This window comes from Enterococcus sp. BWR-S5 (genome assembly GCF_016745255.1).
Classification (GTDB): domain Bacteria; phylum Bacillota; class Bacilli; order Lactobacillales; family Enterococcaceae; genus Enterococcus_L.
This window is the reverse complement of record NZ_JADOEQ010000014.1, coordinates 1-57,671: the sequence shown is the minus strand read 5'-3', so window position 1 is coordinate 57,671 and position 57,671 is coordinate 1. Positions and strand designations below refer to the sequence as shown.

Annotated in this window: 63 protein-coding genes and 1 tRNA gene; 13 read left to right on the top strand and 51 right to left on the bottom strand. The window is 37.8% G+C overall.

Translation table 11 applies throughout. The annotated features are described in order from the left end of the window. Positions 1-56 precede the first annotated feature (56 nt). The 3 genes from IW510_RS15440 to IW510_RS15430 form a co-directional block, all read right to left on the bottom strand. A complete protein-coding gene (locus IW510_RS15440) occupies positions 57-401 on the bottom strand; it encodes a hypothetical protein (protein ID WP_202061185.1) in 345 nt (114 codons plus the stop codon). 42 nt (positions 402-443) lie between these two features. Continuing rightward, a complete protein-coding gene (locus tag IW510_RS15435) occupies positions 444-635 on the bottom strand; it encodes a hypothetical protein (RefSeq protein WP_202061184.1) in 192 nt (63 codons plus the stop codon). A gap of 287 nt (positions 636-922) precedes the next feature. After that, the gene (locus tag IW510_RS15430) at positions 923-1,147 is read right to left on the bottom strand and encodes a DUF739 domain-containing protein (protein ID WP_202061183.1); all 225 of its coding nucleotides are present in this window, start codon (positions 1,145-1,147) and stop codon (positions 923-925) included. A 159-nt stretch (positions 1,148-1,306) separates the two neighbouring features. Between IW510_RS15430 and IW510_RS15425 the strand changes: the two genes are divergently transcribed. The 3 genes from IW510_RS15425 (at position 1,307) to IW510_RS15415 (ending at position 3,379) form a co-directional block, all read left to right on the top strand. Next, positions 1,307-1,696: a helix-turn-helix domain-containing protein gene (locus IW510_RS15425; protein WP_202061181.1), complete on the top strand. Its 390-nt coding sequence runs from the start codon at positions 1,307-1,309 to the stop codon at positions 1,694-1,696. A gap of 620 nt (positions 1,697-2,316) precedes the next feature. Then, positions 2,317-2,679: a helix-turn-helix domain-containing protein gene (locus IW510_RS15420; RefSeq protein WP_202061179.1), complete on the top strand. Its 363-nt coding sequence runs from the start codon at positions 2,317-2,319 to the stop codon at positions 2,677-2,679. 13 nt (positions 2,680-2,692) lie between these two features. After that, positions 2,693-3,379, top strand: coding sequence for an ImmA/IrrE family metallo-endopeptidase (locus IW510_RS15415; RefSeq protein ID WP_202061178.1), 687 nt, complete (start codon positions 2,693-2,695; stop codon positions 3,377-3,379). A 1,528-nt stretch (positions 3,380-4,907) separates the two neighbouring features. Here IW510_RS15415 and IW510_RS15410 read toward each other — a convergent pair. Next, positions 4,908-5,870 carry an MBL fold metallo-hydrolase gene (locus IW510_RS15410; protein ID WP_202061175.1) on the bottom strand — a complete coding sequence of 321 codons (963 nt, stop codon included), beginning with the start codon at positions 5,868-5,870 and terminating at the stop codon, positions 4,908-4,910. A 216-nt stretch (positions 5,871-6,086) separates the two neighbouring features. Beyond that, positions 6,087-6,293 (bottom strand): hypothetical protein, encoded by a 207-nt coding sequence (locus IW510_RS15405; protein ID WP_202061172.1) that lies wholly within the window; start codon positions 6,291-6,293, stop codon positions 6,087-6,089. Positions 6,294-6,903: 610 nt separating this feature from the next. Between IW510_RS15405 and IW510_RS15400 the strand changes: the two genes are divergently transcribed. After that, a complete protein-coding gene (locus tag IW510_RS15400) occupies positions 6,904-7,263 on the top strand; it encodes a hypothetical protein (RefSeq protein ID WP_202061170.1) in 360 nt (119 codons plus the stop codon). A gap of 14 nt (positions 7,264-7,277) precedes the next feature. On the opposite strand, the gene IW510_RS15395 is transcribed toward IW510_RS15400, so the two are convergent. The 22 genes from IW510_RS15395 to IW510_RS15300 form a co-directional block, all read right to left on the bottom strand. Further along, complete coding sequence (locus tag IW510_RS15395) at positions 7,278-7,694, bottom strand: hypothetical protein (RefSeq protein ID WP_202061168.1); 417 nt, start codon at positions 7,692-7,694, stop codon at positions 7,278-7,280. A 71-nt stretch (positions 7,695-7,765) separates the two neighbouring features. Beyond that, entirely contained in the window at positions 7,766-8,155 is a 390-nt protein-coding gene (locus IW510_RS15390; protein ID WP_202061166.1) for a hypothetical protein, read from the bottom strand. A 64-nt stretch (positions 8,156-8,219) separates the two neighbouring features. Then, the gene (locus IW510_RS21650) at positions 8,220-9,254 is read right to left on the bottom strand and encodes a phage tail tip lysozyme (RefSeq protein ID WP_202061164.1); all 1,035 of its coding nucleotides are present in this window, start codon (positions 9,252-9,254) and stop codon (positions 8,220-8,222) included. Continuing rightward, positions 9,247-11,010, bottom strand: a complete 1,764-nt coding sequence (locus tag IW510_RS15380) for a CD3337/EF1877 family mobilome membrane protein (RefSeq protein ID WP_202061162.1) — start codon at positions 11,008-11,010, stop codon at positions 9,247-9,249. The genes IW510_RS21650 and IW510_RS15380 overlap by 8 nt, the downstream gene beginning before the upstream one ends. A gap of 13 nt (positions 11,011-11,023) precedes the next feature. Continuing rightward, on the bottom strand, positions 11,024-13,525 hold the full coding sequence (locus IW510_RS15375; protein ID WP_202061160.1) for an ATP-binding protein: 2,502 nt from the start codon (positions 13,523-13,525) through the stop codon (positions 11,024-11,026). Between the two features lie 41 nt (positions 13,526-13,566). Next, positions 13,567-13,962, bottom strand: coding sequence for a TcpE family conjugal transfer membrane protein (locus tag IW510_RS15370; protein WP_202061158.1), 396 nt, complete (start codon positions 13,960-13,962; stop codon positions 13,567-13,569). A gap of 3 nt (positions 13,963-13,965) precedes the next feature. After that, positions 13,966-14,211 carry a TcpD family membrane protein gene (locus IW510_RS15365; protein WP_202061156.1) on the bottom strand — a complete coding sequence of 82 codons (246 nt, stop codon included), beginning with the start codon at positions 14,209-14,211 and terminating at the stop codon, positions 13,966-13,968. 3 nt (positions 14,212-14,214) lie between these two features. Next, positions 14,215-15,813, bottom strand: a complete 1,599-nt coding sequence (locus IW510_RS15360) for a conjugal transfer protein (RefSeq protein ID WP_202061154.1) — start codon at positions 15,811-15,813, stop codon at positions 14,215-14,217. An 85-nt stretch (positions 15,814-15,898) separates the two neighbouring features. After that, positions 15,899-18,736, bottom strand: a complete 2,838-nt coding sequence (locus IW510_RS15355; RefSeq protein WP_202061153.1) for a SpaA isopeptide-forming pilin-related protein — start codon at positions 18,734-18,736, stop codon at positions 15,899-15,901. A gap of 33 nt (positions 18,737-18,769) precedes the next feature. Then, positions 18,770-19,930 (bottom strand): replication initiation factor domain-containing protein, encoded by a 1,161-nt coding sequence (locus IW510_RS15350; protein ID WP_269092865.1) that lies wholly within the window; start codon positions 19,928-19,930, stop codon positions 18,770-18,772. Between the two features lie 412 nt (positions 19,931-20,342). After that, positions 20,343-21,395 (bottom strand): toll/interleukin-1 receptor domain-containing protein, encoded by a 1,053-nt coding sequence (locus IW510_RS21590; RefSeq protein ID WP_330932662.1) that lies wholly within the window; start codon positions 21,393-21,395, stop codon positions 20,343-20,345. Positions 21,396-21,397: 2 nt separating this feature from the next. After that, the gene (locus tag IW510_RS15340; RefSeq protein ID WP_202061151.1) at positions 21,398-22,702 is read right to left on the bottom strand and encodes a hypothetical protein; all 1,305 of its coding nucleotides are present in this window, start codon (positions 22,700-22,702) and stop codon (positions 21,398-21,400) included. A 249-nt stretch (positions 22,703-22,951) separates the two neighbouring features. Further along, complete coding sequence (locus tag IW510_RS15335) at positions 22,952-23,347, bottom strand: DUF961 family protein (protein ID WP_202061149.1); 396 nt, start codon at positions 23,345-23,347, stop codon at positions 22,952-22,954. 3 nt (positions 23,348-23,350) lie between these two features. After that, entirely contained in the window at positions 23,351-23,677 is a 327-nt protein-coding gene (locus IW510_RS15330; protein ID WP_202061147.1) for a hypothetical protein, read from the bottom strand. An 18-nt stretch (positions 23,678-23,695) separates the two neighbouring features. Further along, a complete protein-coding gene (locus tag IW510_RS15325) occupies positions 23,696-23,914 on the bottom strand; it encodes a hypothetical protein (protein WP_202061145.1) in 219 nt (72 codons plus the stop codon). Positions 23,915-23,940: 26 nt separating this feature from the next. Beyond that, positions 23,941-24,111: a DUF6906 family protein gene (locus tag IW510_RS21645; protein WP_442896440.1), complete on the bottom strand. Its 171-nt coding sequence runs from the start codon at positions 24,109-24,111 to the stop codon at positions 23,941-23,943. A 464-nt stretch (positions 24,112-24,575) separates the two neighbouring features. Next, positions 24,576-24,848: a hypothetical protein gene (locus IW510_RS15320; RefSeq protein WP_202061143.1), complete on the bottom strand. Its 273-nt coding sequence runs from the start codon at positions 24,846-24,848 to the stop codon at positions 24,576-24,578. A gap of 14 nt (positions 24,849-24,862) precedes the next feature. Next, positions 24,863-25,129, bottom strand: coding sequence for a hypothetical protein (locus IW510_RS15315; protein WP_202061141.1), 267 nt, complete (start codon positions 25,127-25,129; stop codon positions 24,863-24,865). 19 nt (positions 25,130-25,148) lie between these two features. Next, positions 25,149-25,496: a hypothetical protein gene (locus tag IW510_RS15310; RefSeq protein ID WP_202061139.1), complete on the bottom strand. Its 348-nt coding sequence runs from the start codon at positions 25,494-25,496 to the stop codon at positions 25,149-25,151. 27 nt (positions 25,497-25,523) lie between these two features. Further along, positions 25,524-25,655 (bottom strand): hypothetical protein, encoded by a 132-nt coding sequence (locus IW510_RS21490; protein WP_269092858.1) that lies wholly within the window; start codon positions 25,653-25,655, stop codon positions 25,524-25,526. Between the two features lie 30 nt (positions 25,656-25,685). After that, entirely contained in the window at positions 25,686-26,291 is a 606-nt protein-coding gene (locus IW510_RS15305; protein WP_202061136.1) for a SprT-like domain-containing protein, read from the bottom strand. Between the two features lie 10 nt (positions 26,292-26,301). Beyond that, positions 26,302-26,511, bottom strand: coding sequence for a DNA-binding protein (locus tag IW510_RS15300; protein WP_202061134.1), 210 nt, complete (start codon positions 26,509-26,511; stop codon positions 26,302-26,304). Positions 26,512-26,677: 166 nt separating this feature from the next. Here IW510_RS15300 and IW510_RS15295 point away from each other — a divergent pair, with 166 nt between their 5' ends. Genes IW510_RS15295 through IW510_RS15285 form a run of 3 tightly spaced genes read left to right on the top strand, consistent with a single transcriptional unit; the run spans position 26,678 to position 28,767 of the window. Further along, positions 26,678-27,052, top strand: coding sequence for a helix-turn-helix domain-containing protein (locus IW510_RS15295; protein ID WP_202061132.1), 375 nt, complete (start codon positions 26,678-26,680; stop codon positions 27,050-27,052). 48 nt (positions 27,053-27,100) lie between these two features. Beyond that, positions 27,101-27,634, top strand: a complete 534-nt coding sequence (locus IW510_RS15290; RefSeq protein WP_202061130.1) for an ImmA/IrrE family metallo-endopeptidase — start codon at positions 27,101-27,103, stop codon at positions 27,632-27,634. After that, on the top strand, positions 27,625-28,767 hold the full coding sequence (locus tag IW510_RS15285) for a tyrosine-type recombinase/integrase (RefSeq protein ID WP_202061118.1): 1,143 nt from the start codon (positions 27,625-27,627) through the stop codon (positions 28,765-28,767). The genes IW510_RS15290 and IW510_RS15285 overlap by 10 nt, the downstream gene beginning before the upstream one ends. Positions 28,768-28,875: 108 nt before the next feature. On the opposite strand, the gene IW510_RS15280 is transcribed toward IW510_RS15285, so the two are convergent. From IW510_RS15280 to IW510_RS15240, 9 genes are all read right to left on the bottom strand, one after another. Continuing rightward, positions 28,876-28,948: transfer RNA gene (locus IW510_RS15280), tRNA-Thr, on the bottom strand. Between the two features lie 181 nt (positions 28,949-29,129). Then, positions 29,130-29,759, bottom strand: coding sequence for a uracil phosphoribosyltransferase (gene upp, locus IW510_RS15275; RefSeq protein ID WP_202061116.1), 630 nt, complete (start codon positions 29,757-29,759; stop codon positions 29,130-29,132). Between the two features lie 184 nt (positions 29,760-29,943). Further along, a complete protein-coding gene (locus tag IW510_RS15270; RefSeq protein WP_202061114.1) occupies positions 29,944-30,360 on the bottom strand; it encodes a PTS sugar transporter subunit IIA in 417 nt (138 codons plus the stop codon). A 19-nt stretch (positions 30,361-30,379) separates the two neighbouring features. Continuing rightward, entirely contained in the window at positions 30,380-31,360 is a 981-nt protein-coding gene (locus IW510_RS15265) for a serine hydrolase domain-containing protein (RefSeq protein WP_202061112.1), read from the bottom strand. Beyond that, on the bottom strand, positions 31,361-32,260 hold the full coding sequence (gene murQ, locus IW510_RS15260) for an N-acetylmuramic acid 6-phosphate etherase (RefSeq protein ID WP_202061110.1): 900 nt from the start codon (positions 32,258-32,260) through the stop codon (positions 31,361-31,363). After that, on the bottom strand, positions 32,235-33,116 hold the full coding sequence (locus IW510_RS15255) for a MurR/RpiR family transcriptional regulator (protein WP_202061108.1): 882 nt from the start codon (positions 33,114-33,116) through the stop codon (positions 32,235-32,237). The genes murQ and IW510_RS15255 overlap by 26 nt, the downstream gene beginning before the upstream one ends. Positions 33,117-33,135: 19 nt before the next feature. Next, positions 33,136-33,612 carry a PTS system mannose/fructose/N-acetylgalactosamine-transporter subunit IIB gene (locus tag IW510_RS15250; RefSeq protein WP_202061106.1) on the bottom strand — a complete coding sequence of 159 codons (477 nt, stop codon included), beginning with the start codon at positions 33,610-33,612 and terminating at the stop codon, positions 33,136-33,138. A gap of 116 nt (positions 33,613-33,728) precedes the next feature. Then, positions 33,729-34,547, bottom strand: a complete 819-nt coding sequence (locus tag IW510_RS15245; protein WP_202061104.1) for a PTS system mannose/fructose/sorbose family transporter subunit IID — start codon at positions 34,545-34,547, stop codon at positions 33,729-33,731. Further along, on the bottom strand, positions 34,540-35,334 hold the full coding sequence (locus IW510_RS15240) for a PTS mannose/fructose/sorbose/N-acetylgalactosamine transporter subunit IIC (protein ID WP_202061102.1): 795 nt from the start codon (positions 35,332-35,334) through the stop codon (positions 34,540-34,542). The genes IW510_RS15245 and IW510_RS15240 overlap by 8 nt, the downstream gene beginning before the upstream one ends. 169 nt (positions 35,335-35,503) lie before the next feature. Between IW510_RS15240 and IW510_RS15235 the strand changes: the two genes are divergently transcribed. Then, positions 35,504-36,286: a sulfite exporter TauE/SafE family protein gene (locus tag IW510_RS15235; RefSeq protein ID WP_202061100.1), complete on the top strand. Its 783-nt coding sequence runs from the start codon at positions 35,504-35,506 to the stop codon at positions 36,284-36,286. Between the two features lie 199 nt (positions 36,287-36,485). Here the strand turns inward: IW510_RS15235 and IW510_RS15230 are convergent, their stop codons facing one another. The 8 genes from IW510_RS15230 to IW510_RS15195 all read right to left on the bottom strand — a co-directional run bounded on the left by IW510_RS15230 (position 36,486) and on the right by IW510_RS15195 (position 44,551). Beyond that, the gene (locus tag IW510_RS15230) at positions 36,486-36,599 is read right to left on the bottom strand and encodes a putative holin-like toxin (protein ID WP_202061098.1); all 114 of its coding nucleotides are present in this window, start codon (positions 36,597-36,599) and stop codon (positions 36,486-36,488) included. A gap of 155 nt (positions 36,600-36,754) precedes the next feature. After that, positions 36,755-37,717 (bottom strand): helix-turn-helix domain-containing protein, encoded by a 963-nt coding sequence (locus tag IW510_RS15225; protein ID WP_202061096.1) that lies wholly within the window; start codon positions 37,715-37,717, stop codon positions 36,755-36,757. A 970-nt stretch (positions 37,718-38,687) separates the two neighbouring features. Continuing rightward, complete coding sequence (glyA, locus tag IW510_RS15220; RefSeq protein WP_202061095.1) at positions 38,688-39,926, bottom strand: serine hydroxymethyltransferase; 1,239 nt, start codon at positions 39,924-39,926, stop codon at positions 38,688-38,690. A gap of 72 nt (positions 39,927-39,998) precedes the next feature. After that, positions 39,999-41,024, bottom strand: coding sequence for an L-threonylcarbamoyladenylate synthase (locus tag IW510_RS15215; RefSeq protein WP_202061094.1), 1,026 nt, complete (start codon positions 41,022-41,024; stop codon positions 39,999-40,001). Positions 41,025-41,051: 27 nt separating this feature from the next. After that, positions 41,052-41,885, bottom strand: a complete 834-nt coding sequence (gene prmC / locus IW510_RS15210; protein ID WP_202061093.1) for a peptide chain release factor N(5)-glutamine methyltransferase — start codon at positions 41,883-41,885, stop codon at positions 41,052-41,054. Further along, on the bottom strand, positions 41,878-42,951 hold the full coding sequence (gene prfA / locus IW510_RS15205) for a peptide chain release factor 1 (protein WP_202061092.1): 1,074 nt from the start codon (positions 42,949-42,951) through the stop codon (positions 41,878-41,880). Before prfA ends, prmC begins: the two co-directional genes overlap by 8 nt. A gap of 266 nt (positions 42,952-43,217) precedes the next feature. Beyond that, entirely contained in the window at positions 43,218-43,796 is a 579-nt protein-coding gene (locus IW510_RS15200; protein ID WP_202061090.1) for a thymidine kinase, read from the bottom strand. 224 nt (positions 43,797-44,020) lie between these two features. Then, positions 44,021-44,551 carry a helix-turn-helix domain-containing protein gene (locus tag IW510_RS15195; protein WP_202061088.1) on the bottom strand — a complete coding sequence of 177 codons (531 nt, stop codon included), beginning with the start codon at positions 44,549-44,551 and terminating at the stop codon, positions 44,021-44,023. A gap of 311 nt (positions 44,552-44,862) precedes the next feature. Between IW510_RS15195 and IW510_RS15190 the strand changes: the two genes are divergently transcribed. The 4 genes from IW510_RS15190 to IW510_RS15175 all read left to right on the top strand — a co-directional run bounded on the left by IW510_RS15190 (position 44,863) and on the right by IW510_RS15175 (position 49,848). Beyond that, the gene (locus IW510_RS15190) at positions 44,863-46,263 is read left to right on the top strand and encodes a TrkH family potassium uptake protein (protein ID WP_202061086.1); all 1,401 of its coding nucleotides are present in this window, start codon (positions 44,863-44,865) and stop codon (positions 46,261-46,263) included. A gap of 293 nt (positions 46,264-46,556) precedes the next feature. Beyond that, positions 46,557-47,909 carry a Mur ligase family protein gene (locus tag IW510_RS15185; protein ID WP_202061084.1) on the top strand — a complete coding sequence of 451 codons (1,353 nt, stop codon included), beginning with the start codon at positions 46,557-46,559 and terminating at the stop codon, positions 47,907-47,909. Further along, positions 47,899-48,564 carry a type 1 glutamine amidotransferase gene (locus IW510_RS15180; protein ID WP_202061082.1) on the top strand — a complete coding sequence of 222 codons (666 nt, stop codon included), beginning with the start codon at positions 47,899-47,901 and terminating at the stop codon, positions 48,562-48,564. The genes IW510_RS15185 and IW510_RS15180 overlap by 11 nt, the downstream gene beginning before the upstream one ends. A gap of 636 nt (positions 48,565-49,200) precedes the next feature. Further along, positions 49,201-49,848 (top strand): hypothetical protein, encoded by a 648-nt coding sequence (locus IW510_RS15175; RefSeq protein ID WP_202061079.1) that lies wholly within the window; start codon positions 49,201-49,203, stop codon positions 49,846-49,848. Positions 49,849-49,912: 64 nt separating this feature from the next. Here IW510_RS15175 and manA read toward each other — a convergent pair whose 3' ends face one another. The 5 genes from manA to IW510_RS15150 form a co-directional block, all read right to left on the bottom strand. Next, positions 49,913-50,887 carry a mannose-6-phosphate isomerase, class I gene (gene manA, locus IW510_RS15170; protein ID WP_202061077.1) on the bottom strand — a complete coding sequence of 325 codons (975 nt, stop codon included), beginning with the start codon at positions 50,885-50,887 and terminating at the stop codon, positions 49,913-49,915. Between the two features lie 51 nt (positions 50,888-50,938). Next, on the bottom strand, positions 50,939-51,964 hold the full coding sequence (locus tag IW510_RS15165) for a serine hydrolase domain-containing protein (protein WP_202061075.1): 1,026 nt from the start codon (positions 51,962-51,964) through the stop codon (positions 50,939-50,941). An 11-nt stretch (positions 51,965-51,975) separates the two neighbouring features. Beyond that, positions 51,976-52,770 (bottom strand): VOC family protein, encoded by a 795-nt coding sequence (locus IW510_RS15160; RefSeq protein WP_202061073.1) that lies wholly within the window; start codon positions 52,768-52,770, stop codon positions 51,976-51,978. A 301-nt stretch (positions 52,771-53,071) separates the two neighbouring features. After that, complete coding sequence (locus tag IW510_RS15155; RefSeq protein ID WP_202061071.1) at positions 53,072-53,737, bottom strand: HAD family hydrolase; 666 nt, start codon at positions 53,735-53,737, stop codon at positions 53,072-53,074. Between the two features lie 198 nt (positions 53,738-53,935). Further along, positions 53,936-54,517, bottom strand: coding sequence for a guanylate kinase (locus IW510_RS15150; protein WP_202061069.1), 582 nt, complete (start codon positions 54,515-54,517; stop codon positions 53,936-53,938). Between the two features lie 363 nt (positions 54,518-54,880). On the opposite strand from IW510_RS15150, the gene IW510_RS15145 reads away from it, so the two are divergent. Continuing rightward, positions 54,881-55,501, top strand: coding sequence for an FMN-dependent NADH-azoreductase (locus IW510_RS15145; protein ID WP_202061066.1), 621 nt, complete (start codon positions 54,881-54,883; stop codon positions 55,499-55,501). A 38-nt stretch (positions 55,502-55,539) separates the two neighbouring features. On the opposite strand, the gene IW510_RS15140 is transcribed toward IW510_RS15145, so the two are convergent. After that, the gene (locus IW510_RS15140; protein ID WP_202061064.1) at positions 55,540-56,715 is read right to left on the bottom strand and encodes an AI-2E family transporter; all 1,176 of its coding nucleotides are present in this window, start codon (positions 56,713-56,715) and stop codon (positions 55,540-55,542) included. A gap of 13 nt (positions 56,716-56,728) precedes the next feature. After that, positions 56,729-57,082 (bottom strand): PTS glucitol/sorbitol transporter subunit IIA, encoded by a 354-nt coding sequence (locus tag IW510_RS15135; RefSeq protein ID WP_202061062.1) that lies wholly within the window; start codon positions 57,080-57,082, stop codon positions 56,729-56,731. Positions 57,083-57,671 lie beyond the last annotated feature (589 nt).

Below are 57,671 nucleotides of genomic sequence, written 5' to 3'. Positions count from 1 at the left end.
TTATATCCTGTTCTAAAATAATGTTTCCAGCTAGCTGAAAGCGAGCTTCAAAGCACCTATCTAATGGTTTCAGCCAAGGCTTGAACCTTCTTTACAGTCTCCTCATCTTCCATCCAGTAATCTGATTGAATCAAATCATAAATCTGTGCCATTTTATTCGGTACCCAGGGATCCTTCTCAATCGGTTCCCCTAATTCTGATACTTCAGTTGCTAAAATAGTAAACATATTGACCTCCAACTTTTCCTGTATTTTTAAAATGACAGCTAAGGAAGGATTCAGCTTTCGATCAGCTGCAAGCTTCGCATTATGACCAACCAGTTCTTGCCAGTTCAACTCTTTTTCCTGCCTAAAATCATCCACGACTTCCCAAAAATCTTCTATCGTTTTTATTTCATCCATAATCATTCCCCCTTCTGTTACTCAATCCGGATTCACGTTCAATTAATTGCTTTTCAATGCGGAACCATTCATAGTATTTTTAAACAATTGCTGATAGTCATTCGTGCTATTTCCAACCTCTTGATTTATATGGAGTCGTTCTACATATTGTCTTGCCTCAATCAGTGGTTGATGAAGCTCATACCATTTATCCGCATGTCGCTTTCCTTCAGTAAGTGCCCATTTTCTATCCATTTATCTTTCCCCGTTTTCTGTTAGATAATCAATGAGGTTGATTAAGCGTATGATGCTGCGGCTCTTAAATCCTTGCCACTTTTTCCATATCTTTTTTTCCGGGATGTTGATACATTCACCAATAATCCAACCGACTATGAGAGGATAGACTGTCAAAAAAAAACAAATGTGAGCTTTCATAAATAAGAACTGAACCTATACTTGCCACGAGAATCGATAATGCTAACGTAATCCTAGTTGTGTATTTCATTACTTTTCCTTCTTTCTATTTTTTGCAATCATAAAAATCAAGAAAACTTGATTTTTTCTTTAAAAAAATATTCTCCAACTTCTTGACTATCTATTGCTAAAAGCAAACATATCTCTTCAATCTGACTTTGCTCAAAAAACATTTTTCCGGACATCACATCTATCCAATCAGAATCATTTATACTATTACATAGAGAAAAAAGCAAAACCGATCCAAACCTGACATTAATCTTTTCCAGCAGCGCATCATAATCAAATCTCATATTCCTCAAATAGAATTCCTCCACAACTTAAATCAAGTTTTCTTGACAAATCAAGAATACCATTCTGGAATTATTCTGTCAAGAAAATCTTTATGAACTAAAAAATCTTGCTAATTAATCAAGTTTTCTTTATAATGAATGGTTAGGAGGTAGAAAAAATTGAAGAAATATTCTTTCGCTCAGCGATTAAGACAGGCATTGGACATGAGAAACATGAAGCAAATCACATTATCTGAAAAAAGTGGTGTTTCCCGCGCCTTAATCAGTGCCTATCTAAAAGGCGATTATGAAGCAAAACAAGACAATGTCTACTTTCTTGCGAAGGCTCTAAATGTCAACGAAGCATGGTTGATGGGGTATGAAAATGTTGCAATGGAACGTTCTGACAAAAAACAAGCAGATGATCTGTTTATTGACGCTGCAAGTGATTTTTTTCTGGATGAAGAAAATAAATACAATGAATTGCTTAAAAAAATTGTTCTGCTTAACGATAAGGATCTTATCGTCGTAGAAAATTTGGTTGACTCATTACTGGACATCAAAAAATAATGTATGAAGCTCTTCCGTAAATAGGAGAAGGAAAAACACAACTCCCTTCTTTCTTTACGGAATAGGCGAGCAACACGACTAATCAAAATAAGCCGGGAATTTCGAAGTTGATTTTTACACCTTTGAAATTTTCGGCTTATTTTCAAAGCCTATATACAAAGCCCCACATGACAATAAGAAATTCTCAACACTTCATTATTCTCATTTTTTCGACTGAATGATTGCCAGCCTATTTCCGAGACAACGATTATTTAGATAATAAAACCAATAGATACTGTCACCATAACCACAACAGATACTTCAGCCTTTCTTCCTTTTCTTCCGAACCACAAGCAATAGCTTATACAGTTTTTCCAACAACGCTGTATCTGATATTTCTTGAATCATCTTACAAATTTCTTCCTTATATTCCATATTCTAGTCCCTTTCTTTTCTCCTTTTTGGGTCTGGTTAAAAGATTGGGAATCATTCATTCATTATCCCCTTGCGTAATTATAAATTACGTTCTATAATATATATAGTTAATTAACATTATTTTGTAACTTTTAATTACATATTAAATTGTATCAGGTAATTGACAATTACGCAACACTTTTCATTAAAAATTTAAGGAGAAAAATATGAATTCTTTAGCATCGAGGATAAAAGAATTGCGAAAAGCAAATAATATGTCTCAAAAAGAACTGGCGGATATTCTTGACATGAAAAGAGAAAATATCTCAAATTATGAGCGAGGAACCATTACAAATGTTCCCAGCGAAGTACTTGATAAGCTCGCAGACCAGTTCAATGTCTCTATTGACTATTTGATGGGCAGATCAGACATTCCAAATGACTCCGCAGTTGATGATGAATACGCGGATTTATTGATGATGTTTCGAAAAGGTGAGAAAGCTGTTGGCGAAGAGAAAAAAGAGCAATATAAAAAGCAGGTAAAGAATCTGATGAATTATATTGTACAGTCTATGAATGAAGATGAGTAGGAGTTTAGAATACATGAACGAAGCCATAAATATTCGATATTCTTTAACAAATTTACTAATCAATCAATATATCCTGAAAAATAATCTCGAGCCTGCTGAATACACCTTTGACATGTTCGTCAACGACTATCTTCAAAAAGAACAGATTAAGATTGACACCAACATTCCTGTTACAGAAGAAGACTTTTTTCTTGCGGTAACTGTAAAGAAGGGGAAAAAAATCAAAATTTTTATCAACCCCAAAATGTCGCAAAACAGATTCAATTTCAGTGTTTGCCACGAGGTAAGCCATTGCCATTATGACGTTTCAAAGACAGAAATTTCTCAAACCTTCTTCAATATGGAAGAGAATCCGGCCTATTATACTGAAGATGAGTTGCTGACTGAAGAATTGGCAAACCTTTCCGCAAGCATCATCATGCTGCCTGATATTTCTTTACTAAAAACATTGTATACAGCAAAATCCTTCTATTCTATCGCAGAAGAGTATAAAATGAGCCGTTCTGCGTTGTGGAGACGACTCGTTAGTTTTGGAAAACTAAAATGCGGAATGTCCGAAGAATTGGCACAAACCTCTGCAACGCGATTACAGGCGACCGGAAATAGGGATATCTACCATAAATTCATGTCTACCTGGGGATCAACTGTAGAGAAGCAAATCATTTTGGATTATGAAAATAGCATACTCGGCTTATATTAAGTTACTTACCTGATACTTTCAGCCGTTTTAAGGACGAAAACAACAATGCATCCTATTGTTTTCGTCTTTATTGCTTTTTAGAGCAACATGTCGGATACATTTACTTTCTGACGCAATCATCAAAAAAGTGATTATCTGCCAATATTATTGCTTTAGTTACGCAGTTTCTCCGGAATAGTGAAAGACGTGCGACTTCGTTCGAGAATCCTCTTACTTCCATTTTATTGGAACCCTTATATCTCCCCTTTTGCAGCGAAAAGTTTATTTCAAACGTAAAAAAATTGATTTCTATTTTAATGTATCTTTTTGAATAACCTCCTTGTTGTATTTTTTTAGTTTCTATCAATATTTTCCAATGAAATAACTATCTAAAAAAAATTATACAACATTTAGAATTTAAATTGTTAAATTTGGATATATATAAATAAATTTTAGTTAATTATATAATTCAATGATGAATTTCTTCATTTTACTCACTATCCTATAGAAAGTTAAGAAAGAAATATTTTCTCTCATACTTAAGTCCTATTTTTTGGCCTATTCACTTATGCTATAGTTGGGTTACGAGGTGTTGTAGATGAAAAAAGCCAGAAAACTATTCGGATGGGCAATCGATGCATTATCAGAGATTCTCCTATTTCTTTTTTTTAAGACTTCCTAATTAGGAGGTTTTTTCTTTTTATCCACAAACGTAACACGCTTTTTGTGAATTAATGTAGACAAAATAGCCATTTTATGTTATTTTATAATTACTTTATGCAAAGGAGTTGTTACTTTATTATGTGTTGTATTTTTTTCTTGCAATTTTTACTTAACTTATTCTGTTGTTACTAATCAAACGTGTTTTCTTCCTAGACCTTCTCACTTGAGAAGGTTTTTCTATTGAATAATTTTCTTCATCAAAAAAGCTGATACCCTCAACAGATTGAATCTGTTGAGGGTATCAGCTTTTTATAGTATGCCAGCTATAGGGATCGAACCTACGACCTACGCGTTACGAGTGGTATGGAAGCTTTTAAAGGCATATAAACCTTATTAAACCACTAGGGATTTTATTCATTTTATTAGTATTGTTGATTTTCATAGCCACTTTAGACATTTTCTAGGCATGTTTTTTCGCCATTAAATAACTGTGTAAACAAAAAAGCAAAGCAATTTATTTTTTGATATCGTATACTTAATTCAAATTGCTTCATTATTTTCTCATCACTATTTCTTTTATGCTGTACCACTTAGTCTTTTTACAATCGATTCCATTTTAGAAGCATTGGGATTTGATATTGATATTAGTTTTGCTTGTTGGGAACAGTAAGCTTAACAGCATGGTTATCAAAGTTCTTTTTCGACTACTATTCGCTTTTTTTATTACACCATTTGGTCTACTATATTTCATTATAAAAAAATAAGCCTAGAAATAAGCTTATTCTATCCCCCCCTAGTTTTATCTTCCTTTAACATGTAAATAAAAAACCAACTGGAGCAAATACTTACCAGTTGGTTTTCTTACAGAATCACCCATTTTAAATGCTTATTTCCACTCCATTTCACCGGTTAAAACTAGTCCTGTTAGGTTTAGTACCTCTAAACTTTGTAAATCGGGGTAGGCATCTTGAATTTTTTGAATCAATTCGTCACTTGTAGTTGTAGTAGGTAAAAGTTCAGCAACTTTATCTAAATATTCGATAGAAAAATCAATGGCAGAACTATCAAATTTTTCTTTAGCCAAGTTCGTGTGTCCAGGAATTACAATTTCTGGTTTTAAATCACGAATTTCTACAAGATTATCTCGCCAACGCTCACGATCTTTCTCTGTACTCATATCTGCCAAAAACATATGGTTTCCTGAAACAATTGTTGGTCCGCCTAAAACCATTTCATACTGTGGAATGTACAAAGAAATTCGACTTTCATCTGAACCAAAAATTTCAATATCAATTCCTTCAAAAGTAAATTCCTTCTCTGTATAAATTTCTGGTAAAACAACATTTCGAGGTTTTTGATCTTGCAAAACTTCTCCCCAAACTACTAATTTATTTAATACCGTATTTGTAATATGTTCAGCTACACTCGGTGTTGTTTTCGCAATGACATTAGGGTAAACGCTCTTAATTTCCTCAAGTCCAAAGTAATAGTCTGGATCTCCATGGGAAATAAAAATATCTGTTAAATTTAACTTATTCTTTTCTAGATAATTAACAATTTCCTGTCCATCATTTTTAGTAAACTTCGTATCAACCAACAGTGCATTATCTCCACTAATAATTAGTGTGGAGGTTACACTAAAACTTATCTCATCTGCACCAAAAACAACTGTTTTTACACCATCAGCTAACTCAATTTCTTTTACAACATTTTTAGTTTCAGTCCTTTCTTTCTCAAAAGTATTTTCAGAAGAAACTGCTGTCGAATCTATTGTGCCATTTTGCCTCCCACACGCTGCCAGTAATAAAACCAAGCCTACTCCACCAATCCATTTGAAAAGTCGTTTCATAAAAACATCCTCCTATATTAGTTATTTTGAAGTCGATAAATAGAACTAAATAATAAAAAGCATAATTATTTAAGACAAGAAGTCACAATACATTCATTTAGGTCTCTCTCTCCAGTCAATCATACCACAAATTGATTACTTAACACAAAAAATTAATTACTTTTTAGAAATAATGTTTCTTCAAAAATCAAATTTCTTCTTTACTATATTTTCTAACTATAAAACACCTAAATTCCTTTTCAAATCAAAAGCTATATCAATAGAAAGATGCCCTACATTCAAGAGCCACCCAAAGAACCTCTCTATTGCACATTCTTTGTCTCCACCGGATAAATAGACTTTAACCTTTTTTATAGCGTTTGTTTGATATACATACTTTATTTTACAAAAAGAATATTCATATCTCTCACCTCTTCCATTCACCTCAGCCTCTAGGTTCAAGGACGTTTGAAAAGACAACTACCTTTCAAAAAGCACAGGCGGGAAGCGATCATTCTCATTTTCTGCAGAAGATTCATTAATTCATTCATTTTACACCTCCAAATAACAAAAAAGGACCTGTAAAGAAATAACTTCTTTACTACTCCATTTAGCTTTATTCTTCTATTTTCTTTTCTTATTCCTCGTGCTCTTTACTTCCCTATACGATAATATACATCATCAATCGTTAAGAAACACTGTCGGAATTTTGACCTTGACTTATAACTAAATGCTTCTTGTCTTCTGAAATTTTATAGTTTAATATTTCAGTTTCAGTAATTACAAGCTTGTCACCTTTGCTCTACTTGTCAATTTCTTCCCATTCTCCTTGTATGCTTTACGAGTGACATGAAAGCATTTAAGGACTTATAAACCTTATTAAAACACTAGGCATTTTATTCATTTTATTTATATTATAGATTTTTATAGCCATTTTAGACATTTTCTAGTCATGTTTTTTTGCTATTAAATAACTGTATAAACAAAAGAGCAAAGCAATTTATTTTTTCGATATGGTATACTTAACTAAAACAAATTAAAAAGGATTGATAACATGATACTAAAGAAGATTTTAGATGACCTAGGAATTGGTTATTTTATAAAATGCTACCTAATTGCAGCATTCACGCTTATCTTACTTATTTCAATTAATCAAGTTTCAGATAATGAAATTAAGTTCAAATTGCTTCATTATTTTCTTATCACTATCTCTTTTATGCTATATCCCCTTAGTCTTTTTACAATAGATTCCATTTTAGAAGCTTTGGGATTTGATACTGATATTAGTTTTGCAGACTTAGATTTGTTGGGAATAGTAGGTTTAATAGCATGGTTATCAAAGTTTTTTTTCGCACTACTATTCGCTCTTTTTATTGCGCCATTTGGTCTACTATATTTCATTATAAAAAAATAAGCCTAGAAATAGGCTTATTCTATTACCCCCAGTTTTATCTTTCTTTGTTCGTCTATCTTTCTTTGACTATATCGCTTTCTAGGTTTCTTTCTTTCAGGTATTTTAATTTCCTTTTTCAGATCAGAAACCACATCAGCGGAAAGAAGGCCTACATTCAAGAGCCACCCAAAGACCCTCTCTATTGCGTATTCCTTACCACCGCCAGATAGATAGACTTTTACTTCTTTTATAGCGTTTGTTTGATACACATACTTTATTTTATAAAAAGAATATTCATACCTCTCACCGTTTCCATTCGCCTCAGCCTCTAAAATCAAGGACGTTTGCAAAGATAGCTGCCTTTCAAACAGCACCGGCGGAAAACGATCATTCTCATTTTCAACAGAAGATTCGTATATCATGAATCCCATTTGCTTCATTAGTTCATTCATTGCATACCTCCAAAATAAAAAAAAAGAACCAGCAAAGATTTTCATCTTTACCAGTTCAATATTATCAACTATTACAGTTCATCTACTAAATCAACATTCTCTTCTTCATAAATGATTGATAGGTTATCCTTTAAAATATCTTCATTGTACTCTTGTTCAATATCTGATTGAGAAACAGAAAATTTATCATGCTTTCTCACTCTATAAATTGAATCAGTCACAGTCTTAGTTCCAGAATCCATAACCTTTTGCTTCTCCATCAAAACATAAAAGTCACTACCAGATTCATAAACCGTCACATTGGATTGCTTTCTTTCATAATGAATTTTATTTTCATTTTCATTAGAATTATACTCAAATACAGCCTCAACGATCGCTTCCCCTTGACTTGACTTAGAACTTTCACCACAGCCAACCAAAACTATTAAAACAACCAGAACCACCCCGATGTATCTTTTCACTCTGTTCCCTCCTGTTCTAAACAAATCATATTGTAACATTTAAAAGCGATCATCACTAGCATTTTTAAGGAAAACGCCAATAGACTGTTCTAAAATTCGCCGGAGGTCTAGGAGTCCAATTTTCTGTTGCACTCACAAGACCAGAACCGCCCGGATTGTTAGATTCAACGATTTTAAAAGTACCGTCACCATTGACACCAGTAATTAAAAGCGTGTGGACACCTGTACTAAATGAATCAGGACTGATTATGCTTTCATATTGCATTACATCACCCGCCTGTACTTCATTTTTTGATACTTCTTTCGCTCCTGAGTTGATATAACCAGACCGAACACCACCAACACCAAAACGACCGCCGCCGGAGTTGATCCACCTTTGAACAGCTTTGATACATTCACCCTCAGCATTCCACCCTGTCGGATAAGTTTTCCCAACATCAGCATATGCCAATTCAATCGCTTTTTTCTTCCACCCAGTAGCCGTATTATCACCACCGGAACTTGGAGGACTTGAAGCACCATGAAACAGGTCATACCATTTCTGAGCTAGTTCTTGCCTTTCAGGGTGTGGATCACGAGGACGTTCACGATTTACCTCATATGCTGTAGCTGCTTTCTTTAAATCTGTAAGTTGCTTATATTCTTCACCGCTGTAAGGATATGCAGAAGTAGGAATATAACCCCGACCCACTCCGGATAATTCCCAGTCGATAATTTCCACTTGTGTCTTTATTGTCTTGTAATCACCAGAAATATCAGAAAGCTCTAAATGATTAAGCAAAACACTTTTAGGAGTCCATTGAATTAAACCGTAGCCACCGCCACCACCGATTTCATTTGTATCAGCCACAAAAGTTCCACCCGTCTCTTGGTCTATATTCCCTAAAAGTCCGGCTATCGCTTCCTCAGTCCAACCCTTTTCCTTGAGTAAAGACCAGATTTCCCAAGCATTTTGTTCTGCTTCTGTTGATAGTTCCGGCTTGCTTGATCCTCCATTTGATCCAGATATACCACTACCACCGAAAAGAAAAATGACAAATAGAAGCAGAAAAAGGAACGGCAGAACGACCTTACCGAACCTTTTCAACATTTTACTCATTTCTTAACATTTCTAACTCTTCATAGTATTCCTCATGATTCACTTCTGGCGGCTCCTCTAAAGTGCTGTAGTCGTTCATTTCATGATTCACTTGATTATTCACTTCAACGGAATCAGGATCGCCATATTCATGTTCAGGAGGTTCAGCAGCTTCTAAAGAATCCAGATTTTCAGTTTCAACTTCCACAGGCTCAGGCTCCTCAACTTCTAGCTTTTCAAGATCAGCCGGAAGAACTTCAACCGGATCAACTGTTTCAACATCTGTCTCAACATCATTTTCTACCTCAATCCTTTCAAGATCAGCCGCCTCTTCTTGTTCCTCTTCAATATCCTTTTCAAGATCAATTTTTTCGGTATCAGCCCGATTCTCGTTCGTTTCAGTATGATCCGGATCAGGCTGTTCCTCTTGATTAGAAACATTGTCTTGCCAATTCTCAATTTCCACAGGATCGGTATAGTCACGAGAATCCACATCAGAAAGATCAGTAGAGTTTGAACTTTCCTCATTATCACTAGTATCAGCATTTGACGGATTTGAAACACGAACATCAACATCAGAATTTTTTCTATTCTTTCTCAATTCTCTCAACATTCGTCTATCCATGCCGTTCACGTTTGTTACTCTTCCACCAGTCACAAAGCTAACGATTTGGTTTCTAAATTTCACAATACAGAAAACTGTAACACCTTTAACAATCGCTGCAAGAACACAACTGACTAAAGTTGCACCACCCGCTACCCCCGCAAGAGCTATTACCGAGCTATCAATTAATGTCATGACGAAGAAAAACAAGTACATTGCAACTGATAGAAAAACACCGATGAAAAACACCATCATCATTTTTCCGATACCATTGAAAATGCTATTTGAAAATTTGGGGATCAGACTTAATAGACTTAGGATCGGCAACCCAAAGACCATACATAAAATAATGATTTTCAAAAGAAATTTCATCACAGCTATTAGAAGAAGCGGAGCACCAACAAAGAGATTTGAAACAACGGCATAGGCACTTATAAACATTTTGTCTAGCCCACCATCAGGCGTCAAGTAACGATTTTCTTCACTTGCTTCTCTAACATTATCCTTAAGGTCTTTTTTTGCATTCTCATCATTCTCTTGGTCTACTGTATATAAAAATTTCTCAAATTCCTTTTTATACTCAGGTGTTCCGAAATTCACCATTGCAAAAGCTTGTTGCATAGACACTTTAAAATAGGTTTCCCGCATAACATCAACAGAGCTTTCAGCACCCGCATTGAGTTCCGTTTGATTTCCCTCATTATCGAACATCGGCAAGGCAATAGCAGAAGTCATTACCGTTTCAACCTCTTCAAAAATTCCGTTCACATCGTTTAGATACTCTTCCCCCCTAGAATAAACTACAAAATTTATCCCGATGACTGCAAAGAGCACAACTATCTTTCTAAATGCTTCTTGTGGACTTGATAAGGTAAAGATCATGAAGATAGACACAAGAGCAAAGATAAACAGCGTAGTTCCTAGACTTGAAAATAGGGAGCTATAAAGATTCACCGCAACTTTGAATACACTTCCTATAGTATCCTCAAATACTGTATTACTCATAAATATTTGTAGGCTAAGATCCACGAGCTGATAAATCCACCTGTTTAAAACCATACCTATATTTATTAGAAAATTTATGAGTTGATACATTTTTTCGTCACCAATTACCCAAAAGCTACCCTCAGTGTTCATCAGTGACATGTAAGAATTTACTGAAAATTTATCCATTTTCATTCCCTCCTTACACGAACATTTTTTCAGCTTGACTGTTTGATGTTTCTTTCACTGTATCAAATGTTTTCTTGATTTCAGGAAACAGACAATGCACTGATATTTTCTGAACGTTCTTATACACATCAAGCATTAAACACTGACCTTTTTTCATACCAGAAAGCCACTCACGATTTTTCTCACTCACATCAACCCCGACGTGCTGTAAAATCTTATCCTCTTCTTTCGGCTCATTAAATGCAAAGATCGTACCAAAGTTCCCATGATCGTCTTCACTTGTCACGTCCATAACTGATTGAGTAGAATAGAGCAGCATATTATTTTGAGATCGTCCGACCCGCTTAATTGAACTAAGTATTTTCTTCCCTACTGCTGTAGTATTGAAAATCCAAGCCTCTTCAAATACCTCAAAGGTTTCCTCTTCATCATTCATAGAGCCAAACTTCTCACAGAACTTACCAAGCGGCACCATAAGAGCAAGGCTTTTCTTTTCACTTTGTGAATAGGTAGACGGATCATCGGACTCTCTAGGAACTGAAAGACCCATAACCCCTACTATCGTTATCCTCTCCTCAAAATTAAGCCCCTCATTTTGACCGTCCGAAAATCCTAAGCGCAAAATACTGCCTTGAACCTTTTCATCAAGCAGATTTCCGATTTCTTGTACTTCTGTATTCTCATGATCCTGTAGCAATTTAACCACATGGAGCATACCGACCTTTCGCCCCTCAGCCCGCCATTCTACCACTTGCCGGATTGCTTTAGATAATTCAGATTGACCGACACGAGTATCATCAAGACTTATCATTTGATAAATCATAGCCTCAGCCGTATCTTTCGCATCAGTTCCAGATAAGAAAGTAATCGGATCAAGCACACCAAAGTTCTTTTCATCGTTAGGATCAAGCGTGATTAAATGAAACTGCTCTATTAATGAGTAGTAAAGCGGATATCTTTTCTTGTTTCGTGGATCAGACAAAAAATGCTTATATTGCTTGATTTTTTCCGTTTTTGGATCAATGAACAGCCCTTTTACTGCTAACATTGATAAAAATGTAAAAATCAAACTCACCAGAAACGTCTTACCCATACCAGTTTCACCAGTTACAGCGATATGAGGGCTTGCCGTTCCCATTTCCTCATTCCATTTGTTAGCGGTGAACGGATTCGTCAGTACGATATTTCTACTTGAATATGTTGCACTTTGTAGACTTTTAGCCCCCGAAATATGTGGATCAACACGCCCAATATACCACCCTGTTCTAAAACCTACCCGCTGATTGATAGCAAGAAGATTTTCACAGAATCCGGCTGTATTGGTCGTTTGAATCCATTTAGTATCACTAGATTCAAGCCCCACACCCAGTAAATTCTTGTAGTACAGATATACCTGTTGTGATTGTGCACGAGAAATCTGTATTTTTCGAGTTTTAAACAATGAGATTACTGTATTAATTCGCTGCTTGCATTCCTTTACACTCTTTGCATAAATCACAATACAGCCTAACCAGTTCACTATAGCCTTTTCGCCCTCAACTTGCTCTTTCAAATCCTCTACAATCAAGCGACTTTGAGACACCCGTCTGCTTTCATTATTCCCAACAGAGCGACTTTCTTTCACTACGTTTTTCAAACGCAGCGCCGAACGGTTCGCTTTTCCCGCCACCCCTAACGACCCTTTAAGATTTTGATACTTGACTTTATAACGCAATTCAACAGGGAACGGCAGCGTTTGAACAATTTCTGCAATGTGCATATAGTTCAGTACGTTCGGCGTTTCTGCTAATGGCAAAATAGCAATAGTGCTTTCGCCCTCTATACTCTTTAGCTTTAACATTCCCGCATGACTAGGATCAATAATACAGTCAGTAATATTTTCTACTGATGTATTAGAGGCTTGACCTTGCAGCGAATGAGGCATATTGCGAATAAAATTCAAACGATTCAAGTAATACATTTCTTTTTCGGTCAATCGCTCACCTTGAAACATACTTGTTTTCCTTGAAATTAAACTTTCTAGCTCCTCAACCTCCTCAAAATCGCTATCCTGAACATTGAGTTGATACCCCGCAAAATGCAAAACATTCTTTCTAAAGTTCTCATACACCCGCTTAATTCCCTCTTTAAAGGAATCAACTTCAAATGCAGATTTTAAAGGTACACCTAATACCCAATCATATGTATAGATCATACCCATTTCATTTTGTAACTTCTGAATAGTCTGTTCTGCATAATGTTCAGCCGTCTCTTTTACATCAGGACTGAAAGACTTAGCCAGTTCTTGAAATCGTTCTTCTAGTGTCATATCACGAGGTACCATAAAAATATCAATTCCGCCCACACTTTGCAGCTCATTCACTAAGTGCATGAACTTGCGCTTAATTTCTTCTTTCTTTCTATCCGCCGTCGGCGGTATGCTTGTTGATTTGATTCTGTAATACGCCCAAATTTCATTGTTGTTCGTAAACATCATATTTCCCTTTATTTTGTTCAATGGAAATTGTAGTTTCAAATTGCTATTCCTCCTTTGTAAAAACAAGGTTAGGAGAATCCCTAACCTTGAATTTTTTCAAATACTACTAGCTCATTTTTTTGTTTAAACGTTTGACTTTGACAGATCACTTTTCCTGACCCCTTATAGCTCAGCAAAAAGAATAAGTAATCAATAACATATTCATGTATTTTCAAGCCGTCCGGTTCTAACCGATCGTAAAGCATTACAACCCCGATAGGAATAAGAATATATGCTGCTAGATTCAGACCAGGAATGAAACCAAGTAACCAAACAACAGGTCTGAATATCGTAAACAGAGAGATAAGCGACAGACCAAAAACCGCCACTTTCGTCAGTTCTAAAGGATTTTCAAGAGTGAACCCTCTCCAAAGCTTCTGAACCATAAAAGGAACTGTTAGCGCTCTTTTATAGTTGTATAGCTTTTTCTGTTTCATTCTCTAGCCTCCAAAAACTTTCTTGATTGCTTCACCGATAGCGTTGAAAATAACGTTTGGATCATTCGCCATGAAGAAAATGAACGCAGCAACAATAATTACTCCGATCATGGGTCCAATTTGTTGTTTAACAGCCAAGATTACACAGATCACAAGAACCACGATCCCAAGTGCAATCTGAACCTCACCCGATACATAACTACTTAAACCAGATAAAGATGGCAATGCCCCTAATACTAAATTACTCATATTTTAAAATCCCCCTAAATTATGTTTTAATTCGTTTACTTTGTACTGTTCTTCCTCTTTTATCAGTTTCAGAGAAAAGCTTTCTTTGTGTTTTAAACCAGAATCTTTTTCAGTAAATGTTACTTTCACATATACTGTTGTATATTCTTCATGAGAAAAAGCCTCAACTGATTCAATAGCCTCGACCTTATAGCCCCCGCCTAGAGATTCAACATTTTTCATGAAATACTGTAGCTCTTCATGTGTGCCGGTAGCATATTTCTCAAAGAAAATATCTAAAAACGTTTGAAGCTCTTTCAACTGATCGGCATTCAAAGCTTTACCAGATTCTTCATTTTTAGTTACTCCCTCAAAATCCGCACTAGAAACTGAAAGAGCTGAAAAATACGGCGTGCTAATAATTGAGTATTGATTCTCTTTTTCAATAAAATCAATGTTCATCAAAACCGTTTTTTCTTGCGTTTCATATTCGATGTAAGAAACATCTTCAAATGAATCACCATTCTTTTCTTTCTTAATTTCCTCATGGGCGATATCAACGGCATACACAACTCTATAAGTTGCTGTTGAATAGTCTTCATGCTGCTTGATTTCACTCAGTTCACTAGCAACTAACTTTCTTGAAGTGCTTAGTTCATCACCCTCAGTAGAGACATTAGAAGCATAGAATTTTTTCAAATTCTCTTTTCTAGCTTTCATTTGATCCTGATCCGCTGATAAGAAAATATATTCTGATATAAATTCTTTCATGAACGAATTGACCTCAAATGGATAAGATTCACCCGCTGCACCGGATTCACTTTGAACCTTTTCAGAAAGCTCCTCCTGAACCGCTTGAACCTGACTTACACGCCCGCCAATCCCGAAAGTTCTAAACAACGAGAACACACCAGAGAACAAGAAGAACACCATTAAAGCCATAAAAATTCTATTGAATTTCTTTACTTCCATTTTCTTAATTGCCGGACGTTTCACTTTTTTTGTCTTAAAGAATCGCCCACGCTTTGAAAGTGCACTTTCAATTTCTTCTTTCTCTTCAATAAGTTCAGTTTCCTCCTCCGGCATTGGATCAGGTTCGACTATTTCCTTTTCTTCTTTTTCGATTTCCTCAATCTGTTCCTCAAAAGAATCACCAGATTCTTCTGAATTAGTTTCAGTAACCAAAACTTTTCTTTCTAAAAAGTCAATCTGTTCAATTTTATTTCTATTGATGTAATGCTCACCTGTTTCATCTACGATCATAATTTCACGATCATTGACATAGAAACGTTTATTGAGAATTTCCTCTCTTGAAAAGTCCTCACTGTATGAATAAAAATCGTATTCATACACATCGCCTGTATCAAACGCAATCGTCACTTTATACCAGTGCGTACGGTCGCCTCTTTCCGTATACAGTTCTTTGTCTGATTGTATAGAAGCAACTTCCTGAACCACCTGAACAGGTTCATAAGTTTCCGCAGCCTGTTCTACTATCTTTTTGCGCTGCTTCTTACTTTTCCCAAGTCCATTTTTCTTTTTTCTACTGATTGAAAACATAAAACCCATATACACGATAAACGCAAGAACCAGACAAACTAAAACTATTTTTTGTAAATCCATACCTTACCCTCACTTTCTTTTTTTGAAAGTGCACATTCAAAATTTAAAGACAAGAAACAGAATGCTCCTTGTCTTATTTGTGCACCTATTCAGTTTTATCTATTTCCTCAGCCTGTTTGACCTTTCGTGTATACCAGAAACTAATAACTCCTAGAAAGACAACCGCCCCGATAACTGTAACCCAACGCTGAATTTCTTCACCTGTATTTGGTAATGATCCTCCGGCGGGCTTGCTCGTTTCAGCAATTTCAATTACTGGAGGTGTTAGCGTGACAATATTGGATTCTGATTTCTCATTATTCACAAATAGCAGCATTTGATTTTCAAACGTTTTTCCCTCATGGCTTGAATCATAGTTATATGTTGTTTCAACAATCCAAGTTAATGAAGTACGTCTCAAACCACTAGCAGCCTCTTCTTTTACAGTGATTGCTACACTTTGACCGTTTACTTCATAGTCGGTCAAGCTCGTTATATCTTTACCAGACGAATCATAGACCCTCATAGAATTAACTGAAAAACCGTCAGGCACTTCATCAGTAAATTTCAAAGAGTTGATACTTTCATGATCCCCGATGTAAATTTGACCCTCAAACGTAACTTTTTCTTTGTCACTCAAAAGATCATAATGCTCTACACGTGTGCCGTCACCTTTAAGAATTGACTTGTGAATTAAATCCTCATGAATCAATCTATTCTTAATTTCAGTAAGTTCCGGAACCTCCTTTTCCTCAGTTTTTTCTTGTTCTTCTGAATCGGCTTTTTCTTCCGTATTTATGCTTTCATATTCCTTAAATATTCCCGCTTCCAGATAACCATTCTCATAAAGCTCGAATGTATGAACCGCCTCATTAGAATCAGGAACATAACTAAAAATGTACTGTTTTGATTCGAGCTGATAGCCCTCTTTAGTCGAAATCTCTTTAATGTAATACTGCTGATTCCGAACCATAGCAGCTTGATAACTCCCTATGCCGTCTTTAATTTCAATTTCTGAAACTAGAGTATCAGCCTTAATCACATTTTCATCATCAATAACAAAATCTTTTGCATGATACAGACCAAAGACAGCACCAGAATCTTTCACAAAATCACCAGATTCATTTTCAAATAATTTTGGAATAGAAATTTTCACTTCTTGCAGCGGGTCTTCTTGATTTCCACTTGCAGTCATTTCTTTTCCATTATTCTCAGCAGTAAGATTTACAATAATTGGTGTAGGATCAACTTGAATCCCTACAGGTGCAGAAACTTCAACAAAAACATATTCACCCGCATAAAGATTTTCAATCGTTGCTTTGCCCGCTTCATCAGTTGTTATTTTTCCGAAATCATGCCCTTTTTCAGCTACAATCTCACCATTTTGCAAAACAATATTTTCACTTGCTTTAACTTCATAGGTTACATCTTTTTGAGGCAATTTCTCCCAGATCAAACCGCCGTTATCAACGTTTTCATCTGCAAAAGCTTCTGTAAAGAATAAACCCGCAAAGCTTACATTTGTTTTTGAAAGTGCACTTTCAACATTCGTCTTAATGCCAACAACTTGATTTGTCACCTTATGAATTGTGATTGAACCGACTGGATAAAGCAACGTCTCAGTTGTGTTTGAATCTTTTGTATCTTTATCATTAAATACTTTAGCCGTATTTTTCACGCTGATCGTTCCATTTTCAATCAGGGCAGCAATATCAGCGTCCTTACGAATTTTCGCAACAATTTCCGTATAGTAGCTATGATTATAAAAATCAGGATTGATTAAAGTTTCAGGTTTAGCAAGATAAGAAACACTATTTTTATCAATCGAAAGATTGAAATAATCGTTTCTCTTTGCACCAGTTTCATCTTTAATCACCACATCTTTTACCTCAAAAATCTCATGAAGAACGTCCTCAAAACCATATTTTTTATAGTAATGATCCTTATATTCATCAGGAACATAGTTGACGATTGTATAGGTTAATGCTTCATCACAATCCTTTAAAGTATTCAAATCAACAAGCGTTTCATCAGAATCGCTGTTTTTTTTCACTGGATCAGGCAGCTCCGTTCTGACAGGTTTTTTAGCAATATACCCAAAATAATCACCATTTATTTGATTCGGTCTAAGATTATTAGTTTCTACACCATTTCTAGCCAGATTCCCCCATGAAAGAGTTAGTTTTGATGATTTTTCATAGGTAAATGTGAATGTATGATCCAAATTATCAGGTTCTACCAACACACCTATACCGTCATAAAAAGTATACTTTCCATTATCGTTCTTAAACGAAATTTTATTCGTATCTGAACTGACATAAATATTTTTTACATTTTTTGACGTTTCTTCGCTCATAGTAAATACTTGATTTCCATCAACGTCATTAATTGTCATAAAACCAGATACAGCAACAGCCTTATTTGTTCCATGCTCAAAAAATTCGTACTCAAATTCTACTTCCCTGTAGTCTTGGGTATTTAATGAAATACCGTCAAGACCAATCATGATATTTCCATAGTGCTTACCAGATTCAGGAGCAGACAACTTTGTAATTGTTTGCTTCATATCCAATTCTTTTCCACCATAATTCCCAACATAAGTATAAGTAGCACCAGAGCCAACAATATCAGAGATTGAATCCTGTTCATTTGGATTCATTACCAAAACCTTAGAAGAATAACCCAATTCTTTCAAAGAACCATCATCTTCTAAAATCCTTGTTTTGGCTTTTCCAAATGGCTTCACTTCTGTTTTTCCCTCATTGAATTGTGCAATGAAGCTATAATCACTTGATATAGAATCATTTTCAGAAGGAATAGTAAGGTTAGGAGCTTCTAAAATAGAACTAGCTTCCACCTCTTCTCCACCAAGCAAAGCCCCCGCCACTGATCCAATCAGGAAAAGAGACATTCCTAGTGTTTTCAAAATTTTCTTTTTTCTCATTCTTTACCTCTCTCTCTTTTTTTGAAAGTGCACTTACAAAACAACTCCGGTTGTCTTAGCAAGCTCACTCACCTCAGCAAGTTCAATTTCAAGTAACTTTTCATCAGATTCCCTGAGATTTTCCTCACCACGAGCAATAATATCTTTTAAGTGTGTTGTTCCTGTAGCCTGATCTTTCGCATTGACAAGGGCTATCGTCCGGCTCATAAAATAGTCTAAATAAGAAAGCTTTTTTCGAAAAGACGGCTTTTCGGGTTCAATTTTCAAATTGATCGCCTCAGTATTTCCAACAAGCTTATACCATTTTTTCCAAACAGTCAGATCACCATTGCGATCATATTCAAGCATGGTTAACTGATTGCTAATAACCCCAAGAATCAAAGATGAAAAATCAAAGTTACTCATATAGTGCTTTAAAAATTCCCTTGCCTTCTCATTCGTCATTCTTACCTCATAGCGGTTTTTTACGTCCACCTCCTCAACCGCAACCCTTTCACGTTTCGCCGTTTCGTAGTTCTTTTGATAAAAACAAAAGTGCATAAGGCTTTGACGTGATCCGAGATAGATTGTCACGCCCTCAGATTCACTTTCCTGTAAACTTTCTTGATTGATTATTCGCATAGATTTAAACTTTGTTTCACACATTCCTCTTTCAAGCTTTTTAGCCATTTCAGGAATAGAAAACAACTCCTCAAAATCATCAAGAGCAACATCAATTCGAGTAGCAACTCCTAAAAAGGCAACAGCCCGACTCATAAAATCTTTCCATGTCTCTTGCCTTTCTTCTAGGATTGCATCATAATTCCGGCAACCTTGACCGGATAATTCAATCAAAACCCCTCTTTCACTTCCTTTCTCAGAATTAAGAACCCGAATCATTCCTAAAATATACATTTCTTTATAGCCATAAAGACCAGTTGACTTTTTATCAAAATAAGCAAAATCCATACACAAAACCGTTTCAATAACAGCTTTCACATTATGAGTAGGAAAACGAATCCTTACATAGTCAAATTTAGCCTCTATAATTTCGCTCACTTCTATTGATTGATAAACATTTAATAATCTTTCAAGCAGTTCAGGGGAAAGCTCCCTTTCACCTTTTTCCACTTTAGCCAAATACGAACGATCAAAACCAAGCGTTTCAGCAACGAGCCGTTGGCTCAAGTTCCTTTTCAATCGCATTTCTTTCAGTTCAAAGCCCTCTATATTTCTTCACCCCTCATTTGTCACACTTTCATTTCTAAAATTTTCATGATGTGACAAGTTAGAATTTTATAAAATGTTTGTTATATCAAGGTTTACCGTTTGATAGTGTATGTATATTTAGTATTTTTTACCCCCCTATTAGAAACTGGGGGTTATGGTGCGGGCAAAGACCGCCCGCACCACACTAGCTAACAACTCTCTACACTACCGTTGAGCCGCCGTGGGCGGCTCTCACGCTCCTTGTTCTCTAGCGTGGTTATGCTTCTTTTTCGTCACCGATCCTGTTTATTGGGAAAAATCCCAAATTCGACAACAAAAAAAATGATAGCAAGTCTTTATAAATCACCTTGTTATCATTTCAATTCGTATTATTTAGTTGTAAAATCTAGGCTTGATACTATTTCAACTTGCGCTTCAAGCTATCCACCAACTCATTTATCTCATTGGTTTCAACGTCAAAATATTTAAAATCACCCAATCCCAATAATATATCGTTAGGGTTCACATCATCTAATTTGACAATATACCAATTTTTTCGATCCCCAGTCTGATAAATTATTTGTGAAAAGAATGTTTGTAATTCATGTTTTGCATACATCGATTCTTTAGTAGCATTACTCAAAAAAACTATTGGTATATCAGCTTCCCTCATGCCTTTATCGATTCTTTCCATTAATCTATCTCCAACATCAATTTGTTCCTCATCAATCCAAAAGTCCAAACCATAACTTCTCAGATTATCAATGATATCTCCAACAACTGTTTTATTTTTGTGACAATAGGATACGAAAATCTTTTTCTTGCTAAACTTACTAAACTTGAATCCCTCTTTTTCAAAATCTGATTTTGGGCTAAAGAAAAACATAGGACTTAACATTGAATCTATTTCTTCTTGATTCATTTGTGGAAATAAACTCATCATGTTATATTGTCGCTCACCTAACCCTAAAATTATCTCCATTAAACCTCTTGTTGTATCAAGTTTCATATTATTTCCTTTAGCTATTTCCATAATTTGATCATAATTTGAAGTAGTCGTTAAAAATATCCCTGCCTCTAATGCGTATGGAACATTATTTACAAATACTGTCAGACTACCATTATTAGACACTAAGCCATTAATCTTTTGTAAAATCGGCAAATACTGATCATACTCTTCATATGGAAACGTTAGGGTTGCTTCTTTCATTTTTTCTGTTACCTCCATTACCAAAATTTTTTTATATTTATGATAATATTGTAACAGAAATTGCGACCTATTCAATCTTTCTAATATATTTTTCAGACTATTCAACACAAAATATTCAGAAAAAGAATCATTTATCCTCCCAAAGCTTGACGATGGAATAGAAAACCTTTTTTTTAACGAGTTACCACTATAAAATAAGTAAAGTTCACGTACATAGTCTAGATCATATGCTAAAAAATCTTTATCTATGCCTTTTCTCACTTTTACGCCACCTCTTGTTCTGGATATTTAGCAAACTCTTCCATAAAGTCAAAATCAGAGTCAACAAACGGAGAATAAAACTCTTGCACCTGTTCCGTTCCAACGTCGGCATAACCACGACCTTTTATCGGCTTATTAAATAATGATTTGATTGTAGAATCAAACATCATTTTATAACCCTGTTGTGACATCTTACCAAGCGTTACACGTAAACCGAAGGAATCCCGCAAAGCTCCGTCGATGTATTTCGCATCCGGTCGCTGCATTCCCAAGATAAGGAAGTAACCAGACTGACGACCCATTAAAATTATTTGATTCAATAGCTGCATAGCCCGCTTACGTTCTTTAGTGTCTAAAGAACTGTAGTACGCAGGCCATTCATCAACTACAATAAATTTAGGCTTAAACCCAAAAGCAGCGTAATTTTTACCTGTTTTATAGTTTGGACTGGCTTTCATGGCTTCATATCGAGCATTCATTTCCTCTACATTTGTTGCTAAACAGGAAAGAATACCACCGCCAAAAAACACATGATCCTTAAAAAATGGCAAGTCTCCCAAGTCCAATAAATCGGCTTTTTTAGGATCACACACATCAATCAAAGCCCCTAAAGGTATCAATGCTTTCAGCAATGATAAAATAAAATAGGTCTTACCCCCTCCGGTTCCTCCCGCGATTAGGGCATGAGGCGTTTTGTTAATCTCCCATGCAACGCCTTGCATAAGCTCCAGAATATAATCTTTCACTTCTAAATCCTTGATGTTCATTCGTTTCTTTTCAATATCGTACAGAAGCTTATAACAAATATAATCTTCTTCCCTTTGAGCTTCTAACATATCACAGTAAAAGGCTTCCTCTAGTTCTCCCGCAAGCTCATTGAATTTAGACTGAAAAGGTCCAAGATCAAGCGGAAAGCGAACATAGATATATCCCTTTTTATGCTGATAGAAGATTTTAGGGAAATACACTGTTTTCTTTCCCTTTGCATTCTTACCAGTTTTAGCCACTTCAACGAAAAGCCGTCTGCTAATAATCATTTTTGCTAGTTTTCTTTTGTGAAGTAACCTCTTATAGTAATTGTAAAGAGGAAAATAGAGCAGTAAATAAGCGACAATACCAGAAAGAATAAAACCAGAAAACATAGTTGATCCAAGAATGATTGGAGAAGTTTGACCCTGACTAATCATCATGTATTCAAGAAAACCAGTAACAGCAAGAACCGGCAGCATAAGATAAAACACAAACCTAGCCGGAGCGCCTTTATGACGCTTCCTGATTCTGAATCCTTTCCACCTAAACAGTTTCAAGGCAACACCTCTTTCTTTTAGACCGTTCCCTTTAAAAAGGGCACACCCCAAACTTTCATAATAACATCAGCCACCACACCTCCACTCATGGAGGCACTCCCTCGCCGGATGGCACCTCTCTTCGGCATTGTCATACCGAAAAGAGTGATTTAAGGGTCTTGAATAGCTAACGTATCAATGCATAAATTCCCTACGGTCAGACATTTATAATTGACACTTCCGGAATGTACCCCACTATAGCAGCTCTTTTTAGACTGTAGGAACAGCATTTTCCCTAGCTTCTTTTAGATTTTGACGTGATCCGCCTTTCTTCTTGATATCTTTAGCAGTAACTTTTACATCAGAATCAGCGTAATTACTGAAAGAATCCTCATCAATCATCGCCCAAGCTTTAAACTCAGCTTCTGTAAGTTCCACTACATCACCAAATTTCAAAGTTTTTGTATCTGCTTCCGGCGGAAGATCCACCCGCAAAATGCTTTCTTGAACATCACTAGATAATTCAACACGACGTTCAATTACTTCACCTGTTCGTTCACCGTTTTCATACCCTTGTCTCGCTTCCAATTCAGCAACAAAAGTCAATACCCCTAAAGTTTTTACCGGATCAGCCGGAATAATGTTTTTTTCAAATGTTAATGCCATAAATTAAATACCTTCCTTTACTTTTAAATCTTCAACAAGTACATCAAATTCCACTTTCGCCCGCTTTGAACCGTTGACATTATTTACTACGGAACGAGGAAGCGCCCAAATACCAATAAGCTCAACAGGTACACCGTAACGAATGCCCTTCATTGCTTTTTCAACTGGTACACGCACTTCTACTTTTCCCGCTTTTTCTGTTGCTACTTCAAATACTTCAAACTCAGCGACCCGATTTCTTCCAGTCCCTCTAAATATCGTTCTTACATGTTGCTGCATTAAAGCCGTACCGAAAACAGACGGCTCCATATATAATTTTGCTACTCCCATTCTTTTCTTCCTCTCTTCTTATAGGTTAGCGAAATGAATTAATGATGCCATCCATTCCGCCGCCGTATGCTCTAATTTTAATTTTTCCGAAAGCTGCTTTGCGATATTATCAGCCTTTTCTTGATTTGAAAATGTTCCAATCTCTTTAAACTCAGAAACCATTTCATCAAGTTCTTTCAATGATACATTTTCAATACTCAAAAATGATAAAATTCCTTGTAGTTTAGCCTTTCTCATTTCATACCTCTCTTATCTGCTTTTTTTTAAGCTACATCAAGGGTTAGCTTTTTCCCTGTTTTAGCGTTAACACACACTACCTCACGACTTGTTTGACGTTCTACGTACCAGTTAGCCGGATTTAGCTTAATACACCCCTTCCCATGATTTGATAGCATTTCTTTCACTTTTCTAGTAGGTTTACGCAAATGTTTCATCTATATAGATCACTCCTCGTATAATTTCATGTTATTTTTCAGATCATGGCACACTCAAAGGCACGCTCGATTCTTACTAATCTTTGCTGAAAAACAACTGCACATTTCTTTATTTAACCCTGTAACTTTCTTTCGTAGATAGCTACAAATAACGCAGAGAGTGACTTTTCAGGTCATTTCATGTATACTGTTCTTGTCAAGGAGTAGCACACATGAAAGCCCTCAAAAGCTTCCCTGTACGGTGTGAAAGTTTCCTATAATCTCATTGAGTAAGTTAAGTGAGCAAGTCAGATTCTTTCACATCGGCTATTCAGTTTTCAAAGGACAAGGCAAACAAATTTTAACTAGCTAGGTCTTTCCCTTTATTATTGGATCGCTAACGATCAACCAGACGAAAAGAACCCTTAAAACTTGTTTTAGTGAAGTATCTCAGCTTTATAGATACCTCAAGAAAGCAAGTTTTTTTATTTTACCTCTCTTTTAAGAGGAAAAGAGCCTGTAAGATATAGAATATCCACTGCAAATTTAACTAATTCTTCTCTAGTTAATTCTGGCTGTAGTCCATGACAAATCATCATATATTCAGCATTTTGAGCCTCACAAGGGTTTTCAGGACTGGGAATAAACTCCCTTATCTCAGTACAAAATTTCTCTTCTCTAGCCTCTCTCAGCCAAACACTATCGCCCCAACGCCCTAGCGAAAAATCTTTTTCTGTAAACCTTGTCTTTCTACTCATTTTTTCCCTCTTTTCTATAGACCAATCTTCTTTTCAATATATGAATCTTTATCAATTATCAAGACATGTTTTATTTGTTTAGCAATCCTAAACTTTGCCTTTTTATCCCATAATCCTTCACTACGTATGATTGTTTCCATTTCCCATATCTCAGAAGCGCTCAGGCTATTCTTTCTATATAAACTGCTTACAAAGTCTTTTCCGGTCATTGCTTCATCTCCGATGTACACAGCGACTAAAAAGCCAATGATAAAACTAATTACTAATAATACTATTCCCATTTTGTCGTTCCTCACTTTTTTACTCTATTTGAGATAGCTCTCTTGATACCAGATTAAGCCTATGCCTAAAATGACTGATATATGTTTTGATATCTTTTGACCTCAAATCACTATGCTGTTCTAGCTCGATTGTTAAATCAATAAGACTATGAACCACAGAACATAATTCTTTTACAGACCAGTCCAGATTTTCATCATTAATAGATATGTATGGAAAATTATGCAACAGATCAGCACAAATAACTTGAAAACTGTTAATAATTACTAGCTCTTTTCTCTTCTTTTTTTTCCATAGAAATCTTCTAGTACAAATGAAATAATGAAAAAGTACATCAGCAGCTATTTTTCTTATTCTTTCTGATTTCACTTAATTCCTCCTTGATATGATATTTTTTTAATCCGAAAGAGAATACATCATGAACTCAATTAATTCACTAAAAGTTATCCCTTTTTGCTGCATTAATAGGTACATTGTTGCTATCATCAACAAGATAAGTAAAATCTTTAGAAAATCGCTTTCCCTCATTCTATTCCTCCATTCATGGTCTGCTGCACTCTAGCAGCAAACCATATTCACCCCACACTCGCCACAAATCACTTTCACTTCCTTAGTTGCTCTTACTGACTGTTCACAACAAGGACATTCATATTTTCGTGTACTTGATTTTTTTTCGCCTTTTTTCTTTGTTGTAGCAGTTCTTGAAAGAGCTATCTTCTGAAAAACCTCATTACTTTTAACAAACTCAACGACTTCCTCAGATGGTTTAGTAAAGCCAAATCCATATTTCTTATCAAAAGTAACTATCAATCCTCGTTTTTCAACTTCCGCCTTAAATTTCTTGTTGTGATAAGTCCCTCCTCGGCTCGTGTCTTTGATATCATTTTCTGCACAATATTGATGTACCATTTCATGTATCAAAGTATCAACTGTATGTTCAATTTCATTGCCAAGAGACTCAGCACTAACATTAATTTCATATGCTTTCTGCTCTTCCGGAAGATTCCAGACTTTACCTTGTGTAAAATGACCGTCAGACCCCGGCGTACTCTGTACCGTTATTACTGATTTTGAAAGTGCATTTTCAAAATATTTCTCATTCAGAATATCAAACCCTTGTTCCAACATTTTCACTACTTCTGATAAAGCTGTTCTCTCTTTCATCTTCCTATCACTACTCCTGTTCTTGTTTTTGTTTTATATTGATTTCAACCCCGAAACCGTAAGCTTTAGCAAACTGTTCCTCGTTTACACGTCCGGCGTTTGTTTTGAAGCCTTCTTGCTCCATTTGTGCATTAAATTCTCTAATGATTACATACGCTTTTGGTACGCTGCATTTCATCAACTCACTGACTTCTTTAGCAGTGAGGAAGTTAATTACCATTTTATCACCTCAACCTATTTTTTATAAATATTATCGGTTTAACCGTTTCGTTATATATAATATACAACGGTTTAGCCGATATGTCAATAGAAAATATAGGTTCTTTTTATATATACTGAAATTAAATGGGTTAAAGTGATATTATGAAGAAAATGAGGTGATTCTTATGGCTTTTGGCGATAAATTAAAACAACTTAGAGCTTCTAAAAATATGAAACAGAAAGAACTAGCTGATCTTTTATTTTTGAAACAGAGTTCGGTTAGTGATTACGAAAATAACAAGTCTATTCCAAGTGGTGATATTATCCATAAATTGACTGATATTTTTGGCGTAAGTTCCGATTACTTGCTAGACATTGACAGTCCAAACAAATCAAAGCTAGACAAAACAATTGAGGAAACTTTTGAAGAACTGAAACATGAGAACACTCTTTTATTCTTGAAAGACGGTGATATTGACGAAGAAACAGCAAGGCTTGTTAAGATTGCAATGAAAAACGCTATGAGAACAGTGGACGATATGAAGAAAAACGAAGAGTAATATCTTTGAAAGTGCACTTTCAAAGAACTTTCAAAGATGGGAAGCAAGGTGGAGCGTATCAAGGGGATAAATAGAAGAATAAAAGAAGAAGCTGCTAGGATTGTTGATTTTTATAATACTAACGATCCTGTAGCCATTGCGGAATACTTAGGTATATTGGTATTAAAATCTGATTTAGGCAATGTTAGCGGCTTTCTACAGTATTATAGTAATTACTACATTATTCACATCAACGAGAACATAGAGGACGAAAGAGCGCTTGATAGAGTGATAGCTCACGAACTTGGACACTACTTTTTACATAAGAATTTAAACATCTTTAAAATGAGTCTCAGCACTATCGCTTTTACCGGAAAGATCGAACAAGAGGCGGACACTTTCGCTTGTGAACTCTTATTACCTGATAAGATTCTTGAAGAGGAAGCTATTTATATTGAAAATATGAATCATAAGGAACTGGCAGTATACTTTAACATTGATCCTAATATAGTAGGCTTGAAATACTATCACAGTACGATAGCTCATTTTTTTGACAAACAAAGAACATATGTTCGTATTTTTGAGGTGATTTTATGGCAATAAATAAGAAAACAAACGGTTATAAGGTTGATGTATCTCTAGGCATTGACCCAATAACGAAAAAGCAACGTCGGATTAGAGTTTCAGGAAAAAAAGTTAGGACAAAACAGCAAGCACAAAAGCTAGAGGCGAAATATCTAAGACTACATCATGAAAACAAGCTTGATACTCCTTCAAATCTATCGCTTACTGATATTTATGAGTTTTATGAAGAACGACACACTAAGAACCTTAAGCCCTCTTACATCAAAAGTCAGGAACGGATTTTCAAGGTATATGTAGAGCCCTATTTTAAAGATACAGCTATTTCAAAAATAAAATTCACTCAGATAAGAGATTTTCAAAATCACTTATTGAGTTTCAAAGGAGAAAAAAAGGATAGGCTTTCTCACAACACAATCAACATGATACTTTTACACATAAATAAGCTGTTTCAGATAGCTATCCGAGAAGGATTCACAAACAGCAATCCTTGCTTAAGAATCGAAAAATTGAAAATTCAAAAAAAGGATATGAGTTTTTGGACTGTAGAAGAGTTCAAAATTTTCTTGTCAGGAATTGATAAAGAGGATAAGCCATTTCTTAGTTTATTTTATCAGGTGGCTTTTCTTACAGGTATGCGAGCGGGCGAAATGATTGCTTTATCATGGAATGATATTGATTTCACTAGATCGGAAATCAGAGTTAATAAAAGTGCTACTCAGATTAAAGGCGAATACGTTACCACCGAACCAAAAACAAAGAACAGCAATAGGTATATAACGATCAACAAAAATCTTTTAACTGCATTGAATGACTGGAAGAATAAACAACAGCAGTACCTTATTGATCATTTTCAAAGCTTTGATAGTGAGAAACTTCTTGTATTTCAATATAGTGAAAAACATCCGTCTAGTGGTTTTTTTAGTAAACAGATCAAAAAAATTATTTTACAGAACGAGCTAGACATAAAACCTATTAGACTTCATGACTTTAGACATTCTCATGTTGCTTTATTGATCCACAACAACGAAGAACCCACAAAGATTAAGCAGCGATTAGGACACGCTTCTATAACTACTACAATAGACACCTACGGTCATTTATATCCTAACGCTCAAAGGTCAATGAGTGATAAGCTTGACGACATAATATAACACGTTTCTTTTTACTAACTTTTAATAAGTAGGCAAATTTAGGCAAATTTTTCTCAGGCTGTTTTTCGGACAAATAAAAGAACCCTTGTGTATCAAGGGTTCAAGGTATGCCAGCTATAGGGATCGAACCTACGACCTACGCGTTACGAGTGCGTTGCTCTACCAACTGAGCTAAGCTGGCCTCTGACTGAAATTATTATAAGACTCTTTCAAAAAATTGTAAAGCAATGTTCCTAGCTAATTTTTTAACAGCACTATTCCAGCAAAATGAGTGTTTCAGCAAGAGAATCTGACTTCCCTCATCAAAAAAACAGCCAGTAAGAAAGGTTGTTTCCCTCTCTGTACCGGCTGTATCTCATTTATTATTTTGTACCAAATAGACGATCTCCTGCATCGCCCAAGCCTGGAACGATGTAGCCATCTTCATTCAGCTTTTCATCTAGTGCTGCTGTATAGATGTCGATATCAGGATGTGCTTCCTGTAACGCCTTCACACCTTCAGGAGCTGCAACTAAACAGACAAATTTGATGTTGCTGCCGCCGCGTTCCTTCAATGAATCGATAGCCATAATTGCTGATCCGCCTGTCGCAAGCATTGGATCGACAACAAATAGCTGTCTTGCATCAATATCTTCAGGCATCTTAACAAAGTATTCAACAGGCTCTAACGTTTCATGGTCACGGTATAATCCAACGTGCCCAACTTTGGCTGCCGGAATTAATTCCAAGATACCATCAACCATTCCGATTCCGGCTCTCAAAATAGGAACAATCGCTACTTTTTTCCCAGACAACGTTTTTTGAGTCGTTGGTCCCATCGGTGTTTCAATCACAATGTCCTCTAAAGGCATATCTCTGGATACTTCATAAGCCATCAGCATGGCAATTTCGTTTACTACCTCACGAAATACTTTAGTCCCGCAATCCTTATCTCTAATGATTGTCAGTTTGTGCTGGATCAATGGATGATCAATTACTTGAAATTTTCCCATGTTCAGTCTCCTTACTATTCATTTTCTTGTACTATTGTAAAACAAAAATGTGTGCTTGGCTAGCTAATCACACAAGAAATGATAAAATAAGAAAAGATTCTTATTTTATCACTATCAGCTAAAGGAAAAAGCACCCAAAGACTGTCCCGCTTTGAGTGCTTGATATACTACAAAAACTAGTCATTTATTCCTCATACTCATCATCATCCAACTCAGGCAATTCAATCGCCGCTACTGCATCTTTGCCGATTGGTAAAAGATAAGCGACTAGTGCATCAATGTCTTCTATTGGAGAAAGTGCCGCTTCTATCACTAATGCCAGATTCAAGCCGGACATCACCCGTATATTTTCTCGCATGCCCATTTCCATCATCGCAGCATTACATGGTGTACCGCCCTTCAAATCAGCAAGAATCAGCACCTCTTCCTCTCCAAGCTTATCCAATAGTGCGGTGAGCTTCTTCTGTGTACCAGCTAAGCCATCGTGCTCTTCCATTGACACGACCTCCGCAGCTGCCAAATCACCGGCAATCATCCTGGCAGATTGTAAGGTTTCATAAGCCATATTTCCATGACTCATCAAAATCAGTTTTGGTTTCATCCTTTTTATACTCCCCTGTTTAAAAATAATTTGTGTAAAGAGCTGCTCTAGCCTTTATAAATCCCTTCTCATCACGGCTTGGATGAATGCGGTTCGTCAATAAAACAAAACCGATTTTTTCCTCCAGATTCATCCCAATTGACGTTCCCGTAAACCCTGTGTGAAATAAATAGGGCCCATTGCAGCCTCTTTTTTGTTCCCAGCCGTAGGTTCTTCCTGCTACTTCGGTACTCTTCACTTTAGCAAAAAGCGCTTGATGAAACAACCTATCATCGTTTGCTAGATAGGCAGATACAAATAAATTGATATCTTCCAATGTTGAAAAAAGTCCTGCACTGCCTATCTCTGTATTCATTTTGTACGCCTTTGAATCGTGTACTGTCCCTTGAATCGTTCCTCTTTCCAGCGTTTGCTCGGTAGGAAGCGCTCGCTCAGGATTAAGCAGGAAATAACTGGTATCACGCATTCCTAAAGGGCGAAAAATATTTTTTTGGAAACTCTGTTCTAATGAACAATTATCCACCGCTTGGATAATAAGTCCTAGCAAAAGAAAACCAATATCTGAATAAACAGTGGACGCCGCTTCTCTTACAGGATAGTTTCTAAAATATGTGTAGAGAAAATCCGGAGTAAGCAGCTCTTTCTCCTTCGTCAAAAAATCAGCAGGAAAACCGCCTCGATGCAGCAATAAATCACCAATAGTTATTTCAAGATGACTAAAATCAGGAATAATCTTGTTAACGTTTGTAGTAAAATTCAATGTTCCGTCATCAATCAATTGCAGTATTCGTGTGGTTGTTCCTATGACTTTTGTTAAGGAAGCTAAATCATAGAAAAGCCTCTCTTTGATTTTCATTTCAGAAAATGGGGAATAGGCGCCCATCACACCGGCATAATAATTTTCAGACTTTCCTTCAGAAATGAAGGACCATGACGCACCGGAAATAATCTTCCGTTGAATTAAATGATTGATTTTATTAGAAATCAGTTCTTGATTCATTTATGCCCAAGCCTTGATAACAGCTGAAATGCGCCCATCCTTTTCATCCAATGCCTGTATACTTTCACTGAAGCTTTTTCCAGTTTCAAGCATGACGATTGCAGCTGCTACATGATTGTCCGCACGTGTTAAGTAATCCTCCGCTTTCGCAGCATCGACACCTGTTGCTTCCTGAATAATCGAAATAGAACGCTGAATCAGCTTCAAATTGGTCGGCTGGACATTGACCATCAGATTCTGATAGACTTTTCCGCTTTTAATCATAACCCCTGTTGACAGCATGTTTAACACCATTTTCTGAGCAGAGCCCGATTTCATCCGCGTCGAGCCAGTGATTACTTCCGGACCTACCACAGCGGCGATTCCAACCTGAGCAAGCTGATTCATCGCCCCCTTATCATTACATGTAACTGAAATGGTCAACGCGCCAACCTCATTCCCATATTCAATGGCTGAGATGGCATAAGGCGTTCTTCCGCTTGCTGCCAAGGCTATGACAACATCCTTTTCACTTAAGTCCATTTTTTTCAAATCCTCAACAGCCAGTTCCTTAGAGTCTTCTGCCCCTTCAATTGCTGAGAACATTGCTTCTTTCCCACCTGCCAAAATGCCAAATGCTTTCTGCGGAGAAACACTATAGGTTGGTGTCAGCTCAATCGCATCCAATGCCCCCAATCGCCCTGAGGTCCCTGCGCCACAGTAGATTAGTCGTCCATCTGCTAAGAATCGTTCTGTCATTGCATCGATTGCCAATGCAATATCAGGCAATACACGTTCAACAGCCTCTGCCACTTTCTTGTCTTCCTCATTGATAACTTTTATCATTTCCAGTGTACTCAGCTGGTCGATATTCTGACTATGTGTATTTCTGCTTTCAGTTGTCAATTTTGTTATTTCCATCGTGTTTCCCTTCTTTCAATCGATTCACTAATGTATTTGTCTCGATCATTCTTTCCTGGATATCTTCTTCAATTCTATCTTGAATAGAGCCAAGATAGAGAATATCTCCGACAGCCATAGACGAAGCGATGGAAGAAATTGCCCCTACTCGAACCAGGTGCTCATTATCCGGTACAAGCAGCAACATGTTACTGATTTTTTGAATTCGTTCCTCATCATTTCTGGTAATGAAAATGATTGGGGTCTGATTTCTCTGAGCAATCTCACAGGCCAGCAGAACCTCTTTCGTATATCCGCTATATGAAACAGCGATCACGACATCAGCCGTTGTTGAATAATTCATGAATTCCAGATTCATATGCGGATCAAAATTAAACATTGCTTTTCTTCCTGCACGATTGAATTTATGGTAGAGGTTATAGGCGGTCAGCGAAGATGCCCCAATCCCTAAAAGATAAATTGTTTCTGCACCCTTAATTGCCTGAATCGCCTGAGCCACCTGTTGTTTATCCAGAGAATACATCAAATCATTTACTGTTGTTCCTAATAATAAGGCAACCTTCTCACACAGCTCTTCAATTGAATCGTCTTTGGAGATGATCGGATCTAAGTTTTTTTTATTCTTCTGATCCCCTTGCTTAGAAGCTATCGAAAGCTTCAATTCATCCAATCCGTCAAAATCAACGGAGCGAGCAAATCGAGTGACCGAAGCCGGAGAGGTCTGGCTCTTTGCTGCAATCTCACTGGCCGTCATTTTCAAAACCTCCGAAGGGTTCTTCAAAATGAAATCAGCTATCCTTTTATTGACCTTTGAAAATTTCTTATAGTTTTGCCGAATCAATGTTTCTGCATCCATTGCCGGACCTCCCGTTTATTTATTTAATAAAATTCAAAATTGACTCATCTGACTCCGAAGGAACCATTTGAGCGGTAATGGTTGTACCGCCTTCAACCAGCTTTCGAATACTGGTGATGTCCTCGTCTGTTAATGCCACTGATTTTTTGATTGCCTTGCTGCCATTCTTCTGAGAAATATTTCCTACGTTGAAGGCTGATAGGGGCACGCCATTTTCAATTAGATGTGCCATATCGGGGATGTCCTTTGTAATTAGAAAAACCTTTTCTTCATCATAGTTTCCAGCCAGAATTTTCTCTACTGCTTTTCTTTTTGATAAAATTGACAGCTTTACACCTGCCGGTTTTGCCATCTTCAAAGCAGCTATTTGCATTTGGTCCTTCACAGCAGAGTCATTTACGACCATAATTCTTTGTGCCCCTACTGTATTTGTCCAAACCGTTGCTACTTGTCCATGAATCAATCTCTCATCTACACGTGCATGAATAATTGGCATATTAAAACTTCCTTTCACTTTATCTAACTGATTATTTACCTATTTTACAAGCCTTCACTCTATTCTCTGTATTCATTTATCTCATTAAGAATAAAGGATATTTTCCAAAAATCTGTTTAGAATAGACCACCAATCCACTCAAAGATTCCCTGTAAATTCCCTAAAAGCATTCCTAAAAGAATCAAGACAAAGATTAAGCGTGTCGAATTCATTTTTTTCTTGCCTAACAGCCAGTAGGAAAGACCTACAATTGACAGCGGAACAAGTGCCGGTAAGATTTTATCCAGCATTTCCTGAACAGATAGGGTTACCTCACCCATTTTATATGTTATATCTAGTTTATAATTGATAACCGCCGGAATCAACCCGCCAACCACGGTTAATCCTAAAATCGCTGCGGCATCTGTAAACATTTTCATTTTATCTGCAAATTCTGTCGCCAACCGTTTGCCTTGAATATACCCCATATGTGTAAACTTATACCGTACCCAGATAACCGCACTGCCGGCAATCAATGGAATCAGCAGCCCTAACGCCTGCCCTCCTTGAGCCATATAAGCAGCAATTGAAAAGACAATCGCGCGATAGATAGCAATAAATACGGTATCACCAACACCCGCAAACGGTCCCATCAGCCCCGTCTTCAAGCCCGTAATGGCTGTATCATCTTCCGGTCCGATTTCTTCTTCCAACGCCATATTGGCACCAACAATCAGATTTGACATCGCCGGCGTTGTATTAAAGAAGCCCAAATGTGTCTGAAGCGCCTTTTTCATTTTTTCCGGATCGTCCTTATAAAATCTTTTCAATGCAGGCATAATGACATAACAGTAGCCTAAACCTTGCATTTTTTCATAATTCCAACCCCACTGAAGGCCGAACAGATTACGGACAAATACTTTGTTTATATCCTTCTTTGTTAATTTCTCAGTCATCAATCTCTACCTCCTCATCATCTTCATAAACAACGGAAGCTGCTACAGGACGATTGTTTTGATTCATAACATAAAGAGCAGCTAATGCCAAACCAACTAATGCAACACCCAATACTGAGAAGAACTCTGCAAAATAAGCCATCAGCACGAAGCCAATAATGAAATACGGCCAATATTTTTTGATTGGCAGATATCTCATCAAAATCGCAATCCCCATTGCCGGTAGAATCGCACCGGCAGCCTTCAAGCCATTCATGACCCAGACCGGAATCATTTCATTAATAACATTTACAACCTGCTCACCAAATGCCAAACCAATGAACACCGGGATAATTCGTGACAGCGTCCAGGGGAATATCCCCAAGACATTACAACGCTCAACGCCTTTGTAGTTTCCTTCAGCAGCATAACGATCTGCCTTATGCTGGAAGAAAGTATTCGTCATTCTTCCCAAAATATCCAGCTGCGTCAGTAAAAGACCAATTGGGACGGCGACACCAATCCCATATTCAGCTCCTTTGCCTGACAGGATTGCATAGGCTGTTCCCATAATGGCACCGGAAAGAAAATCCGGAACTGTAGCTCCTCCATACGTTGCCACACCTAGTGTCATCAATTGGAGTGTCGCACCGATCATCAGACCAGTTTGTAAATCTCCCATGACCAAACCTGTGATGGTTGCAGCGAATAAGGGTGTATATGGACCAATCTGAATAGATATTTGATCCAGAACCCCTACTGCCGTATACAAACACAAAATAAGAATAATACCAAATGACATTTCCATCGTTATTTCCTCCTTGAATACGTTTTCTATTTGGTAGTTCCACTATAACACCTAAGAAACGAAATTTCAATATGTAATCAAAAATATATTTTCATGAAATATCATTTCTTATTTATCATTTCATGCTATAATAAAAAGGGATAGCTACTAAATGAAAAGGAGAAGCCGTATGAATGTTATTATTATTTACTTTATTACAATCTTTTTATCCAACACTATAGGAGCAATTTCCGGAATGGGCGGCGGCGTAATCATTAAACCTGTGTTGGATCTTATTGGCCTGCATTCGTTAAGTGCCATCGCCTTCTATTCAAGTGTTGCAGTCTTTACTATGTCACTTTCCTCTACGTACAAACAGCTGAAAAGCGGTATTAAAATTAATTTTAGACAAGCGTTAAGCATTTCATTGGGATCATTAATCGGGGGCATAATAGGGGATCAGCTGTTGAGTCTTCTTCTACATAGCTTTGGCTCCGACGACCAAGTACAAATGATTCAAAATATAATCATGATTCTCACTCTGATTCTTGTCCTTTGGTATAACCAGCGTGGAAAGAAGCAATATGAACTGTCCGGCATCCTCATTTATCTTCTAACAGGACTTGCCCTAGGACTAATTTCTACATTTCTAGGAATTGGCGGCGGCCCTATCAATGTCGCAGCACTGACATTTCTTTTCGGTATGGATATCAAACAATCCACCGTTTATTCCATCATCACCATTTTCTTTTCACAAATTGCAAAATTGACAGCAATCGGTGTTTCCACGGGTTTTCAGGTATATGATTTATCTATTCTTTGGGCAGTTATTCCAGCAGCTTTATTAGGTGGCTATTGCGGAGGGTTATTGAGTAGCCGCATGGAGGATGAGCAAGTGAAAAAAATCTATAGTGCTATTGTTATCCTCGTCTTATGTATCAACGGCTACAATTTAGTTTCTGTTCTTGTTTAAGTAGGAATACAACTAGGAATAAACTTACAGTTGATGGTTTACTGACCTGTGGACCATCAACTGTATTTTTTCAAAAAAGTATGCTACAATAAAAACGAAAAGAGAGATATGCGCTAACATATCCCTCTTATGTAGAACCGCTTAAGACGGTGGCTAAAGTTTAATTATCTAAAAAAATAACCGAAAAACTCGCCAAAGTTTATCGACGGTTATTTTTTTTGTCCTTTTTAAGCAAGTCAACAACCAAGCGTACTAATGCAATAGCAAACATGCTAAAGCTGATTAGTAGCTGAATTGTCTCTAATGCTGACAAAACGGCTTTCTCCTTTCATAGATTTAGCACTTACATACATAAGCACCACCTCCTCCAGAAGTAGCCACCGCCATAAACTTTTCTACTCTTATAGTAGAACATAGTTGAATCAAACAATAGTTATTTTCAATACTTGGCCGTCATCAAAATAGCTTCTATTCCTTTTCATCAGTTGAATTTCCGCTAGTATCGGCATTAATATCATAGGTCAGACTGGCTGAAAAATTATGGTTACGAATTTCTTCCTTCGGATTGCCATGCGTCAATGTCTGCACTTCATTTGACAGCTCAGAGGCATACAACTCCTCGCCAAGGTCCTTCAACAAATTGATGTAGTTAATAATTTTGTAGTAGTACTCCGGTTTTCCACTCACAATATACTCTAACAGGTTTGCGGTATAATAAAGATGCATTTTACTACTATAATCATTGAATGATTTAACCTGTTCTTCTGCCAAGCCAATATACTTTCGTGCCTCATCAAACTTTCCTTCATATATTCGTCCTGTAACCAGATTAAGCACTGCATTGTGTGCAATCTGTTTCGTTTCAAAATCACGCAGCTCTGCATCCTCAACAGGGATAGCCTTCATAATGAGTGCATCTGCCTGAGCCTCATTAAACTGAAAAATAAGATTACAGATGATAATATAGTCATACAGGAAATAATATTCTTTATCAATCAGAAATTCATAAATCATCTGAATTTCTTCCTGTGTAATTGCGTCCACTTCATCCCAAAGCTGACAAAATCCATTTTTTATTGAGATGTAATTGCTGATATCTCTTAAGCTCTTCTCCTCTTTTGACAGCGCCTTACCATAATACCCCAACAATTTTTTCTTTTTCTGTTCGTCTTCCGGATGACTTCTACAGTAGTAATACGTGTTTCGAAACTCCTGTTGATTGTAATCTTTATTAAGGTTCGCATAGCTGAAAAACTCTCCGGCTTGGATGGACAGCTTATTCAATATCTCCTGTAAATCATTGATTCGAATGGAGCGCGTTCCATTTTCTATTCTGGAATAAGCAGACCGGTCAATATACTCTGTTGTCATTTCCCGTTGCTTGTACCCTTTTTTTTGCCGAATAAACTTTAATGCTTCACCAACATTCATTATAATTCCTCCCTTTTGTGAAATTATAACACAAGATTTCGCAAATAAATGCCGACTTCCCCACTTTCTAAAAAAAACCGAACATTCTTGTGTTAAAATAGCATTCTCCCTTTTTTGTCTTTCCCGTTATACAATTGTCTGATAATATTTTATTCAGGATACAGTCTTTATTTATTGATATACGTGGTTTTTTTCAGATAATGTTATCAAAAATTTTTTTCAACAAAGTAATGATTCTATCTTTTCTGGTACACCCCCAAAAAGATAGGATAACAAAAAACACAAAATAGATGCACCTATCAATCACACTATAGGATAGAAATAAAAGAATCTATTAGATAACCACAGACCATATACCCAAAAAGAACATAGCTATAATTAAACATTCATTCGGTACTCTTCCACACTGTCTATAAAGTTGTGCCGAATCTGAATAATTGCATGAATCTATGCCTGTATCTGAATAGGAGAAAATCACAAAAATAGAGAAATCAAGCTGTATCTGATGTTGTTGATGGGCTTGTCTGATTCATTAGACAAGAAATTTTTAAAAAAGGGAAAATGATGAATAAACAGGGTTGATAGTTAACAACGAGAAGACTGACTGTATAAGTCAATCGAGAACCCAGCCTTAACCCCTCATAAATTTTGGCTGAGTGACTCGAAACATGCAAGTAGTAAGGAGTCATTATGTATCGCAGTGAGGAGTCAATAGAAAGTTTGCACTCTGTATTAGACAATCAAGGGATGTAACGGGAGTAGCAGTCTTTGATTGAAACATATAACCAGACTTTCTTTGATATTTGCAGCTCTCATAACAAAGCAGATGGTTTGAAGCTGTACGCCTTAAGTGAAACAGGATGGGGTACACAATGATTTACTTTACAAAAAAAGATGCGTTGAAAGCAGAGCTTTCAACGCATCTTTTTACATGGACGGCTATAACATAGTTATCACAGCCGGCCTTTTCTTATTTATATAATGGATGTTTTTGTGTCAGTTCCTTAACAGCAGCTTTTACATGTGCTAAGGCTGCTTCGTCTTCATGGTTATTCAACGCTTTAACAATCAATTTTGCCACTTCGACAGAGTCCTCTTCTTTGAATCCTCTTGTTGTAATTGCCGGTGTCCCAATACGGATACCACTTGTTTTGAAAGGGCTAAGCTGTTCAAATGGAATAGAGTTTTTATTGACCGTGATATTCACAGTGTCTAGCAATGCTTCGGCTTCTTTCCCGTTTAAACCAAAGCCAGTCACATCAATCAGCAGCAAGTGATTATCTGTTGCACCGCTAATCAAACGCGCTTCCGGAGCCTGATTGAATACCTTTGTCATTGCTTTTGCATTCTCAATAACCTGCTCACTGTAATCCTTGAAATCCTGATTAAGTGCTTCTTTGAAAGCAACTGCTTTCCCCGCAATCACATGCTCCAACGGTCCCCCTTGAATACCAGGGAAGATGTTGCTATTGATTTTCTTCGCCAACTCTTCATCATTTGTCAAAATCAAGCCGCCGCGTGGGCCGCGTAATGTTTTATGGGTCGTAGATGTTGTAATGTCAGCAAACGGTACTGGGTTCGGATGAAGACCTGCCGCTACCAGTCCGGCGATATGCGCCATGTCGACCATCAGCTTCGCACCAATTTCATCCGCAATTTCACGAAATTTTTCAAAATCAATAGTTCGTGAATACGCACTTGCTCCGGCAACAATCAGCTTTGGCTGATGCTCTCTTGCCAAGATGCGTACTACATTGTAATCAATTACTTCAGTTACAGGATCAACACCATAGCTGACAAAATTATAAGTTTTCCCGCTGAAATTCACGGGTGAACCGTGAGTCAAGTGTCCTCCTGCAGATAAATCCATTCCCATCACTGTATCGCCCGGTTCAATCAATGATAGATACGCTGCAGTATTCGCCTGTGAGCCGGAATGAGGCTGTACATTGGCAAATGCCGCGCCAAACAATTCCTTCGCACGATCAATCGCCAGATTTTCAACGATATCGACATACTCGCAACCACCATAATAGCGGCGACCTGGATAGCCTTCTGCATATTTGTTCGTCAGGATGCTTCCCTGAGCAGCCATCACGCCTTCAGAAACAACATTTTCAGAAGCGATTAGCTCTAGATTGTTTTCCTGACGTTCTTTTTCTTTTCCAATTGCTTCCCAAACCTCTGGATCAAATTCTTGATAATTCATAGTTGACAACACCTCATTTAATTTCTTGTTTCGATTGTATCATAATTCATACCGGACTACTTGAAAAAGCGTTCAGTTTTTGAAAAAATTTTGATTCGCAGCTTTCTTTAGCCGGTTCATATAAGCTTCACCTAACCCCGTTTCAGGAAAAGCCGGGGCAAAAATTATCTCTGCTGCTGTTTCATCCAACGCACGAAGTCCCGAAAAAAGATACTTTGCTGCGTGTTCTACCGTATCCTCGCCAAAAGAATAGCCTACAACCGAGGGATTTTCTTTAAACAGCTGCAGAATATTCTCAGCTGCAAACAAACCAACCTGTTGGTTCTGCGTCACTGCCCAATCGACAGCCTCAGTCCAGTTTTCAGGTGTATTTTGAACAATCCAAACCGGCACTTCCGGAGAGTAATGCTTGTATTTCATCCCCGGCGCTTTTGGCACTTCCTTCTCACCTAGTAAATGCCCATCCATTGACACGTTACCGATAACCTTTGCCAATTCCTCTCTGGTTACTGCTCCAGGTCGTAAAATCGTTGGACCGGCCAGCTTATCTGTTAGGTCCAACACCGTTGATTCCACACCAATTTCAGCAGCACCACCATCAAGAATACCGGCAATTTTCCCCTGTAAATCGTGGTACACATGATCTGCTGTCGTAGGACTTGGTTTTCCTGACGTGTTCGCACTTGGTCCCACTAAAGGAATATCCGCCTCTTTAATCAGCTCCAATGTCAAACGATTATCGGGCATTCGAAAGGCAACCGTATTGAGCCCACCAGTAACGGCGGATGAAAAGGTTCCCTCCTTCATCGGCAAGATTAAGGTTAGAGGTCCCGGCCAGAAGTGCTCGATCAAACGACAGGCTTCTTCGGGAAGCTCTGCCACATAGTTTTCCATCATCTCTTGACTACTCACGTGAACAATCAGCGGGTTGTCACTTGGTCGTCCTTTTACTTCATAGACCTGTTTGACTGCAGCTTCTGAGAGGGCATTTGCGCCCAGACCATAGACTGTCTCTGTCGGAAAAGAAACTAATTGACCTTGCTTTAGACAAGCAGCTGCTTCCTTGATATCCTTCGCTGTAAATCGTTTTGTTTCCATGCTTATTCCTCCCTCTCTCGCTATTCCTCAGTCTGCAATAACCATGCGATCATTGCCTGAAAGATCCTGCTCGACTCTTACCTCTTTTTCAGGAAACGCAGCTTCTATCAGCTGTTTCACTATAGCCCCTTGTTGAAAGCCTATTTCAAAATAAATTTTGCCCTTCGGTGCAAGACATTCCTTTGCTTCTCTAATCAGCTGTTCATAGATTGCCAGCCCTTGATTTTCCGCAAACAACGCCATATGCGGCTCATATTTTTTCACACTATCATCCATCAGCTCCCACTCTTCTTCGCTGATATAGGGTGGATTAGAAATAAGGATGTCAATTTTTCTATCGCGTACCGGTGCAAGCCCATTTCCCCAAAAGAAGGATACATCTGCACCGAGGTCTGCCGCATTTTTTTCAGCAACCGCCAGTGCTTCCTCTGATAAATCTACAGCCAATACCTGCCAGTTCGGTCGAGCCAGCTTCAAGCTGACAGCGATTGCCCCCGTTCCGGTTCCCACATCAACAACCGTCAAAGATTCCTGCTCATTTTCGTTCAAGCAATGCTCTACCAGCTCTTCCGTTTCCGGACGTGGAATCAATGTCGCTTGACTTACTGAAAAGTGATGCCCGTAGAAATCACTGTAGCCTAGTAAATATTGTGGTGGATGGTCTTCCATCAGCTGTTCTAAATCAGCCGCAATCTGCTTTTGGTCTTCCTGAGAAGCCTCTTCCCTCATATGCAAAAGCCACTCTGTTTTAGACCAGCCCTTTCTTTCCAGAAAAAGATACTCGATTGCGTGTCCCTCTTTACCATTTTCCTCTAAAAAAGAAGAAGCCCGTTTCAGGACTTCAAAATAATTGTTAGCCATTCTGCATCTCTTCCAGCTTCGATGTTTGATCGTAAAGAACCAGTGCATCAATGATTTCATCCAGCTTTCCAGCCAAAATTTGATCCAGCTTTTGGATTGTTAAACCAATTCGGTGATCGGTCACACGATTTTGCGGGAAATTATAGGTACGGATACGTTCAGAACGGTCTCCTGTTCCTACTGCTGATTTACGGTTTGCATCATACTCGCTTTGTGCTTCCTGCTGAATGATGTCATAAACTCTGGCACGCAAAACCTTCATCGCCTTGTCACGGTTTTTCAACTGTGAACGCTCATCCTGCATCGCAACAACAACACCCGTTGGAATGTGTGTCAGACGTACAGCAGAAGCTGTCTTATTGACGTGCTGTCCGCCGGCACCGCTGGCATGATAAATATCTGTACGGATATCTTTGTCCGCAATATCAATTTCTACTTCTTCCGCTTCCGGCATCACAACAACAGTCGCTGTAGAAGTATGAATTCTACCTTGAGATTCAGTTGACGGTACACGCTGAACCCGATGTGCCCCACTCTCATATTTCAGTTTTGAGAAGACATTGTCTCCACTAATCATCATGATTACTTCTTTATATCCGCCGATACCTGTGATATTGGCTTCCAATACCTCTGATCTCCAGCCCTGAGCCTCGGCATACTTCTGATACATATTAAATAAATCACCCGCAAATAATGCCGCTTCGTCTCCACCTGCAGCGCCACGGATTTCCATGATAATGTTCTTATCATCATTTGGATCTTTTGGAAGCAGCAAAATTTTAATTTTTTCTTCCAAAACCTCTTTTTCTTTCTTTAAATCTGATAATTCTTCTTTGGCCATTTCCGCCATTTCTGCATCAAGGTTTTCTCCCAGTAGCTCTTCTGCCTCTTTGATTCCCTCAATAACCTTTTTATAGCGACGGTATGTCTCCACTGTTTCTCTTGTATTCGCTTCTTCCTTTGATAACTGCATGAAGCGTTTCGTATCGCTAATTACCTCAGGATCGCTTAACAGCTCTCCCAATTCCTCATAGCGATCTTCTATCGATTGTAACTGATCGTACATGTTTGTAGCTCCTTTATAATAATATGGATGAATCTGTTTGCTCTAACACACGACAATTGCATGGCAGGGCTGATGCGGCAAGTACAAGGTTCCTATAAGAAGTGTTGCTTCCCTATTTTTACCAATTTTCTTTATCTCTGTTGCTAGATATCTCAACATTTCAGACTTAATACGCTGTCTTTCAGTCGTTTTATCACTTCAAGCTCTTACAAGCACAGCCTTGACATAAAACTAACCGAGCCTTCCTATTCATTCAATCCGGACAGCTAATCCATCCGATCTTTTGGATGAAAATAGTGTTTTCTGCATACCGGATAGTAGGCCTCATTGCCGCCAATCTGAACTTGATCGCCTTCATAAACCGGTTGACCGTTTATATAATGAAGATTCATTATTGCTTTTTTATGACAGAACCAACAGATTGTTTTCAATTCCTCAATTTTATCTGCATAAAGCAACAGATACTTAGAGCCTTCAAACAACTCATTTCGAAAATCATTTTTCAACCCAAACGCCATAACTGGGATATTCAACTCATCTACTACTGTCGCAAACTCAATGACATGGTGCTTACTCAAAAATTGAGATTCATCGACTAGGATACAATACGGCTGTACATCCAGTGCTTTGACTACATCATACACATTCGTATCTTCAAAAATAGGAATTGCTTCACGCTTCAGACCAATCCGACTGGAAACCATGCCGACACCATCTCGCGTATCAAGTCCACTTGTCATCAAAACAACAGGCTTATCCTGTTCTTCGTAATTATGTGCAACCTTTAAAATTTCGATTGTCTTTCCGCTATTCATTGCGCCATATTTAAAAAATAGTTGTGCCATCTCTCACTGTCACCTTTCATTTCGTTCCTTTCGTATTTTACTATAAAATCGAAGTTTTTTATAGTGGTAAATTCGAACAATAGGATAGTAAGAGATTTCTTTTGCTGAAAATTTTTAAAGTTTGCTCCTCAATCGAACAAAATAGAAGAGAGCAATCGACTTTATCATCGATTGCTCCCCTCTTTATTCAATGAAAAGGCCCCATTCAATTAGTTGCACCTCATTTATTCCATCTCAAAATCAAACACGCCTCTTTTTTTCGTACCAACAAAATAGCGTAAATCATACGCCGGCTTGCCTTGAGACATTGCTTCCAATATCTCTCTAAGCTCGGCTTCTGCATCTGCCCGTTCTTTATACCAGCCCAACGCAACAGTACTATCTCCCCAAAAGCTGTGGCCATCTATCCCCAGAAGCATTACCTCAGGATGATACTCTTTCTTCCCATAAACAGGAGACAAGCTGAACTTGTAAAAAGAAGACATTTTTCCATCAATCTTGCTGATAATAGTTATCTTGTTTCTACCTTCCAAACCAACAGATGCACTGTTCTCTTCCTTTAGTTGATTTCCCAACAGAAAATCGATAGATACCTCAAAATAGTTCGAAAACATTAATAGCTTATCAAAATCGGGTTGGGCCGTTCCATTCTCGTAACGTGAGATTGATTGGCGGGACACATCCAGCAGCTCTGACAACTCTTCTTGTGAGATTCCTTTTTTTGTCCTTAACTCTTTTAATTTTTCACTAAACATTTTTCTCCTCCGCTTTCATTCCTTCATCCATTTTATAGTAAGTAATTTCTCTAAAAGTTACAATAGCCGATTGGTTGCATCATCGCACGCTCTTGTTGCAAGCCTATTAAATCAATATCTTCAACGCCAACTTCCTTAATTCTTTGTCAGATGTCCTCTCCAATTTTTTTCATTACTATTCTAAAAATATCCTTTAGAGCTATACATCTTTTCTGCTTTTCTAAGTTGTTAATAATTTCCAGTGTTTTTCTTCGTTCCGTCGACACGTTTTTCTGCTATACTTTATCTATTGATATTGTAGGAGGCTTACCATGTTTTTCAGTCGTTTTCTCTGGCGTTCTCAGAAGAAAGTACGCCAGTTCATTCAGGAACATTTTTCTTCAATCCAAATCATTGTCAGCTATTATATTTTGATGACCATTATTTCACTAATTTTGTTTTATCTGCCTATTTTTAGAGTGCCCGGATCGAAGGTTCCGTTTTTAGATATGTTTTTTATGGCGGTCAGCACTGTTAGCGTGACTGGGTTGACAACCTTTGACATTCATACAGTTTTTAATGATCGAGGTATTGTTCTGCTTGAAGTTCTTTTTCAAGTCGGCGGTCTGGGAATCATGATGATTTCAACAGCCTTCATCATTTTATCCAAACGTAGAATTACATTGAAGCAGCGTCAGCTGATTATGACAGATATGAATCAGCCTAAATTAAGCGGAATTGTTCGCTTGATTCGGATTACTTTTTCCATCTTGCTATGGTTTCAAGTTATTTTCGGTGCATTCTTTTCTATCTATTTTTATTTCTCCGACTATTATGATAACTGGCGAGATGCCATTTTCTATGGTTTCTATCAATCGATTTCTGCCGTAACAAACTCAGGCTTTGATGTTACTGGTGATTCGATTATCCCTTTTGCCGATGACTATTTATTTTTAATTATCATGATGTTTTTGATTTTCATTGGCGGTATCGGTTTTCCGGTACTGATGGAGTTTCGAGAGTGGTTGTTTTTCAAAAAGAAAAAGCGCGGACTCCCATTTCGATTCTCTCTATTTAGTAAAATAGCGATCCTGGCCTTTGTCATTTTGTTTATTGGCGGCACGCTATTAATCTACTTATTGGAACGAAACCATCTCTTCGCAGATATGACCGAAACAAACCGGTGGATTACCTCCATGTTTTATTCGATGACAACCAGAAATGCCGGCTTACAGATTAATCAATTGAATGATTTTCAAGTAACCACACTGATTATTTTCTCAATGCTGATGTTTATCGGCTGTAGTCCTAGCTCTGTGGGTGGTGGTGTTCGTACAACAACAATTGCCATCATCGGACTGTATCTCTACTCATTCATCAAGAGTGAAGACAACGTCAACATCTTCGGTCGCCGAATTGATGATGATGATGTGCGAAAATCAGTTGTTGTCTTCATGCTCTCCTTACTTATGTGTTTCTTTTCCGTTGTCTTTCTATCCGCGACAGAAGACCATTCGTTGATTGCCATCATTGTGGAGGTCGCCTCTGCCTTTGGGACAACAGGACTGTCCCTTGGTATCACGGATGATTTGAGCAGTGTCGGGAAAATAATGATTTCCCTCTTAATGTTTATTGGTCGAATCGGTATGCTTTACACTCTGATGCTGTTTATTCCAAAAGAAACACGAGATTTAGGTTACGAATACCCTTCTGAAAAAATCATCATTGGATAACAAAAAGTAGTATTACGTCCAGCAGGTATGTCTTGATACCCTGCTGGATTTTTTTTGCATACTTTCCTCATCCTTAATATTTTCTTAACCAGCTAGCTGCATCAATCATTTTCAGCTCATCCCAATACGCTCAAGGTCTTGTTTACTCTTCGTTTCTCCTAATGAAAAAACAGACTGTCACCATCCGTTTTTGAAAGACAGACCGCTTTGTCACGCCTCTCTAATTATGGTATTATAGGTTGAGTTTAGTCCAAAGAACATGGATTGTTCACTCTAATAATGGAGGAGATATCATGGGCGTTAGAAGCCAACTAGCTATCCTGGCCGGAAAAACCTCACAGTGGGTATTGCAAACCTTTTTCAAAGGCGGAAGCAGCTATCCCGGACAGCTGGCATTAAAAATAGACCCTAAAATTTTAGATACATTAGCAAAAGATTATGAGATTGTTGTAGTAACCGGCACCAATGGTAAGACACTGACAACAGCACTTACAGTAAATATTCTGAAGCAGGAGTTCGATCACGTACTGACAAATCCAACAGGAGCCAATATGGCTCAAGGGATTGTTTCTACCTTTCTTTCTGCGAAAGCTAAAAAAGGGCAGAAAAAATTTGCCGTACTGGAAATCGATGAAGCAAGCTTGAGTACAGTCACCAAATATGTGAAGCCAAAGCTATTTTTATTTACCAACATTTTTCGAGATCAAATGGACCGTTATGGTGAGATTTATACGACCTATCGTTTGATTGTCGAAGGTGCAGCCGCTTCACCGGACGCACCGATTTTATGCAATGGTGATTCACCGATTTTTAATTCTGTGGATACTGTTAATCCAAGAAAATACTACGGCTTCAATCATCAGCCGGATCATGAACAGATGGCGCATTACAACACAGATGGCGTTCTTTGTCCTAAATGTCATCATATCCTGCACTACAAAATGATTACTTATGCGAATCTTGGTAAATATTATTGCCCAAACTGTGATTTCAAACGTCCTGAGTTGGATGTCCAACTAACGGAAGTAACAGCGATGGACAATGTTTCTGCTGAATTTGTAATTGACGGCGGTACCTATGATATTGCAGTAGGTGGAATGTATAACATCTATAATGCCCTTGCTGCAACAGCAGTCGCTGAGCATTATGGTGTCTCTAGGGAAAAAATCAAGGCCGGCTTAAGCTACGATGAAAAAGTCTTTGGCAGACAGGAAGTTATTCAAATTGGCGACAAGCGTTGTACCCTTGTACTCGTAAAAAATCCTGTTGGCCTAAACCAGGTGGTTGATATGATTGGGCTTTCACCCTATCCCTTCTCTCTAGTATCCTTACTGAATGCCAATTATGCAGATGGTATTGATGTCAGCTGGATTTGGGATGGTAATCATGAAGCCTTTGCCGAAATGGAAATCCCCGCAGTAATTGCCGGTGGTGACCGTCATAAGGATATGGCATTGCGCCTAAAGGTTGCCGGTATCTCTGAAGATAAACTGACTGAAATCGCTGACCTTGAAAAGGTGATTGACGCCATCAAGGAATTACCTACGGAAAACGTCTATATTTTAGCTACCTACACCGCTGTTTTACAGCTTCGAAAAGCATTAACAGCACAAGGATATATTCAAGGAGGAATGAATGGTGTCTAAAGAATTACGAGTTTGTCACCTTTATGGGAATCTATTGAATACTTATGGAGATAACGGCAACATGCTGATGCTGAAATATTTAGCAGAAAAAAATGGCATTGCCTTCCATTCAGAAATCGTGAGTATCTATGAACCTTTTGATCCCGACAAGTATGATTTGGTGTTCTTCGGCGGCGGTCAGGATTTTGAACAGCTGATTGTCTCTCAGGATATCCAATCAAAAAAAGAAGCTCTTACTCGCTATATTGAAGACGATGGGGTCATTTTAGCAATCTGTGGTGGGTATCAATTGCTTGGTCATTACTATATTGGTGCAGATGGTCAAAAAATCAAAGGCATCAGTGCAATGGACCATTACACACTCAGTCAAGAAAATAACCGTTACATTGGCGATATTGTTATTCATAACGAAGAATTTGACGAAACCTATTATGGCTTTGAAAACCATAACGGACGCACCTTCCTTGGTGAAGGCGAACGTCCACTGGGAAATGTTGTCGAAGGAAAAGGCAATAATGCGGAAGACGGCTCAGAAGGCGTTATCTATAAAAATGTTTTCGGCTCCTACTTCCACGGACCCATCCTATCCAGAAACGAAAACCTCGGCATGCGCCTAATCAACACCGCCATGGAAAGAAAATATGGGAAAGAATAAAAGCGGAGCGAGTCGGGAGCTCATGAGCGATATAGAGAACTGGCTCAGCGATGTCCTTTATCACTGAAGACAGTTCATCTTATCGCCGATTGAGCTGACTCGTGCAGCTGGATAAGAATAAAAGCGAAACAGCCTTGGGAACTTCTGAGTAACATAGGAACTTGGCTCAATGACCGCCCTTTGTCATTGACGACAAGTTATCTTATTACCGAGGAAGTTAGGCTGTGTAGCTAGATAATAGTAAAAGCGGAGCGAGTCGGGAGCTCATGAGCGATATAGAGAGCTGGCTCAGTGATGTCCTTTATCACTGAAGACAGTTCATCTTATCGTCGATTGAGCTGACTCGTGCAGCTGGATAAAAGTAAAAGCGGAATGAGCTTGGTCAGGCTTTAAGTAACCTGATAGGTACTACCCAGCATCCACTCGTTTCTCGTCATACTTCATAGCAATTAGGAAAGCCACACGAAGATGTCCATCATCTTCATGTGGCTTTATCTATTGTTTACCGATTTCCTCTTATTTACACCCTCTATATTGCAACTCTCTTGCTCCGCCTTTCATTGACAGCTTTGGTTCAGATTGCTACCATTAAAACAAAAAAAAATTTATTACTTTACGAAATGAGGATGTATATAAATGTTTGGATGGTTCAAGCAAGAAAAAAAGGCAAATAAACACGAGAATGAAGCGAAAGTCTCTCAACCGTCATATACCATCACACAACCTACTCCCTTTGGCTACAAATCCGTCTGGATTGCTGTTCATTCAGAATCAGCACTGGAAGTAGCAGAAGCTGTCAAAGCTTTGGGATTCGATAATTTCCAAGTCAATGAAAGCTATAACGGCTGGGTCTTTGTTCATGATGTAATCGATTCTGTCACTGATTTTTCTAAAGTTACTGCTATAAATGATGAAGCCGAAGATAGCAGTTCCTATTGGGCACTTCTAATAAAAAGTAATTGTGTTGATGAAAAAAATATTGCTGTATTAAAAGAACTTAGCAAAGCCTTTGGTTCTGTCTGCTTTTTTGTGAATCATCGGGTGTCCGATTGCTACGCTTGGGTTAAATGCGAAACAGGAGAAGTGACTCGCGCGTTTGAATTCATTGAGGGCTATGGAGTAACCATTGATATGGGCATACCAACAGAAGAGGAAGACAATCTATCTATTGATTATGGAGATTTCAATGCGATGAATGAAGCGGATGAAGAGGACAATGATTCTCCAAACGAAAATGATGTCATGGAAATCGCCGTGGCTTGGAGTTCACTTCCCGCACAATAAAATAGAAGACCTGCCGCAAATCTAATATCCTAGATTTACAGCAGGTCTTCTTCTGTTCTCTTTACTAAGCTTTTTCTCCCGGCTCTGAGGCAATGATTTTCAGGTCGCCTTCAATACGCCATTTTTCAATATCAGAAGGAAGAATAAAGCTATCACCCATTTTCAACTCGTAGCTGTCATTCTGAGCAGGATTTTCCTTCTCGATAATCAGACTTCCTGCGCCTTCAATAACTGTAGCCAACGTATATGGTGCTCCCTTTTTGAGCTTCAATGTTCCTTTGACCAACCACTCATAAACATTGAAAAATTCTGTTTTCAGATACGTCACGACAGCCGACTGATCTTGATTCTGTTGTTGAATCTGTAAGACCGGTGCTTTCGCAGGTACTGTTGTCACATCAATTGATTGCTGTAGATGCAGCTCTCTTGGATTTCCGCTATCATCAGTCCGATCATAATCGTACACTCTATAAGTTGTATCACTGCTTTGTTGTGTTTCCAAAATCATAATGCCTTTTCCAATGGCATGGATTGTTCCACTCGGTACATAGAAGAAGTCACCTTTTTTAACAGGCACTTTTGTCAGTAAATCCTCCCATTTTTCATCGTGGATCATTTCTGCCAACTCTTCACGAGTCTTTGCATGATGACCATAAATGATAGAAGCACCTGGTTCTGCATCAATGATATACCAGCATTCTGTTTTTCCAAGCTCCCCCTCATGCTTCAACCCATAGGTATCATCCGGATGAACCTGAACAGATAAATCATCTTCTGCATCAAGAATTTTAATCAACAGCGGAAAGACATCGCCGGGGGCATTGCCAAACAGCTCACGGTGTTCGCTCCAAAGCTCATCTAGCTTCTTACCTGCAAACTCTCCATTGATGACTGTTCCTACGCCGTGGGGATGTGCACTGATTGCCCAATCTTCCCCGATTTTGTCACTAGGAAGCTCGAAACCAAAAACGGTATGCAGACGATTGCCTCCCCAAATTTTTTCTTGAAAAACAGGTTTTAAAAACAGCGGTTGATTCATAGTGATTTTTACTCCTCCCGAAACTTGTATTCGTTTTCGTTTGATCAGTTTTTATACTTTGGCAGCTTTCGCTTTTTCCTCAAGATAAAGCTGAATGAGCTGATCTCTCTTTTCAATATACGCTGCCCGCTTATCTACAGGATGAACCCTGTTGGATAAAAATATAAATGCTTCTTGTGATAAAATATCCATCAGGATAAACGTTCCGGTATAGCCTGTATGAAACAAGTATACTGCTCCATCTACGCCCCTTTTCAAATCCCAACCAAGGGACCGAGGATGATTTCTCGCAAAGGAATGGTCTTCCAATAAGGAAAGCACTGTCATTTCCTGAAGAAAGGGTTTCCCTTTATAGATACCTTTATTCAAGTACATAGTGACAAATTTCACCAAATCTGTCAAGTTTGTAAACAAACCGGCATTGCCCGCATGCTCAGCTAAAACATACGCTTTAGGATCATGGGTCTGACCTCTGATTAATCCTCTTTGCTTATGCAGCTCTGTAGGAACCGTTAGAGCCGGCTTATCCGGTAGAAAACAACTATTTGTCATTTCAAGGGGAATAAGCACCCGCTCCTCAAAGATTTCAATCGCTGGTTTTTGCAGAAGCTCCTCCAGCATCAGCCCCAACAGAATTGTTCCAGTGTCTGTATATTTCGATTCAAGCCCCAGCTTATCACCGGCTGTTACCTGATGATACGCACGGATCAGTTCCTCTTGAGACAAAGCATCTCGATTCTCAATATACGTAGTAATATCTCCTGTATGAGTCAATAAATGACGAATCGTAATCCTTGAATCCTGAAATGACGGATAATAATCCTTAAGCGGTTTATCAAGAGAAATCCTTTTTTCCTCCATAAGCTGAAGCACGACCGTTGTTGTACAGATAACCTTAGTCAATGAAGCCACATCAAACCTGAGCGATTCTGTTAACCGCTCAGGTTTTGGAATAATCTGTGCCAATCCTTTCGTATGAACCTCCTGCTTTGCTCCCTTGATAAAGGCAAATGAAGCTCCGGGAAAAACACCCTCTTTTAAATACGCATCAATCAGCTCTTTTGTTTGTTCATACATCTCGTTCGTCCTCAAACTCTGTTTTTTGTAAACCACCATTCGATACCATTGATATCAAAAACAGTCAAAATAGATCGCTTATTATCAATAAAAAAGTCCTGTTTCTTTTGTTCCAAATGATACATCAGTTTTTCAATTTCTTCTTTTCCATCTAAATCGACAACAAAAAAATTCCACCCAAGGTCCGCTCTGCTCCCTAGATGCGCCTTCTCCAATAATTGAAAAACAACATTCTCGCTTCCCAAGCTTAAAGTCGTCTCATCAATACTGGTTAATCCTAACACCTGCTCATAGAATTCTTTGCTTGATTGAATATCCATTGTATTCAGACTGATTTGTACGACCGTTCCAGCCTCTGGTTCTTCCTCCTCAAGGCCGTCAACTTCTTCCGCCTTGATGATTGTGTCCTCTTTTTGCTCGTCTTCCTGCTGTCCCCTTTGATAATAGAACTCAATCTCATTCATTTCCGGATCAACGATAACAAGCTCTTGTTTATCCCCGTCAATTTCCTTTTTCTTGATAGGATAGCTATGCTCAGAAAACCGATTAACTATCCCCAACCATTCCTCTTCTGAAGATAAACAGACTGAAAAATGAACAGTAGAATGATCAAATGTCTCTCCTTCTTCTAAGATTAACACTTGATTTTTATTCTTACCTGAACTGAAAATCGACAACCCGTTCTCTTCACTTTTCAGAGTTAGACCAACAATATTTTTATAAAAATCAACCATTTTATAATTATCCTTGATTCTAAATGCAATCGTCTTCAAAGAGGCGTTGTCTGTTAATTGAAAATCCAACATAAATCTTCCCCCTTTCGCTCTGATATTCTACTCTATTGTATCATTTGTACCAAAATCAGCAACTAATATAGTTTGAATAACAGTGCTTTTCTTTAGCTAGACCAATTGCCTCTTTTAGCAAAGAAACAGCTGCATGACTTGGTCTCGGCTGTTACAGTATTTTTACATAAAAAAGACAAGGCAACTCTCAAATTGAAAATTGCTTTGTCCTCTACTAATCATTCCCATATATCGGATTTATTCACTCAAGCAGACATGTCTTTCAACTAATTACCTAAGCCTCTTGTTTAGACCCAGCCTGCTACCCTTCGGATATTGAAGGAAGTTTTTTGAGGCGCGTTACATCGACCTCATGAAAGTCTCGAATAATCTCATTGGCAGCCGTCAAATCCTGCGCCGGATATTCCGGATTTTCAAAGCCAATACAATACATGCCTGCAGCCTTTGCTGCGCGACTGCCGTTTTTCGTATCTTCAAATACAATACAATCTTTTGGCGACACAGCTAAAAGCTCGGCAGCCTTCAGAAAAACATCCGGTGCCGGCTTGGAATGAGCAACCTCTTCTCCACTGACAAGGAAATCAAAAAAGGAATCAAGCTCCAACTCTTTCATCGCGCGCTCAATTTCTGCCTTTGGAGAAGAAGAAGCAACTGCCAGCTTAAATCCGGCCTCAGACAACCCTTTTACCACCTCTTTAACATGAGGTATTTCTTTGATTCCATCTCGGTCAATCATTTCTTCTCTTCGCTCATTCATCTCCCGAATGTAGTCCTCTACCGTTAACGGCAATCCCAGCTCTTCCTTCATCTTTTTCCACATAAACTCAAATGTTGTTCCCATGAACTGATACTGATAGCTGATATCCTTTTCAAATCCTGCGTCCTTTAAAAGTGCTGTCTTTGACTCCAAAAAGGTATATTCAGAATCTACCAACACACCATCCATATCAAAAATTACGGCTTCCATAACACGCCTCCCACATCTTGTTATTTCTTATATATTCAAATTTTGGACTATTTATAGATGAAAGTAAATAGGCTCAATCAAACTATTTACTGTAAAACACAAGAATCTGTTTTTTCATACCAGTGAACCGCAAGTATTTTCTCAGCTGCTAAACTGCACTGTGAGTAAACAATATGCCTTTTTCCAGACTAGCGCCTTTTATGTTTTTTGCTGATAGCGCTCGACAATCTCCCTCAACTCTGACACCATCTGTTCAATCGACTGATCGCCGTTAATAATATGAACGTTAGGGTACTTTTGAAGCTGTTGCTTAATCGCCATATCCTTTTCGTAAATCGCACTGCGCTTTTGTATCGACTCTTCAGATTCATCTCTTTTTTTCAATCGTTTAAGGATATTTTCTTTGGATACATCTAAAAAAATTGGGATGACTTGATTGCCAAATGCTTGGCTGATTGATTCAAATCCCTTCAAAGTAAGCACATTGTACACACTATGCTTCTTTGCCTTCTCACTAATTTCTGTTCGGCCAACGCCATAATAATTGCCATCATACAAATCATATTCAATCAACTGATTGTCCGTAATAAGCTGTTCAAAATCATTCCGATTGATAAAGTAATAATCCACACCATTCTTTTCATTCCGGCGCCTTTTTCTTGTTGTAAAGGAAACAATCTTCTCTTCACGCGGAAAAACCTGCTCCGTCATCTTCGTCTTCCCTGAGCCGCTTGCCCCCATAATAATAAATATTGGATAACCCTTGCCCTCTTCAGTCATCTGCTCACGCCTCCTTGAACTTCTATGCTTCTATGCAGTCTATTTACTTACAGAATAGCTGTCTTTATATAAAACGTCTTTGGCTATTCTACTTTGCTTCATTCGTGAACTTTCTTAATCATAGCATTTTTTTACTCTCCCCGATATTATTTACACCAATCCTTTCACATAAGAAAAAAATTTTTATCAGGCATATAAATTGCTTCTCTTACTTTTTATTAGTAAAATGATAATGTTTCTATCTATATACTCTTGTCATTCACAAAAATTATATAGGAAAACACAAAATCAAAGGCTTCTGTTGTTTTCTTTTTCAGACTACAACATAAAAGACCTTGAGCTGATACGAAAAGGAGAATATACATGTCAAAATTATTAGTTGTTAAAGCACACCCACTCACAAAAGAGGAGTCACGTTCTGTACGCGCTCTGGATTCATTCTTGGAAGGATACAAGGAAACTCATGCAGAAGATCAAATCGATATTCTTGATGTCTATGCGGAATCAATTCCTGAAATTGACGAAGAGCTGCTTTCAGGCTGGAATGCCTTGCGTACCGGAGCAGAATTCACGAGCTTAAATGCTTCTCAACAAGAAAAAATTTCAAAGTTTAACGATCTTACAGAACAATTTATGGGATCAGATAAAGTTGTTATTGCGAATGCTCTTTGGAATTTGAATGTTCCTACACGCTTGAAAGCATGGATTGATACAATCAACGTTGCCGGTAAGACCTTCAAATATACAGAAGAAGGACCAAAAGGCTTAGCTGGAAATAAAACTGTTCTTCACATCCAATCTAATGGTGGGGTTTATGAAGGAAATGATTTCTCTTCCCAATATGTTAAAGGCATCTTGAACTTTATCGGTATCAGCGATGTTCAACAATTATTTATCGAAGGAATTGACTACGCTCCTGAACGTTCTGAAGAATTGATGAACAATGCGCTTGAAAAAGCAGCAAACCTTGGTAAAAACTTTTAATTACACAAAAAAGGAAGCGATCTGCATCGCTTCCTTTTTTATGTCTTCGTATCTGTTTGTTCCTCTTCCTCGTAATAGAGCGTGGAAACTTCTTTGTACCATTCGAATACATTTTTGATGACCACTTTGGCAGCCGCATATACTGGAATTCCCAGAATTACTCCGGCAACACCAAACAGTTTTCCAGAGGTCAGCAACACGAGTAAAATCGTGACTGGATGAACGTCCAGCTGACTCCCCAGTACTAACGGCGAAACAACTCTGCCTTCAATGGTTTGTTCGATAATAAAGACAATCAGCACTTTTATTAAAAGAACCGGTCCGCCAACAATACCAAGAAAGACCGCCGGAATCATTGCTAAGAACGACCCCAAATATGGAATCAGGTTCAAAAAGCCGGCAATAATCCCTAAAGTAATCGAATATTCCAGCCCAATTACTGAAAAACCGATAATGAACATAACTGCAACTGCGAAAGCAACAGTCAGCTGTCCTCTGATATAAGAAGAAACCTGCTCGTTCATTTCAGACAAGACAGTCAATGTTGGACGACGCATTTTATTTGGTAAGAACTTAATATAAAAGGGCGCCAGCTTTTTCCCATCCTTTAACAAGTAGAACAGGATAAACGGCATTGTAAAAACCGCCACTACAACGGAAGCTACTGCACCAAAAAAGCTTCCCAGCCCCTGTACAGTCGACGTTGATACATTCTTGATAATTTCACCTAGCGAATTGGTCAGCTTCTCTCCCATATCCTCTAGTGGTTCCCTCAGCTGTCCAAACAATGGATCGCTTAGTATCTCCTGTGTTTTACTGTCAATTGTCTCAATGTACCTAGGAAAATTATTGGCAAAGCTCAATATCTGACTGCGAATCTCAGGAACGATGACAACCACTCCCCAGACAATCAAAGCAATCACTGCCACAAACAAACCAATAATACTCCATGCTCGCGGTACCTTCTTTTTTTCCAAATAATCAACGATTGGATTCAATAAATAATACAGAATCCCTGCCATGATAATCGGCAGACCGACAACGCCAATAAACTGCCACACAGGCGTAAACAGATGTGATACCTTCGTAAAAATTAAAAGTATCAATAAAACCAGCAATACAATTAAAAGTGCGGTCACGACTTGATTGTTCAAAAACCAACGCCAGAACCACGAAAGCCGGCTTTCCTTTTTCTCCTGTTGCTTTTGAGACATCCTATCACTCTCCTCAGCTTATATATTCAATAATAGACCCTACCTTGACTGTTGGAACAGTCGTCGGTGATAGATAGATACCATTAACCACAGCATCTTCCTCAGGTACCTCTGAGAATACCAATGTAACATGAGAAATGCTGTTCAAATTGGCATTAGCAAAAGAACCAACATGTGTGACCTGATACACTGCATCATCAATTTTCAATTGAGCGCCGGTCTTTACATCCAATTCCCCAGATTCTTCAAATTTCTGAATCACTGAATATTCCCTCAGGCTATCCGTTGCACGTTCGCCAAAAAGAATAATCATCGGCTCTTTACCGTCAAGAGCATGCTTTCCAATTTCAGTAACAGTTGCTTTCATCTAATACTTCCTCCTCTAACATTCATTACTCCTGTTGTACCGCAGTCAAATCCTATTTCTTCTTATTCCCACAGCACAACTTGCTCACATAGGTGCTAACACCGATGAGCTTCTATTCATTACCTTTCTAACTGATGACTAAAGGGTAGAGACCATCGTTTTCAATAGACTTCCCTTGTTTTCATCATTTTTAGAAAGATAACAATTTTCTTTCTATGATACTTTTCATTATAACATAGAAAGTATTTTTCCCATGAGTAAATCCACCTCAAAATGGAAAAGCTGAACAGACTGATTAACTTCTGAGCAAAGCTTGTAAGAAGCTCTTTTCCGATGATTCTCCACTGACTATTGATTTCACAAGAGTCGCTTCCTCAAAAACTTTATAACACCTTCATAAAAAAAAGAACTATACTATCATCCGATGGATAATACCATAGTTCTTAGTCTTAGTGTTCAGATTAATGGGTCTATAATATTTTGTGTTGGTGGAAATTCCTAAAGGAAAACTCACTAACACTTTTTTGAGTGTTCAAACACAAAAAAGGAACAACTAACTGATAAAATGAAATCGACTAAAAACCAAATC

Coding starts and splice junctions, on each gene's coding strand:
- IW510_RS15355 (WP_202061153.1), bottom strand. CDS start 18,736: ATGAGAAAAAAGAAAATTTTGAAAACACTAGGAATGTCTCTTTTCCTG.
- IW510_RS15175 (WP_202061079.1), top strand. CDS start 49,201: ATGTTTGGATGGTTCAAGCAAGAAAAAAAGGCAAATAAACACGAGAAT.
- IW510_RS15410 (WP_202061175.1), bottom strand. CDS start 5,870: ATGAAACGACTTTTCAAATGGATTGGTGGAGTAGGCTTGGTTTTATTA.
- IW510_RS15320 (WP_202061143.1), bottom strand. CDS start 24,848: ATGAGTAGAAAGACAAGGTTTACAGAAAAAGATTTTTCGCTAGGGCGT.
- IW510_RS15240 (WP_202061102.1), bottom strand. CDS start 35,334: ATGGAAATGTCATTTGGTATTATTCTTATTTTGTGTTTGTATACGGCA.
- IW510_RS21645 (WP_442896440.1), bottom strand. CDS start 24,111: ATGAAACATTTGCGTAAACCTACTAGAAAAGTGAAAGAAATGCTATCA.
- IW510_RS15265 (WP_202061112.1), bottom strand. CDS start 31,360: ATGAATCAAGAACTGATTTCTAATAAAATCAATCATTTAATTCAACGG.
- IW510_RS15255 (WP_202061108.1), bottom strand. CDS start 33,116: ATGGATGCAGAAACATTGATTCGGCAAAACTATAAGAAATTTTCAAAG.
- IW510_RS15145 (WP_202061066.1), top strand. CDS start 54,881: ATGTCAAAATTATTAGTTGTTAAAGCACACCCACTCACAAAAGAGGAG.
- IW510_RS15235 (WP_202061100.1), top strand. CDS start 35,504: ATGAATGTTATTATTATTTACTTTATTACAATCTTTTTATCCAACACT.
- IW510_RS15325 (WP_202061145.1), bottom strand. CDS start 23,914: ATGAGAAAGGCTAAACTACAAGGAATTTTATCATTTTTGAGTATTGAA.
- IW510_RS21490 (WP_269092858.1), bottom strand. CDS start 25,655: ATGAGGGAAAGCGATTTTCTAAAGATTTTACTTATCTTGTTGATGATA.
- IW510_RS15365 (WP_202061156.1), bottom strand. CDS start 14,211: ATGAGTAATTTAGTATTAGGGGCATTGCCATCTTTATCTGGTTTAAGT.
- glyA (WP_202061095.1), bottom strand. CDS start 39,926: ATGAATTATCAAGAATTTGATCCAGAGGTTTGGGAAGCAATTGGAAAA.
- IW510_RS15395 (WP_202061168.1), bottom strand. CDS start 7,694: ATGAATGAACTAATGAAGCAAATGGGATTCATGATATACGAATCTTCT.
- IW510_RS15295 (WP_202061132.1), top strand. CDS start 26,678: ATGGCTTTTGGCGATAAATTAAAACAACTTAGAGCTTCTAAAAATATG.
- IW510_RS15200 (WP_202061090.1), bottom strand. CDS start 43,796: ATGGCACAACTATTTTTTAAATATGGCGCAATGAATAGCGGAAAGACA.
- IW510_RS15420 (WP_202061179.1), top strand. CDS start 2,317: ATGAATTCTTTAGCATCGAGGATAAAAGAATTGCGAAAAGCAAATAAT.
- IW510_RS15160 (WP_202061073.1), bottom strand. CDS start 52,770: ATGTTGGATTTTCAATTAACAGACAACGCCTCTTTGAAGACGATTGCA.
- IW510_RS15330 (WP_202061147.1), bottom strand. CDS start 23,677: ATGGGAGTAGCAAAATTATATATGGAGCCGTCTGTTTTCGGTACGGCT.
- manA (WP_202061077.1), bottom strand. CDS start 50,887: ATGAATCAACCGCTGTTTTTAAAACCTGTTTTTCAAGAAAAAATTTGG.
- IW510_RS15315 (WP_202061141.1), bottom strand. CDS start 25,129: ATGGGAATAGTATTATTAGTAATTAGTTTTATCATTGGCTTTTTAGTC.
- IW510_RS15335 (WP_202061149.1), bottom strand. CDS start 23,347: ATGGCATTAACATTTGAAAAAAACATTATTCCGGCTGATCCGGTAAAA.
- IW510_RS15195 (WP_202061088.1), bottom strand. CDS start 44,551: ATGTTTAGTGAAAAATTAAAAGAGTTAAGGACAAAAAAAGGAATCTCA.
- IW510_RS15380 (WP_202061162.1), bottom strand. CDS start 11,010: ATGGATAAATTTTCAGTAAATTCTTACATGTCACTGATGAACACTGAG.
- IW510_RS15300 (WP_202061134.1), bottom strand. CDS start 26,511: ATGGTAATTAACTTCCTCACTGCTAAAGAAGTCAGTGAGTTGATGAAA.
- IW510_RS15400 (WP_202061170.1), top strand. CDS start 6,904: ATGATACTAAAGAAGATTTTAGATGACCTAGGAATTGGTTATTTTATA.
- IW510_RS15435 (WP_202061184.1), bottom strand. CDS start 635: ATGGATAGAAAATGGGCACTTACTGAAGGAAAGCGACATGCGGATAAA.
- IW510_RS15270 (WP_202061114.1), bottom strand. CDS start 30,360: ATGAAACCAAAACTGATTTTGATGAGTCATGGAAATATGGCTTATGAA.
- IW510_RS15225 (WP_202061096.1), bottom strand. CDS start 37,717: ATGAATGTTGGTGAAGCATTAAAGTTTATTCGGCAAAAAAAAGGGTAC.
- IW510_RS15190 (WP_202061086.1), top strand. CDS start 44,863: ATGTTTTTCAGTCGTTTTCTCTGGCGTTCTCAGAAGAAAGTACGCCAG.
- IW510_RS15305 (WP_202061136.1), bottom strand. CDS start 26,291: ATGAAAGAGAGAACAGCTTTATCAGAAGTAGTGAAAATGTTGGAACAA.
- IW510_RS15180 (WP_202061082.1), top strand. CDS start 47,899: ATGGTGTCTAAAGAATTACGAGTTTGTCACCTTTATGGGAATCTATTG.
- IW510_RS15165 (WP_202061075.1), bottom strand. CDS start 51,964: ATGTATGAACAAACAAAAGAGCTGATTGATGCGTATTTAAAAGAGGGT.
- IW510_RS15415 (WP_202061178.1), top strand. CDS start 2,693: ATGAACGAAGCCATAAATATTCGATATTCTTTAACAAATTTACTAATC.
- IW510_RS15215 (WP_202061094.1), bottom strand. CDS start 41,024: ATGGAAACAAAACGATTTACAGCGAAGGATATCAAGGAAGCAGCTGCT.
- IW510_RS15440 (WP_202061185.1), bottom strand. CDS start 401: ATGGATGAAATAAAAACGATAGAAGATTTTTGGGAAGTCGTGGATGAT.
- prfA (WP_202061092.1), bottom strand. CDS start 42,951: ATGTACGATCAGTTACAATCGATAGAAGATCGCTATGAGGAATTGGGA.
- IW510_RS15155 (WP_202061071.1), bottom strand. CDS start 53,737: ATGGAAGCCGTAATTTTTGATATGGATGGTGTGTTGGTAGATTCTGAA.
- IW510_RS15360 (WP_202061154.1), bottom strand. CDS start 15,813: ATGGATTTACAAAAAATAGTTTTAGTTTGTCTGGTTCTTGCGTTTATC.
- IW510_RS15245 (WP_202061104.1), bottom strand. CDS start 34,547: ATGACTGAGAAATTAACAAAGAAGGATATAAACAAAGTATTTGTCCGT.
- IW510_RS15135 (WP_202061062.1), bottom strand. CDS start 57,082: ATGAAAGCAACTGTTACTGAAATTGGAAAGCATGCTCTTGACGGTAAA.
- IW510_RS15250 (WP_202061106.1), bottom strand. CDS start 33,612: ATGCCAATTATTCATGCACGTGTAGATGAGAGATTGATTCATGGACAA.
- IW510_RS15285 (WP_202061118.1), top strand. CDS start 27,625: ATGGCAATAAATAAGAAAACAAACGGTTATAAGGTTGATGTATCTCTA.
- IW510_RS15150 (WP_202061069.1), bottom strand. CDS start 54,517: ATGACTGAAGAGGGCAAGGGTTATCCAATATTTATTATTATGGGGGCA.
- murQ (WP_202061110.1), bottom strand. CDS start 32,260: ATGGAAATAACAAAATTGACAACTGAAAGCAGAAATACACATAGTCAG.
- prmC (WP_202061093.1), bottom strand. CDS start 41,885: ATGGCTAACAATTATTTTGAAGTCCTGAAACGGGCTTCTTCTTTTTTA.
- IW510_RS21650 (WP_202061164.1), bottom strand. CDS start 9,254: ATGAGTAAAATGTTGAAAAGGTTCGGTAAGGTCGTTCTGCCGTTCCTT.
- IW510_RS15185 (WP_202061084.1), top strand. CDS start 46,557: ATGGGCGTTAGAAGCCAACTAGCTATCCTGGCCGGAAAAACCTCACAG.
- upp (WP_202061116.1), bottom strand. CDS start 29,759: ATGGGAAAATTTCAAGTAATTGATCATCCATTGATCCAGCACAAACTG.
- IW510_RS15430 (WP_202061183.1), bottom strand. CDS start 1,147: ATGAGATTTGATTATGATGCGCTGCTGGAAAAGATTAATGTCAGGTTT.
- IW510_RS15140 (WP_202061064.1), bottom strand. CDS start 56,715: ATGTCTCAAAAGCAACAGGAGAAAAAGGAAAGCCGGCTTTCGTGGTTC.
- IW510_RS15370 (WP_202061158.1), bottom strand. CDS start 13,962: ATGAAACAGAAAAAGCTATACAACTATAAAAGAGCGCTAACAGTTCCT.